This is a genomic window from Marinobacter lipolyticus SM19 (assembly GCF_000397065.2).
Classification (GTDB): Bacteria; Pseudomonadota; Gammaproteobacteria; order Pseudomonadales; family Oleiphilaceae; genus Marinobacter; species Marinobacter lipolyticus.
In genome coordinates this window covers 190,591-246,547 of sequence record NZ_KE007326.1, presented here as the reverse complement: position 1 = coordinate 246,547, position 55,957 = coordinate 190,591, and the positions used below count along the sequence as shown (strand labels likewise).

Here is a 55,957-nt window from a genome sequence, read left to right as displayed (position 1 = left end):
GGTGTCTGTTTGACGCGGGCCAGAACATCAGCGCTGGACCACTTGCCGTCGTGCTGGGCGATCATGAGCAGGTTGGGCAATGAGGTGTCGAGTGCTTCAAACAGCTGATCCGGGTTCTCGAAAATCAGCAGTTCGTGCCCCAATGAGTTGACTTGCAAGGCGTCGGTCAGCTCCTCCCGCTCTCCTTCGGCGGAAGCCAGGAGTGCGATTCTGAACCGTTTTTTACGGGGTGATGATTCCATTCGTCCATCATTCCCTGGGTTGGCGGACATGTTCATTGACTGTCGTTCTCCCCCGCTGATGGTGATGGGACTGGTTGCTCCCGCTCCATACCGTTGTGGTTTTGCGCGAACAGCAAGGCCTGTTCCGCTGGCATCGGCTTTGCGATCAAGTAGCCTTGCCCCATACTGCATTTGATAGCAGTGAGAGCCTGAAGCTGCTTATCCGTTTCAATTCCCTCCGCAATGACCTGCATACCCAGTGATTCAGCCATGGTGACAATGGCCCGGCAAATCGCCGGCTCCGCCAGAGAATCCATGCCCTCTACAGAGACAAAACTTTTGTCGATTTTTAGATAATCCGAGGGGAAATGCTTCAGGTATTTCAGCGAAGAATACCCCGTGCCGAAGTCGTCAATCGAGATCCTCGCGCCGGTTGATCTTATCTGTTCCAGTTCTTCCAGGGCGTTATCATCCTCAGAATAGATATCCACCAGGGTTTCTTCGGTCAATTCTATTTCAAGCAGGTGTGCTGGTATTCCCTCTTCATCCAGAATGGCCTTAAGAGATGCGCCGAAGTTGCCGGACTTGAGTTGGAGCGGGGATACATTGATGGCAATCGGGTAATGAGAGATTCCCTGCGCTTCCCAGGCTTTCAGCAGCTTGCACGCCTGATAAATGACCCATTCACCCAGAGGGATGATCAGCCCGGTTTTTTCCGCAACCGGGATAAATTCGGTCGGTGAAATAAAACGTTTGACGCCCCCTTCATCCTCGAGCCAGCGGAGCAGGGCTTCAAAACCGATAATCTTCTGATCGCAGAGGTTCCATTTGGGCTGCAGGTAGAGCTCGCATTCGTTGTGCTCCAGTGCCCGGCGCAACCCCTTCTCAAGTCTGATACTTTTTTCCAGCTGGGTTTGTAACCTGGCGGTGAAACACTGTAACCGGTTGATCCCGTGGCGCTTGGCTTCGTAGAGCGCAATATCTGCCTTTTGCATCAGCTTGATGGGGGTTTTTCCGTTCTCTGGATACAGGGCGATGCCGATGCTGGCCGATATATTCAGTTCGTGGCCGCGGATCGCGGTTGGTGGGGCAATCGCTTCGAGCAGTTTGTTAGCCACCAGCACAGCGTCTTCATAGGCATGAATTTCGTCGACCAGGATCGTGAATTCATCTCCACCAATTCTGGCGGCGAAATCGGAATTGCGGATGACTTTGCGTATGCGATCTGCAATCAGGGTAAGCAGCAGGTCGCCGGTTGGGTGCCCCAGGGAGTCGTTAATTTCCTTGAAACGGTCAAGATCCAGGAAAAGCACGGCCAGCTTGCCTTTCTTTCGCTCAGCTCGCGCTAATGACGCTTCCAGCATCTCTTCAAACAGCAAGCGGTTGCCAAGTCCGGTCAATGGGTCACGTTTGGCCAGTCGTTCCAGATTGATCTCCGCACGTTTGTGCTCCACCGCATGATGAATGGTGCGCTCAAGCAGCGACGTGGACAGTTCATTTTTGGGAATGAAATCGGCAGCCCCGAGGTTGATCACTTCATCGTCAATTCGGCCTGAATCTGCACCGGTCAGTACGACAACCGGCTGCGGTATGTGTAATAGTGATGCTTCCTTCAGAAAGTCGATGGCCGTGTCGGCACCCAGAAAATAATCCAGCAGGAAAATGTCATGGCTTGCTTCGGTAAGAAACTGCTGTGCTTGCTGAAAGCTTTTTACGTGCGTGAGCTTGAAACGAAATCGCTGAGACGCCTGAAGAAGACTTTCCAGAATGATGAAGTCGGCGTTGTCGTCTTCGATGACGACAACGTTGAACTCATTGTTCGTTGACATCGGGTAACTCCACGATGGAACACCAATAGCTGTTGAAGATTTTTATCTGACCGACCAGTTTTTCAAAATCGACCGGCTTCGATATAAAGGAACTGGCGCCCAGGTCATAGCTTCTGAAAACCTCTTCTTCCCGATTGGAAGTGGTCAGGACGATGATCGGTATATGTTTTAATTCCGGATTGTTTTTGATTTCGATCAAACAATCTCGACCGTCCTTTTTGGGCATGTTCAGATCAAGCAGAATCAGGTCCGGAAAAGGGTGTTCTTCCGCATTATAAGGAGGCACCCGATGCAAATAGTTCAGGAGCTCCTCTCCATTCTCCACAAAATACAGGGGATTAATGGATTTGCTTTCCAGGAAGGCTTCCTGGGTCAGCATGCGATCCAGAGGGTCGTCGTCGGCCATTAAAATCGTGATTGGTCTCATGCGGAAAATGTCCCCCGGTGATTGATGGGCAGATCGATCTGGAACGTTGAACCTTCCCCAATCTTGCTCGTGGCCGTTATCTGGCCACCATGTCGCTCAATGACTTTTTTGCAGATGGCCAGGCCCATACCGGTTCCCTCATACTCATCTCGTCCATGGAGACGTTTGAATACCTCGAAGATCTGGTTGCTGTACTGCGGGTCAAATCCTATGCCGTTATCTGAAACGGTTAACCGATAGGTGTCCTTGGAGATCGGAGCCCCGGTAATTCGGATAACCGGCGGCGTATCAGGTGACCGGTATTTGAGGGCATTACTCATCAGATTCTGAATCACCTGTCTGAGCTGGGATTGATTTCCCTGCACCGAACCCTCGATATCTTTCTCGATGTGGGCACCACACTCTTCAATTCGAAGTTGCAGGTCCCGTTCGGCTTCAGCTGTGAGCTCTGCAAACGAGACATCTTCGTAATCACGGCTCTGTGTCGTAACCCGGCTGTAGGCCAGAAGGCTATTGATCAGGGCTTCCATGCGCTCTGCGGCGTCACGAATGTAATAGACGAATTGCTGCCCTTTTTCGTCGAAGCTTCCGTAGCGTCCCGAGGACAGAAGTTGCGTAAAGGACATAAGTTTTCTCAAGGGCTCCCTGAGATCGTGTGAAGCGATGAAAGCAAACTGCTCGAGGTCTTCGTTTGATCGCTCAAGCGCGAGGGATTTGGCTTTCTCTTTCTCTTCTGCCTTTCGACGGTATGCAATTTCCATTTCAAGTTGTTTCTTTGCTTCCAATAATTCCTTTACATGCTCCTGTAACTCATTTCGAGCTGACCGGAGATTGCTTTCAGACGCTTTGCGCAGGTTGATCTCGGTCTGTAGATCGCTATTGGCTTTCTGAAGTTCCATAGGTCTGGGCAGGGCGAGCGCCTTGGGAATCAGTGGCCAGATCAGTGCCGCGGTCAGGATGGATACAATGGCGGTAACAGCCTTGACTGCACCGGAGAGGTAATAATCGCCATGCCATATGTTCCATACGGACAGAAGGTGAGTGGTGCCACAGGCAAAGATGAACAGGGCAAACAGGACGAACATCCACTGATATTCCAGATCCTTGCGTTTGAGCACCAGTACGTAGAGGGCAACGGGGATTGTGAAATAGGCTACCGCAATGAGGATGTCAGATACAGAATGCAGAAGAACGAGGTCCGGGCGCCACAAGTAGCAGTGACCGTGCCCCATAAAAGTTACGTCAAACCACTCACTCAGACCATTGGCGGGATCAGTCACAGGTGGCTCCTTTTTGTTGTATCCGCTTTTGCAACGCCGCCCAAGTTGAAGCTTGATATACGGCAAGGTGCTTTAAGTTAGATCATACCTCTATAGTCTAGTACTGGTTACCGATTTCATCCTTGCGCCGTGTCAGCGCTTGACGCTGCGCTGTCTTGGTTTGCCAGGTTTTTGCTTTTTCCCGGATCCGGTAGACTTCTTATCGCCGTGTTTGTGCGGCTTGTTTGGTTTCCCCGGGATTTTTCCTATGTGTTTTCGTGGGTTGTTCTGACGGGGCTTGGGTGCTGTTTTTTTTGGTGGTGGTGCTTCCGAGGACGAACCCCGGATCGCATCAAACAGTTCCGCCAGTTCTTTTGGGGTCAGATCCCGCCACTGTCCCACCGCAAGCCCTTTCAGGCTGACGTTCATGATGCGGATACGTTCAAGTTTGGTGACTTCGTAGCCGAAGTGCTCGCACATCCGGCGAATCTGCCGGTTCAACCCCTGAATCAGGGTGATGCGAAAGACAAAGCGGGACTCCTGATTCACCTTGCACTGCCTGGTCACGGTACCGAGTATGGGAACGCCGCCGGCCATGCCCTGGATGAATTCCCTGGTAATTGGTTTGTCGACCGTGACCAGGTATTCCTTTTCGTGATTGTTGCCGGCCCGGAGGATCTTGTTGACCAGATCCCCATTGCTGGTCATGAAGATCAGGCCCTGGGAATCCTTGTCCAGTCGGCCGATAGGAAAGATCCGTTCGCTGTGGCCAACGAACCTCTGGATGTTGTGTTTTTCAGCGCTGTCGGTGGTACTGACGATCCCGACCGGTTTGTTCAGGGCGATAAAAACCAGGTCTTCTTCCGACCGCGGCTGAATGATCTGTCCGTTCACCTTGACCGTATCACCAGGCAATACCTGGTCACCGACAGTTGCTGGTTTGCCATTTATGCGGACATTGCCCTGCTCAATATAACGGTCAGCCTCGCGGCGCGAACACAGGCCACTTTCACTGATGAATTTATTCAGGCGGGTACTGTTGCCGGAGGTCATGGAGGTCCTGTGATGTATGAGCTTGCGTTCAACGTTCAGATATTGCGGAGAATGATAGCAGGGTCTCTGTGCGGCGTCAGTGGAGGGCTGGTCGACCGTTTATGTTATATAAGGTCAAATCTTTTATGTTTGCGAGGTATTTTGCAGTGATGCATGTATTATTATGAACGATAAGTCATTATTCCCTTAGGGTGCCCCACCATTATGCCCGGCAAAGAATGCGTCAACTTGCTCGTCACAACTTCTCAGGGTTTGTTGCCATTTATTGAATCCTTGCCAGATGCCGTCGTTATTGCCAATGCAGACCATAAGATCGTTCTGGTCAACTCCCGTGCTGGCGAGATGTTTGGCTACCCTGTAGATGCTCTGGAAGGGGCTGACCTGAAAATGCTGATCCCGGTGCACCTGCAGGATGGGCACAAAAGGAATGTGAAAGGTTATTTCCGCGGCCCTCATGCCCGCCCAATGGGGGCCGGAGGACGCTTCTCGGGATTGCGCGCCGATGGCACCGAGGTGCCGGTAGATATCATGATCAACTCGATCATGCTGGATGGCGTCCGAGTGGCCATGGCCCTGGTCCGGGACGTTACCTACCAGCGTGAGCTGGAAGATCGGCTAACCCTGGAGTCCCTGACCGACGAAATGACTGGCTTCTATAACAGGAAGCACTTCAAAGCCCAGCTCAGGGCTCAGTTCTCGGCATATACCCGTTCCGGCCTCCCGGCTTCAGTCGTGATGTACGATTTCGACAGGTTCAAAGTCATCAATGATCAGTATGGTCATGCGGCCGGAGATCGGGTGCTGGTTGATGCCGCGAAACTGATTCATGAGGAACTGCGGCCTATGGATGTGGCGTGCCGAGTGGGCGGTGAAGAATTTGCGATCATCCTGCCGAATACAAACCTGCAGGATGCGGTGACATTTGCCGAACGAATTCGCAAACGCATAGAACAAGTGGAGTTCAGGCTCGATGGCATAACCTTCCACTCCACCATAACCGTAGGCGTAGCCTCATTCACACCAGCAGACACCTCCTACGATTCGCTGATGCGGCGGGCCGACAACGCTCTCTATGCTGGCAAAGCCGCTGGACGAAATTGTGTTATCTCGCAGGATTCTTTAACGTAAGGCTCATTTGGATGGCCAGGCGGGACATTAGAGCCATCAAACCTTGAGCTGAGCTATGCTGAAAATTTCCAATTCCGTTGAACTGGCTGACTGGGAAATCGAGATCACACAGATTCGTGCCCAGGGCGCCGGCGGCCAGAATGTAAACAAGGTGGCATCGGCGGTACACCTCCGTTTTGATATCCTCCACTCCACTTTGCCACCGTTCTATAAAGAGCGTCTGATGGCCTTGTCCGATCAGCGTATCAGTAAAGACGGCATTGTGGTGATCAAGGCACAGTCATACCGTACCCTGGAGCTTAACAAAGAAGACGCGCTGGAGCGTCTGAAGGAGCTGATCCAGGAAGCAGTGAAGCAGCAGAAAGCCCGGCGCCCCACGCGGCCCACGAAGTCTTCTCAACGCCGCCGTGTTGACAGTAAAACCCGGAAAGGAAAAACCAAGGCACTCAGGGGTAAAGTCAATCTCTGACGCCTGGTATTCTGACCTGTAAAGGATGCTCTGTTCATGCCCGACCTTCGGCTCGAAGACCTGTCCATTGGCTCTCTGGAGAACGTATCCATAACCGTGCCGGCTGGCGAGATAGTGTGTCTGTCCGGTCGGTCCGGCAGCGGTAAAAGCCGCTTACTGAGAGCGGTGGCGGATCTGGATGCCCATGGCGGTTTCGCCTGGTTGGGTGATACCAGGCAGAGCGCTGTTCCGGGCCACCAATGGCGACACCTCGTGATTATGGTGCCCGCAGAAAGTCAGTGGTGGGCTGAGCGGGTGGGCGACCATTTTCCCGTTGTCGACAGTGTGAACGGACATCATGCTCTAACGGTTGCGGATCTGGGCTTTGATCAAGACGTGATGGGCTGGTCCGTGAGTCGTTTATCGTCCGGCGAGAAGCAGCGTTTGGCGCTGCTGCGGGCAATGGCCATGAACCCGTCAGCATTGCTTCTGGACGAACCAACGGCGAACCTGGATGCTGATTCGGTGGCCTTGACGGAACACTGGTTAAAGCAGGAAATTATGCAGCGCCAGTTACCAGTGCTCTGGGTTGCCCATGACCGGGAGCAGATACGGCGGGTTGCCAGTCGTCACTTCACTATTCGCGGTCATGGGCTGGAGGCCTGTTGATGGGTGTTATTGACCTGGAGTGGTGGAAGCTGGCGCTGGCTGCCGGAATGATCATGCTGTTGGCGGTCTTCACCTTCCTCGGTCGCCTGGGCGTAACCAGAAGCCTGTTGATCGCCAGCCTTCGCACCGGTGTTCAGCTGGCGTTGATTGGTCTGGTGCTGGAAGCTCTGTTTGCGTCTTCCGGTTTGCACTGGATTGCTCTCATGGCTCTGGTGATGTTGCTGGTAGCTGGCAGGGAGGTCATGGCGAGGCAACAGCACCGGCTGACCGGTGGCTGGGCATTTGGTATTGGCACTGGGGCCATGTTCCTGTCCTCCTTTGCAGTGACGATATTGACCCTGACCGTGGTGATCGGGCCGAACCCATGGTACGCCCCCCAATACGCGATTCCGCTTCTGGGAATGATGCTGGGCAACACCATGACCGGTGTTGCCCTGAGTCTGGATCGTTTAACCGAAGCGGTCTGGCGCCAGCGTGCTGTCATTGAGAACCGCCTGATGCTTGGGCAGCCCTGGCAACAGGCGGTGGGGGATATCCGCCGGGATGCCATGCGCAGCGGGATGATGCCCTCGATCAATGCGATGGCGGCGGCCGGCATTGTCAGTCTACCGGGTATGATGACGGGGCAAATCCTGGCCGGGAGCCCACCAGCGGTGGCCGTTAAATACCAGATTCTGGTGATGCTCACTATTACCGTTGGCACCGGATTTGGCACACTGATGGCGGTGGCATGGGGTAGCCGCCGTCTGTTTGATGATCGGGAACGCCTACGCCTCGATCGCCTGTCGGGATAATCTGACGCCGCATTTCGCTTCGGCCTGGCGGGTGTTATAGTATAACAATAATCCGCAGAACATCCGCTACGAGTTGCTCCATGAAGACACCGATTCCCACCAATCTGATCCTCGGCTTTCTTGGGGTGGGTAAGACCACTGCCATACTCGATTTGCTGAAAAACCGGCCGGAAGGGGAAGTCTGGGCCGTTCTGGTTAATGAATTTGGTGAGGTCGGTATTGATGGCGCCTTGCTTGAGACCGAAGGGGCGTTTGTCCGCGAAGTTCCCGGTGGCTGTATGTGCTGTGTGGCCGGATTGCCTATGCAGATTGGTCTCAATCAACTTATCCACAAAGCCAAACCGGACCGCCTGCTGATTGAGCCGACCGGCCTGGGGCATCCGTCACAGATCATCGACACCCTGACCAGCGAACACTATCAGGATGTCCTTGCCCTTGGCCCGGTGATTGGCCTGGTGGACCCTCGCCGCCTGGAGGAGCCCCGGGTGGTTGAGAACGTACAGTTCCGCGATCAGGTGGCGGCAGCCGATATCCTGGTGGCTAACAAGATCGACACTTGTTCACCTGAACAGTTGGCTGCTTTCGATCGTTGGGCAGCGGAGCTTGAACCTTCCAAGCAGGCAATTTGTCACACCAGTTTCGGGCGTCTGGCGCCGGAATGGCTTGACGGCAACACCGACCTGCGGGAAGTGACGGATCCCCGGGCTCACCACCATCACGATCACCAACCAAAACCTGACCCGGCCGTGTCGATTACTGATGAGCCCTGGCAGCGAGTAAGCAATAAGGGGCAGGGCTATTTCAGTGTCGGCTGGCGCATTCATCCGGACCTGATACTGGATGAGAATGGTCTTCTGGCACTGGCCCTGGATGATCGGCTGTCGCGCTGCAAGGCCGTTGTTCACTGCACCAATGGCTGGCGTGCGGTGAATATGGCAGACGGCGCTCTTTCGGTGGTCGAAACCGAGGCCCGGGAGATGTCACGGATCGAAATGATAGCCTCTCAGTCGCTGGATGCGGAAGCGCTTGATCATCAGCTCAGGGCGTTGAGTGCATGACCTGCCCTGTGTGCGAATCTGGAGAACTGCAGTCTTTTCAACGGGTGAAGGACACCGTCTATTCTCGTTGTCCGGTATGCGAAGCAACGGTGATGGATCCTGCTCACTGGCTGACGCCGGAGCAGGAGCGCGAGATCTACGATTTGCACGATAATCATCCGGATGATCCCGGATACCGGCGATTCCTGTCCAAGCTGACGGTGCCATTACTGGAGCGGCTGCCTGAAGGCGCCCACGGACTGGATTTCGGCTGCGGACCGGGGCCGGCGCTGGCACGGATGATGGAAGCCGCAGGCATGAGCGTCAGTCTCTATGATCCGTTCTTTCATCCTGAGCCAACAGCACTGGATCAGTGCTATGACTTTGTCACCTGCACGGAAGTGGTGGAGCATTTGCACCGCCCTCATGAGGTGTTTCTCGAACTGAATCGCCTGCTGAAGCCTGGTGGCTTGCTGGGAGTGATGACCTGTTTTCAGAACGACGACAGCAAATTCGCCAACTGGCACTATCGCCGCGATCCCACCCATGTGGTGTTTTATCGAGAAGCGACCATGGCCTGGTTGGCAGACAGCCTGGAGTGGACCATGGAGGTGCCGGTCAAGGACGTAGTCCTGTTCCGCAAGCCCTGAAGAGTTACTGGTTGACGGGCTTGGGGCAGCGGATCACAGGGCAGCTGTTGTTGTCCGAAGGGGAAGTTTTCTGGGCTTGGTCTGAGGGGGCATCAAAACGTCCCGGCGCCAGTGTTGCGGCGCAAGAGGCAGCCTCCCTGGCCTGGGAAGGGCAATCGGCCCGGTCGAGCGCCTGGGACAGGTTGTACCAGCCGGGGGCGACTTCGGGAAACCGTTCGGTCATCCGTTGGTAATGCTCAACGGCCGTTGTCCAATCGGCTTGCGAGTATGAAATATTACCTTGCCCCATCGGGGCGGCAGGCTGGTCAGGCCATTGTGCCTCTGCTGTTCTGTAGGCCGTCATGGCGGCAAAGGTGCGGCCGGTGGTCTCCAGGTCATTGGCGGCCATCAGGTAATTCAGTGGCTTCGCGGTGGCAGGCAATTGATCCGGCTTCATCACAACCGCGGACCAGCGTTCGGCCCGGCTCCAGGTTTTATTGAAGACGGTCAGGTTTTGCTCATGGCGTTCGCGGGTATCGGTGTGGAGTATGATGTGACGCTCTTCCGGATCGAAGCCGATTACGACGGCAAAATGCCATTGTGGCCACCAGTTGAATCCCAGGTTTTGCATCACCAGAACCGGATTCCCGGCAGCGACCTCCGAGAGCAGGTTTTCCAGCGTTCCATCCAGTTCGTAGACTAACATGCCATGGCTTCTGGCCCCCGCTACCAGTTCGACGCGTAAGCTTCCCTTCGCCCCGGGTAGATAAACCAGCTCTTTCAGTATTTCCGGGTTAGTCTCAACACCGCGGGCATTCAGCATCATCGCGAGGGAGGCGGGGCCACACTGGTATCGCTCCTGCGGGTAAAAGGGAACGGAGCGGAGGAGTGTTCGTTTATGAATAGTCGCAGTGCTGCCGGCGGCTGTTTGTTCTGGCCATTTCGGGCTGCTGGCGCAGCCTGCCAGAAGCATGACCAGCGTCAGGCTGATCAAAAATCCGGACAGGCTGCGGAGGCGGTAAATAATCACTGGATTTCAGCGTACCTGGCAGCGAGCTTTAGCGAATACAGTTAATGAACGAGAACAGGTTGGTCGCACACAGCATGTCGGTGATGATGAACACCAGGAGGAACAGGACGATAATGCCCACAACTCCTTCACCCACCTCGGCTTGCGCCAGTTGTTGCTCGAATTCCGCCAGTTCCGAGGGCGTCAGGTTCTGGATTCGTTCTTCGACAACCTCCTGACTCACTCCCATGTCCGCCAGTTTGTCCTTGACCTCCTGCTGCTCGAGCATGTTCAGGAGAGATTCGCGGTCCAGGTCGACACGCTGTTCGGTCAGCAGCTCCCCGGTACCAATCACGTCGGCTGTCGCAGCGGATGACCAAACCGTTGTCATGGCCATGAGGATGGCCAGAAAGAACGATACATGTCTCAGGTTCTTGCGGATTGTCTGCATCTCTCGCTCCTGTTTTTTCGGTTATGGTCTGCTTTCCACGATAGATCAGTGGGTTGATCTGGATCAACTTAATGCTTTGTCATATGCATTTCATAGTTACAGGCTAGGTATGGTTTTCCAGTATCAAAATGTGGACAGACCGGAAGCTTCCATCAGTCGATAACGCCAGTACTTGAGTGTGGATTCATCGGCCCAGGTTTCGTAGGGAAGGCTCATTACCGTCTCACTATCGGGCCCCTGATGCCAGTGTGCTTCGAAGAAACGGATTGCTTTCTGCACCACAGGTGATGAGGCCCTGGAACGCAGATGAACGCTGGTTTCCAGGTTCAGGTCGTCCAGGTTGCGGCGGGTGAAGTTCGCTGAGCCAAGCAGGACGTCCACGGCATCAGCATCGTTTCGTTTAATAAGCAGTTTGCAATGGCATTGCTCACCGCGGGTATGACACCAGCGCACCGATATGCCCGAGCGGACCAGTTCTGCTGCGACGGGCCGGTTGGGAATGCCATTTTTGGCCAGGCCGAAGGCATCGTTGTTCGCATCCAGCAGGACGCGGACCTGAACGCCACGCTGCCGGGCTTCGATAAGGGCATTAATGATCCTGCGGTGCGACAGGTAGAAAATCGCCATGTCGATTTGATCCCCAGAGACTGATGACTCAATGATATCCAGCGCACTGGATAGAATGGCGGACTCTGTCACTACCTGAAGAGTATCCGCGGATGGAGGGGCAGCGAATCCGCCGCTCCAGTTACGGCTGTCAATCATTCGCTCTACTATCCCGGTTTCGGCTCTGGACAGGGCCAGGACGGCCTTTTCACTTTCCAGAAGGCTGGTAATTGCAGGGCCGGTGAAGCTCAACCCGATGTTGCTGTGCCGGCTGCTACCGTCGTGGGGGTTGGCGGAGGTGACCAGTCCTCGTAAATTGTCGCCCTCATCTACCACAATAAGTTTGCGATGATTAGCTTTAAAGTTAGGCAGGGCAAGATAGCTTCGGATGGTTGCAGGGCCTCCACCGAGAGCGTTGGGAAGCCAGCCTGAAGTCGCCGAGTTACCCATCCACTGGCAGCATACCCGCCACCATGCGGACCAGACAGGGTTGCTGTCCCTCAGTCTGGTCAGGTCCGTTTCCACGACCTGAATGCCTGCTTCGCTCAGTCGTGAGAACCATGGGGAGGGGGTGCCACCATAGAAGGTGTTGATCGGATCGGAGACCACGATGATTTGAATATCGGGTTCGGCCAGCTTTCGCTGAATGAGGGCTTCGGTGAGCTGGTGGGCGAGGGGGCGGTGCGTGACCCCTTCCGGTTTGCTGTCGTTGAAAAGGAACATGTCCACCAGAACGAACCGATTGGCCTGGCCAATCAGGCGAAATACCTCGTCAAAGATCTCATGGTCAAGTCGGGTACTACCGTCCGCGCTGTGAATAGTGGTATCGGTCAGCAGTTTTGCGTCGGCCAGGGGTGCTTCCGATCCGCGGTACCCGACACCTGGAGGCAGAGGTTTGAAGGAGTGGTACAGACCGGTACCGATAATAACCAGCACAAACATCGCGAACAGCAACTTCAATGTCATGAGTAAGCTTCCGGGCTCTTAGAGGCAGTTTGTAGAGACTATACTGCACCAGAGGTCCTTTCGTCTTTGCCGAAGAAGGAGGCGTCCGGATGCATTATGACATTTCCGGCCTGAGTGATATCGGTACGGTTCGGAGCTCCAATCAGGATGTTGTGGCCTGGCAACTGGGCCAGGATGGCCGCCAGGCGTTGTTGCTCGTGGCTGACGGTATGGGTGGGTATCACGGTGGTGATATTGCCAGCCGGCTGGCAATGGAGTCAGTCCTGGAAACCATGGCGCCCAGATTACAGGAGCCGACGTCCAGTTATGGCGGGCTAAGCGATGACGCCATACGCATGATTCTGCAGGACTGTGTGACACTGGCCAACGACAGCATCATTGAAGGTCGGGCCGGAGATGCCAGCCTGGACAAGATGGGAACAACCCTGGTGATGGCGTGGGTGATTGAAGGCCGGGGGCATGTGGCTCATGTGGGAGATTCCCGTTGTTACCTTTTGCAGGGCCGTCGTGTAACGTGCCTGACCCGTGACGATACCGTAGTCCAGGATATGCTGGATGACGGCAGTATCGCGGCCATTGATGTGCCGCATATGCCGTTCCGTAATGTGCTGACCAGGGCGCTTGGAGCGCCTTCGTCGATCCGGGCAAGCTATCAATGTGTCAAAATCGGAGTCGGGGACAGGTTGCTTCTGTGTTCTGACGGCCTGACCAATGCATTACCGGATCAGCTATGGCCCGATATATTGGATAAGTACAAGGACACGCATAGCGTGGCAGAGGCAATGGTTAACGCCAGCCTGGACAACCGCGCCGCCGATAACGTGTCTGTTGTTTTATTGACTCGGAATTAGCCGTCGGTGGCGTCAGCGATTCTGAACCAGCTCCGCAAACCGTTTGAGCAGGCCGGTGGCTTCCGGGGTGTCGGCCACCGATGAGATCAGTGCACTGGCGTCCTGGTTTTCAGTTTCAAGATCTGGTGACTGCACGTCCAGATACGCTTTCATGATTTCCGGCGTGAACTCCGGATGGAACTGGACTCCCCACGCGCAATGTCCAATGCGAAAGGCCTGGTGAGGTTCAAACTCATTTTTTGCCAGCAATACAGCGCTTTCCGGAAGTCGAAGAACGGATTGCCGATGAGTCAGTTGCGCCTGAAATTGTATCGGCATCTGCCCGAGGAGTGGGTCCGTTTTGGCGGAATCGAAAAGCTTCACGCCAAAGGTGCCACTTTCCCGACCCTGTGGGTGATAACCCACGTCACCACCGAACGCATGCGCCAGCAATTGGTGTCCATAACATACCCCTAGCAAGGGGATCTGGAGGTTGACCGCGCTGGCAAGCCAGAGGGCGGTTCGCTCGCTCCAGTCTGCTCCCTCGCTGACCATCGCCGGCGAGCCGGTGACGAGTATGCCGTCCCACTGTTCCGGGTGTCCCGGGGATTCTCCTGCCGCTACGTTGACCACGGATATATCCAGCCCCTCGCCCAGCTCCCGGACAAACCAGTGATCGAAATCACCGAACTTTGCCTTGATTGAGGGATACGTGGAACCGGTTTTCACTATTGCCAACCGGGGAATGCTGGGTGCCTGGCTTTTGGGCATGAATCTGATCCCGCCTTGTTCACGTAAAAGATCGTGATCATATCGCACTCTGTGCGAGTTCCATAAGTGTCTTTGTTCATAGGTAAGGCTTTGTAATGAGTTGTAGTTCTGGTGAGCTGCGCACTTTTATGACAAGCGCTTTTGTGTACATTTGATTGATGAATTTTTGACTCAATGGGTGGCAAGAAATGGGTAAATATTTGACGTCTACTGCTCTTCTGGTGTCGGCCATATTTCTGACAGCTTGCGGCAGTAGTGGCAGTTCTTCTGAAAGCGATCACTCCTCAGCGGTGGCCAACAGCTCTGAAGCGTCCCCGGAGAGTCAGAAGGAGGAGGGGATCGAAGAGGCAATCGTGATCGCCGGATGCGAAGTGGACCAGTATCAGGCGGACATGCTTAGCAAAGTAAATGCTGCACGTGCCGCTGCAAGAAGCTGCGGCGCTGAAGAGTTTGCGGCAGCCGAGCCTTTAACCTACAACTGCCCGATTGAAGCAGCTGCCGCTCATCACAGCAATGACATGGCGTCCAACAACTTTTTTAGCCATCTGGGTTCCGACGGTTTACGGGTAGGGGCGCGGGTGACTGCAACCGGTTACGATTGGTCCGTTGTGGGCGAGAATGTCGCCGCCGGGTATGACGATGTGGATACGGTGGTTCAGGCGTGGCTGGACAGCCCTGGCCATTGCCGAAATATTATGGATCCCCGGTTTACCCAGTTCGCTGTTAAGCGGGTGGATGTCAGCTCCGCCGATTACGATAATTACTGGACCCAGGTTTTTGCCACTGCGAAGTAACATCGTGCCGTAATAAAAAAGCCCTGCAGCTCAATTGAGCTGCAGGGCTTTTTTATGCGGAGTTGAATTACTCGGGCAGTTCTGCGTTGTGGTAAACGTTCTGCACGTCGTCCAGGTCATTGAGCATGTCGAGGAACTTCTCGAACATTGCCACATCATCACCTTCCACCGGGGTGGAGGTCTTGGGCAGGAACTGGATCTCGTCCACTTCAAAATCAATACCCTCGATCGCATCCACCAGAGCCTGCTTTGCTTTGGCGTACTCGGTGTTGGGGGTGAAGATGGTGATTAGGCCGTTTTCATTCTCAATGTCCGTGACATCAACATCCGCTTCCATCAGGGCTTCCAGCACCGCTTCCTCATCGTCGCCTTTAAAAGCGAAGATGGCGCAGTGATCGAACATGTGCGCCACTGCGCCAGGGGTGCCGATTTTGCATTTGGTCTTGGTGAATGCCAGGCGGACATCACCGAACGTCCGATTCGGGTTATCAGTGAGGCAATCGACGATTACCATGCAGTTGCCGGGGCCGTACCCTTCGTATCGGGCCGGTGAATAGTCCTCGCCGGCGCCACCCTTTGCTTTATCGAGGGCTTTGTCGATAACGTGTGACGGCACTTGATCCTTCTTGGCCCGGTCAATCAGTCCGCGCAGGGACAGGTTGCCGTCAGGGTCGGTACCTCCGGACTTGGCGCACATGTAGATCTCGCGCCCGTATTTACTGTACACCTTGGTTTTTGCCGCAGCCGTTTTGGCCATGGAATCTTTACGGTTTTGGTAGGCTCTGCCCATTGCGCTGCCTCTTTATATCGTTCGGAAAGAGCTGGATTTTACTCAACAAGCGGGTCCGGTTACAGGCTTTCTTTCTACTTCTTTGGGCAGCTACTGGCCTGGCACGCTGGTTAGCGTTAGTAAACGGGCAGGGGAGGGAGAGGTGTCGAGGACAGATCAATGGGGACAGCAGCATGGCTGCTGTCCCCCATCTTATACCAGCCGGACTTATGCCTCGGCGGCTTCACTCCGGTTGCAGGTCTGTTGGCCCCGGCTCAGCAACTGCTTCTCAATGGCAGTTGCCAGTTCCGCGCCATCGACGATGTAAGCGGGGTCGTCTGTCATTCCGAGAACTCTTCTGATCCACGGAGTTTCAGTCACATTCACCCGGAACGTCAGCTTGGGGACGAATTGATAAGTGACATCGTCCTTTTTCCAGGTCACGACTGGAGCCCTGTGAAGGTGCCCGGCCGGGTCCCGCTGTTCCTGCTGGCTGTATTCATTCTGCCAGCCAACGTGCAGGTCCGTGACGCCGGTGTTAATTTCCATTGCCCGTTCCTGGGTAAGTCCAATCAGTCGGTTCGTATTGATGCTCATATCAGAGCCTCCTTTTAAGAGAAAAAAACAAAAACAAAACCCTATGGCTGCTTTTTGTTGTCAGGAGCCTTCCTGGCCCCGCTCTATTGTGTGAACAACTGTACACAGGTATTGGAGGAAAAGAATAGTCGAAATAGATGCGGAGGCCTGATTTGACAATGCGGATACTACCTATCGCCTGTTCGGCAGGGCCCTCGAAGCGTTTACCATGCTGTGGCACGATCATGGGGACATCCATTCCCGAACCATGTTGACCCAGAGGCGGCAAACTTTATTGGATGCGATGTAACGCCGGTGAAAACCGATCATGTCAGGAATATGCCTGTCAAAGTCGCCTACCGGGAGATGGTCATCGGCGCCGCCATCCGGAATGCTGACGATTCGGCCAAAGACAGATCCGGCGAGCTCATTGGTGACATAGCTGAATACCCGGCCGGGAGTGGCCGGATATTGCAATGCGCGGAGAGTACAAAAATGATGAGGGGGGATTATTGCGTCAGGTCAATCAACTGATATTTATCAACCCTTCTGCAGTGTGCTGTTGCTCAGGCCAGTTTGGGGACTCGCTTGATGCCTTTGCGAATGCCTTGTTCCAGAGCTGCGCTGACCACCTTACCGGTAAAGGGAACAATGTCCTCGAAGGTGATGGTGTAGTTCACCCGGGTTCCGCCTTCACCTGAATCTTCAAAGCGGATACGCCCCATGTGGTTGCGGATCGGGCTCATGCTGGTGATGGTGTATTCAATCAGGGAGTCCGGTTCGAAGCCGATCACGGTCTCTTCCAGGCTCAGTGGGCCAATGCCGATTTTGCGAACGGAGCCGATGCCATTGGGGTCTGCCTGGTCGCTGTCCTGAATGCGCTTGACTGGTGCACCCAGCATTTTACCGAAACGACCGTGGTCGGCGAACAGTGCAAAAACCCGGTTACGGGGGACGTCGAAGGTTTCATCTATTTCAATGGTATACATGGCCATGGAGTCTCTCTTTCCAGTAATAGTTGCTGTCGGATTACGGCTTCGCCTAATCCGACCTACACTCATTATTTATTCGGCACCGATTCTTCGTAGGTCGGATTAGGCAAAGCCGTAATCCGACAAACTATTGTCAATGGACACTAGCCTATCGCTCCGGAGGCTACAACAAAAGTCGTAGTTGTCAGCAGTCCATATCTTGGCCTGAATCACACGGTGTTTGAGGGGCAGCCTCTAGTGGCGGCTGGTGTGCCGATAGTCCCTCGGAGACTGCCCCATGACTTTCTTGAACAGTCTCGAGAAGTAATAGGAATCGTCATATCCCAGGCGCCGGCTGATATCCGCAAAACTCAGGCTGGTGGTATCCAGCATCTGGCAGGCCCTCTCCACTTTCAGGTGCAGGAAATGCTGGATAGGGGAAGTGCCGGTCTGCTCCCGGTAGCGTGTGGCAAAGTGGGCCGGAGACAGGCCTGCAAGGTCGGCCAGTTGCTCCAGTGATACCCGCTCGTCCAGATGTTCCCTCATATAGTTGTGAATGGTATCCAGTTCTGCTTTACGTTCATGGCTGGTTTCGTCGGCGTTCAAAGGTACGGCGGCCAGTAACTGGCGCAGTCGGTTGGCGGCGTGGATCAGCCCCCGGGTGCGGAACCCCGTCTGCCTTACAGACAGTAAGCCATTGAAGTCCACCAGTAAGCGCGGTTGGCGGCCGAGATGTCTTATCCGGGTGTCGTCAAAACCCATGTAGTGACGGAAATCCTCGGCCAGCGGTCCGGTGTAATGTACCCAGTGAATCGTCCAGGGATTGTCCGGGTCAGCGGTGTACCGGTGGGATGCGCCTGCGGGCAGTAACAGCAGGTCACCGGCTTCCACGGTGTAGGGCTCTCCCTCGACGTTCAGAAAGGCTTTGCCCTCGGTGCAGTAAATCAAAAGATTGTCTTGGTGGTGCTCCCGGTGCATGTGATGCCCCGTCGCCCGCCGGTAGTGGCCAAACGCCAGCGGGTATAGGTCCCGGGTCAGGGGATAGGTAGACAATAGTCGTATGATTGGCGCGGGCACCACATAGCGAATGCTGTCTGCCGGTACCGGCCACTGGGAGGTCTGAGTCATGAGCGTTCCGATTTAATCGTGCGTGATCGAAAGATAATCCATCACGAACGAAATTTAGTCAATCGGTGCGGTCTGAATTCCTGTGCTAGCATCAATTCAAACATGGTCGTCGACCCGAAGGTCGGGCGGCCCCCACGTACAACAACAAGCAGGGAATATATGATGAAGAACGTACCTCTGTATCTCGCCGGTGAATTTGTTCAGAGCCAGGCCAGTGACTGGATCGAAGTCACCGATCCCGCAACCAACGAAGTGATTGCCAAGGCGCCGTGCACCACGGACGCGGAAATGCGAAAGGCCATCGACAGTGCCGGCGAAATGTTCAAGACCTGGAAAGAAGTGCCGGTTTCCGAGCGTGCCCGGGTCATGCTGCGCTACCAGGCGCTGCTGAAAGAGCACCACGACGAGATTGCCGAAATTCTGTCCCAGGAAACCGGTAAGACCTTTGAAGATGCCAAGGGGGATGTCTGGCGTGGTATTGAAGTGGTCGAACACGCAGCCAACGTTGCCTCTCTGATGATGGGCGAAACGGTCGAGAACGTGGCGCGGGAGGTGGATACCCATTCCTGGACCCAACCGCTGGGCGTGTGCGCCGGTATTACCCCGTTCAATTTCCCGGCCATGATCCCACTGTGGATGTTCCCCATGGCCATTGCTTGCGGTAACACCTTCATCCTCAAGCCATCTGAGCAGGATCCGTTGACGCCGATGCGTCTGGCTGAGCTGTTTGAGGAAGCGGGCGCGCCCAAGGGCGTCCTGCAGGTAGTTCACGGTGGTAAGGAACAGGTCGACGTGTTGCTGACCGATCCAGCCATCAGGGCGGTGTCCTTCGTGGGTTCTGTTCCCGTCGGTCGTTACATCTACGAAACCGGTACCCGCAACATGAAGCGTGTACAAAGCTTTGCCGGTGCCAAGAACCATATGGTGATCCTGCCGGATGCCGACAAGCAGCAGGTGATTAATGCTCTGGTAGGCGCCTCAGTTGGCGCGGCGGGTCAGCGTTGCATGGCCATCTCGGTTGCGGTGTTCGTGGGCGAAGCGCAGCAGTGGATTCCGGAATTGAAGGAAGCCATGGCAAAGGTTCGTCCGGGTGCCTGGAACGATTCCGGTGCTAGCTACGGCCCGATCATCAGTGCCAAGGCCAAGGACCGGGTAGAATCCCTGATTGCTACCGGTGAAGCACAAGGCGCCAATCTCCTGCTGGATGGTCGCGGCTGCACGGTGGATGGTCTGCCGGATGGTAACTGGGTGGGCCCGACACTGTTCTCCGGTGTCACTACCGAGATGGATATCTACAACGAGGAAATCTTTGGTCCTGTCCTTTCCTGCATGGAAACGGACAGCCTGGGTGAGGCCATTGAGCTGATCAATAAGAGCCCGTACGGCAACGGTGTTTCCATCTTCACCAATTCCGGTGGCTGTGCCCGTCGCTTCCAGCACGAGATTGACGTGGGTCAGGTGGGTGTGAACATTCCCATTCCGGTGCCTATGCCGTTCTTCTCGTTCACCGGCTGGAAAGGCTCTTTCTACGGTGACCAGCATGCCTACGGCAAGCAGGCGGTGCGTTTCTATACCGAAACCAAGACTGTAACCTCTCGCTGGTTCTCCAAAGAGGCAACAGCGACGTCTGAAGCGAACTTCTCGATCCAGCTGCGTTAACAGCGTTGAGGGTGGGTGTTTGGGCCGGAACCCGTTTCCGGCCCCTTGTTTTTCCCCTGACAACAAGCCTCTCAGACTGGAGCGTAACGATGGACTTTAACCTGACTGAAGACCAGCTGGCGTTTCGTGAGGCGGCCCGGGCGTTTGCGGAGAAATCCATGGCGCCCCACGCTGCCCGGTGGGACGACGAGCATGTCTTTCCGAAAGACGTGCTGAAAGAAGCTGGTGAGATGGGCTTTATGGGCATGTATACCCCGGAAGCCCTTGGTGGGATGGGGCTTTCACGGCTGGACACCTCGGTGATCGTGGAAGAACTGGCCGCGGCCTGCCCATCCACTGCAGCCTTTATCACCATCCACAATATGGCTACCTGGATGGTGGCCAGCTTTGCCTCAGACGACCTTAAGCAGGAAATCGTACCGAAACTCGCCAGTGGCGAGTGGCTGGCTTCCTACTGCCTGACCGAGCCGGGTGCCGGCTCTGATGCGGCCAGTTTGAGGACCAAGGCGGTCCGGGATGGCGACAGCTATGTCATCAATGGCAGCAAGGTGTTTATCTCCGGAGCTGGCAGTACCGATATCCTGGTGTTGATGGCCCGCACCGGTGACCCGGATTCCGGGTCAAAAGGTATATCCCCCTTTGTGACCCCCGCCGATGCCGATGGCATTTCCTACGGCAAGAACGAAGAGAAAATGGGCTGGCACAGTCAGCCGACCCGTATGGTCAGTCTTGAGAACGTTCGCATTCCCGCCAGTAACCGGGTGGGCAATGAAGGTGATGGATTTGCCATTGCGATGAAAGGTCTCGACGGCGGTCGCCTGAACATTGCCACCTGTTCCCTGGGCGGCGCCCAGGCAGCCTTGCTGCGGGCACGCAACTACATGCACGAGCGCGAGCAGTTCGGCAAACCCCTGGCGGCTTTCCAGGCGTTGCAATTCAAGCTGGCTGATATGGCCACCAGTCTGGTGGCGGCACGACAGATGGTACGTCTGGGCGCTTTTAAGCTGGATAGTGGTGATCCCGAAGCCACACTGCACTGTGCCATGGCCAAGCGGTTCGCCACCGACGCCTGCTTTGACGTGGTGAACGATGCCCTGCAACTGCACGGTGGCTACGGCTACATCCGTGAATATCCGCTGGAACGTTACCTGCGGGACCTGCGTGTGCACCAGATTCTGGAGGGCACTAACGAGATCATGCGCCTGATTGTCGCCCGTCGCCTGCTCGACGACGGTGTGGCGGAAGCTATTCAATAAAAACCGCAAGAACAATGGGAGAAACAACATGAGCGATCTGATTCAGCTCGAAAAACGCGGACACATTGCGGTACTGACCATCAACAATCCGCCGGCGAATACCTGGACCGGGGGGTCCCTGGCTTCGTTGACGGCAACGATCCGTGAACTGAACGAAGACCGTGACATTTTTGCCCTGGTGGTGACCGGCCAGGGGGAGAAATTCTTCTCCGCCGGTGCCGACCTGAAGTCCTTCGCGGACGGTGACATAGCCCGTGCCAACCAGATGGCGCAGGCATTCGGCGAGGCCTTTGCCGCATTATCCGGATTCCGCGGCGTATCCATTGCCGCGGTAAATGGTTATGCCATGGGCGGCGGCCTTGAATGCGCCATGGCTTGTGACATTCGCATTGCCGAAGAGCATGCCCAGATGGCGCTGCCGGAAGCCGGCGTTGGCCTGTTGCCCTGCGCCGGTGGTACCCAGAACCTGCCCTGGTTGGTGGGTGAAGGCTGGGCCAAGCGGATGATTCTGTGTGGCGAGCGGGTCAAGGCTGACAAGGCTCTTCAGATCGGACTGGTGGAAGAGGTGGTTCCCACTGGCCAGGCTCTTGATAAAGCCCTGGAGTTGGCGGAAATGGCCTGCAAACAGAGCCCGTCGTCCACCGCCCGCTGTAAGACGCTGGTAATGAGCGCCCGTGATGGCCGCAGCCATGACGATGGCTGGCGCATGGAACGGGAACTGTTCATCGAGCTGTTCTCCACCGAGGACCAGAAAGAAGGCGTGAACGCTTTTCTGGACAAGCGCAAACCGGAATGGAAGAACCGTTGATATGACTGGTCAACCGATGGTTTTCGAAGAGTGGCACACGGCCGACGGCAGTCACATTGCCGTGGCCCGGCTGAACATGCCGAAGGCGCTCAATTCCCTCTCGCTGGAAATGATCCGGCTGCTGACGCCGCAGCTCAAGCGTTGGGCGGAAGACAGCAGCATTTGTGCGGTCTGGCTGGAAGCCGAGGGCGACAGGGCATTCTGCGCTGGTGGAGACATCGTGGCTCTTTACCGGAGCATGACCGAACCCAGGGGTGCCGGTGTAGGAGCGAATGAGGGCGCCACGTTCTTCGAGGAAGAATATGAACTGGACTACCTCATCCACACCTTCCCCAAGCCTGTTGTGTGCTGGGGCCATGGCATCGTCATGGGTGGTGGTATGGGCATTATGGCGGGTGCGTCCCATCGGGTGGTCACCGAGGGCTCCAAGCTGGCCATGCCCGAGAGCAGCATCGGTCTGTACCCTGACGTAGCTGCCGGTTGGTTTCTCAACCGTACACCGGGCCGTACCGGGCTGTTCCTGGGACTGACCGGTGCCCGAATGAACGGCGCGGATGCACTGTTTGTAGGGCTGGCGGACCGTTTTATTCGGCACGATCTCAAGTCCGGGGTGGTGGATGCTCTGAAACAGCGAAACTGGCAGGACCAGGACAGTCACGCAGTGGTCAGCAGTGTGTTGAGGCCGTTCGAACAGCAAAGTGCCGATGCACAACCGGAATCGCCAGTACGCGACCATTTCGATGAGATCAACCGGGTGACCGACGCCGATACTCTGGAAGAGGTCATCGCTCAGTTGAGCGAACTGGCCGGTGGCGACGGCTGGCTCGCCAAGGCAGCAAAACCACTGGCGACCGCTTCGCCTACTTCTCTGGCTCTGTGTTGGCGACACCTGAATAACGTTCGTCACGACAGCCTGAAAGAAGTGCTGGACAAGGAACTGACGCTCTCCCGCAATTGCCTGACAAAAGGGGAGTTTGCCGAAGGTATCCGCGCACTGTTGATCGACAAGGATCAACAACCCCGCTGGCGTTATGCTTCGCTGACGGAAATGGACAGCGCCTGGATTGACGACTTTTTCACCCGATAGTGGTTGTCGGATTACGCTTCGCTAATCCGACAATGAGCTGACGCTGGGCTTCAGGTCCGCCGGCACAGGCGGACCTTACCAATCGAATACAACAATAAGGGGAAGAGATATGGCAACGATTACTTTCATTGGCCTCGGCAACATGGGTGGCCCCATGGCGAGCAACCTGGTCAGGGCCGGACACGACGTCACCGTATTTGATCTTTCAAAGGACGCCGTCGCGGCATTGGTTTCCGAAGGCGCAAAAACGGCCGACACCGCCCACGAAGCGGCCAGGGGCGCCGAATGCGTGATTACCATGCTACCTGCCGGCCAACATGTGGAAGCAGTGTACCTGGGTGACGATGGCCTGCTGGCCAACCTGCCGGCGGGCACCCTGGTGATTGATTCATCCACCATTGCGCCGGAAACCGCTCGCGGTGTGGCCGAAGAAGCCAAAGCCCGCGACATTCCGTTCCTTGATGCTCCGGTGTCCGGCGGCGTTGGCGGCGCCAAAGCCGGCACCCTGACGTTCATCTGTGGTGGTGCGGAAGAGACCTTCAGCAAGGCCAAACCGATTCTTGAGAGTATGGGCAAGAACATCTTCCACGCCGGTGATCATGGCTCCGGCCAGGTGGCCAAGATCTGCAACAACATGATGCTGGCGATTCTGATGGCTGGCACCAGTGAGGCCCTGGCGCTGGGTGTGAAAAATGGCCTGGATCCGGCTGTGCTCTCTGAAATTATGAAGCAGAGCTCCGGTGGCAACTGGGCGCTGAACGTCTACAACCCCTGGCCGGGGGTGATGGAGGGCGTTCCTGCCTCCCGTGGCTACGAGGGTGGCTTCCTGGTGAACCTGATGAACAAGGACCTGGGGCTGGCTTTTGACAACGCCGTGAAAAATCACGCTGCCATTCCCATGGGGTCCCTGGCTCGTAATCTGTTCGAGTTGCATGCAGGGCAGGGTAATGGAGCACTGGATTTCTCCAGCATCCAGCGGTTGTATCGCCCGGAAGACAAGTGATTGGTAGCCGCCTCCGAACTCTGTGAACCGGGGGCGGTTACCGTTCAGAAAGATCCCCTGACACGCCCGGGAATCTCACCTATCCTGACTGAATACCAGACATTAAGCAGCCAGGGAGGATTGTCTGCCCATGATCCCGAACACCATGAAAGCCATGGTTCTTACCGGTCACGGTGATATCGACAAACTCGAATATCAGGACGTCACCACCCCGAAGCCCGGCACGGGAGAGGTGCTGGTTCAGGTTACTGCAACCGCCAAGAACAACACCGATCGTAAGGCCCGTGAAGGGCTTTATCCCACCAGGAAGGGTGAGATGAAGTCTTTCCAGATGGGCGGTAAGCCCACGCTGGTTTTTCCCAGAATTCAGGGAGCGGATATTGCTGGCCGAATTGTCGCTGTGGGCGAAGGTGTTGACGAGGAAAGAATCGGTGAGCGGGGGCTGCTGGATTTCAACATCTACGCCAATGATCGCCGCGACATCAACCTGACGCCAGACTATTACGGGCACGGCGCTGATGGGGGCTACGCCGAATACGTGGCCCTGCCCTCTGACCAGTTTTACTCTATCCCCAATCCGGGGCTGGCGGATGCTGAAGTGGCGTCCATGGGTATGTGTTCCTACCAGACCGCCATGCACATGCTAACCGCCGCACATATCAGGGCAGGGGAGCGGGTGCTGGTCACCGGCGCCAGCGGCGGTGTGGGCACCGCGCTGATTCAGTTGTGCCGCATTATGGGGGCGATTCCCTATGCGCTGAGCAAGCAGGACAAGGCTGATTCGCTGCTCGCCCTTGGAGCGGAAGCGGTGCTGGACCGTTCCGATATGGACAGCTTTGTAGAGAGAGTGAAGGCGGAAACCGGAGGTAAGCCCTTCGACGCGGTGATGGATCTGGTCGGCGGTGAGATGACCGACCTTTTTATAGACACCATGATCTTCGACATGAATGCCCGCGATACCTACCCGCGTCTCAGCATCGCCGGTGCCAGTGGCGGCAATATCAGCGAGATCCTGTGGACCCGTATCTACCTGTACCAGGTACAGATATTCGGCGTTTCCCACGGAACCCGGGAGGAAGCGGAGCAACTCGTGGCATGGATTCGAAACGGACAGCTCAGACCTGTCCTGCATGGGGCTTTCAGGCTATCGCAACTCCATCAGGCCGAGCGCTATTTTGTAAACCGGGGTAGTAATTATCTCGGTAAAATCGTCATTGTTCCTGATTCTCAGTGGGAGGAACACGGCAAACACTGGTCCCTGGAGAACGACTGATGAAGTCTGAGCTGACGATTCAACTGATGGATACTCATGCTGGCGGCGATGTCAGCCGCATTGTGACCGGCGGCATTGATGCGTTACCAGGTGACACGGTCCGGGCCCAGATGGAATACCTGCGGGACGATGCCGACGGGCTGCGGAAACTGTTGCTGGAAGAGCCCTATGGTATTCCGGAGATGTCGGTGGATTTGCTGGTCCCGGCAACGGACCCGGAAGCTGTTGCCGGGTACATCATCATGGAAGTCATGGGCTACCCGATCTATTCCGGGTCCAACACCATTTGCACCGCCACGGCGGTTCTGGAAAGTGGCATAGTTGCCAAGAAAGAAGGCCGTCAGAGCTTTGTGCTGGAATCGCCGGCCGGGCTGGTCCGTATCGACGCCACTGTGGAAAACGGAGTGGTGGAAACCATCACCTGCGAGGGTCTTCCCAGTTACATTGATACCTACCAGGCCACCATAGATGTACCCGCAGTTGGCCGGGTGACCTACAGCGTGGCCTACAGCGGGGGCTTCTATGCGCTGGTCGATGCCACCGATTTAGGGTTTGATCTGACCCTGGATGAAGAGCGCAAACTTGCCGAGACGGCCTACGCCATCGTAGAGGCGATTCAGGCAGAGCGGGGCTTCTCTCACTATGCCCTCGGTGATGTTGGTCCGTTGCCGTTTCTGCACTTTATGGGGCCGGTGGAGCATGTGGCGGATGGGTATTACCGTTCGCGCTCGGCCACTTATGTACATCCGGGGGTGATTTGTCGCAGCACCACCGGTACTGGCACGTCTGCCCGCCTGGCGCTGATGAATCTCCAGGGCCGTATCAAACCGGGGGATCGGCTGGAAACAGTATCACTGCGGGAGACTGGCTTTATTGGGGAATTCACCGCCGTCAGGCAGGAAGGCGATCACCAGGTGGTGGAGAATAGCATCACCGGCAAGGGTTATGTGATTGCCCGCTCCGACATTGTGGTGAACTGTGAGGACCCCATGGTGGAGTGCGACGGGCTGCGCCACATACTGACCAGCAGCCACCCTTCCTGACGGCTTCTAAGCAGTCTTTTTCACATGCAATATTCGCCTAAAGTTTACCTTTACGTAAACAAGACCCTGTGATAAACCTAGAACTCAGCATTCAACGATAAAAACAACAGGAGTTGAGAATGAGCCTCCCGGAATACGCAACGGTTTATAACAATTTTGATGCCGCCGCTCTGGAAGCGGAGATCCTGGATGGACGCCTGGATTCCGGGCTGAATGTATGCCACGAAATCTGCGACAAATGGGCAACGGACCCACAGAGGGTGGCGCTTTACTATGAGAAAGAGGGTGGTGGCGATGGCACCCTGACCTTTGCGGAGCTGAAAGAGAAATCCGCTCGCTTTGCGAATTACCTGAAATCCCGTGGTATCGGTAAGGGCGACCGGGTAGCAGGTCTGCTGCCGCGCAGCCCCGAGCTGCTGGTGGTGATTGCCGGTGCCCTGCGCGCAGGCGCAGTATACCAGCCTCTGTTTACCGCCTTTGGCTCCGGGGCTATTGAGTATCGTCTGGAGCGTGCGGACACCAAGCTGGTGGTGACCGATCCAGTGAACTATCCGAAACTGAACGATGTGAAAAACTGCCCGCCGGTGTTGTGCCTGGCGGCTCAGCAGGCAGGTTCGGATATTCCCGATTTCGAGCAGACTCTGGCGGAGCAGTCCGCCGAGTTTGAGCCTGTGATGGTTAAGGGCACGGACCCGTTCCTGCAGATGTTTACCTCCGGTACCGTCGGCAAGGCCAAGGGTGTAGCTGTTCCTGCCCGGGCGCTGATGGCTTTCTACGTTTACATGAAATACGCCATTGACCTGCGTGACGACGACACATACTGGAACGTGGCTGATCCGGGGTGGGCCTATGGCCTGTATTACGCGGTGGTCGGGCCACTGCTGATGGGCCACGCGACCCATTTCAATCCGGGGGCTTTCACCCCGGAATCCACCTACGACATGATTCGCAAATACAAGATCACCAACCTGGCGGCTGCGCCCACGGCGTATCGCTTGCTCAAGGCCAATGATCATGTGTTGCCGGAAGGCGAGAATCTCGGCCTGCGGGTTGCCAGCAGCGCTGGCGAGCCACTGAATCCGGAAGTGGTTAACTGGATCAGGAACCGTCACTACTGTCCGGTCAAGGATCATTATGGCCAGACCGAAACCGGTATGACCTGCTGCAACTTCCATGGCCTTGAGCATCCGGTACGCCAGGGATCCATGGGGTATTCGTCCCCTGGTCATAAAGTGGTGGCCCTGAACGAGAAGAACGAAGAAGTCGGTGAAGGCGAGATCGGTCAACTGGCGGTGGATGTAAAAGCGTCGCCACTGTTCCATTTCGACGGCTATACCTGGGGTGAGAAAGACCCGTTTGTGAACGGTTACTACCTGACTGGCGATATGGTGATCTGCCATGGCGACGGCGGTTTCTCATTCAGTGGTCGCGATGACGATATCATTACCACGGCCGGTTATCGGGTCGGCCCGGCAGACGTTGAAAGCACCCTTCTGGAGCATGCAGCGGTTGCCGAATCCGGTGTCGTTGGCAAGCCTGATGAGAAGCGTGGATCCATCATCAAGGCCTATGTGGTGATCAAGAGCGGCCAGGAGCCGAGCGAGGATCAGGCGTTGAAGGACGAGCTTCAGGAACTGGTTCGCCGCCGGCTCTCCACCCATGCCTATCCCCGTGAAATAGAGTTTGTGGACGAGCTGCCAAAGACGCCCAGCGGCAAGATTCAGCGGTTTGTGCTGCGTAATCGTGCGAAGGATGAAGCTGGCGCATGATCATCACGTTTGAGGAACTACAGGACTTCCTGGATGAACAGTTTCCGCAGGGGGCCGCTTATGGCTCGCTGCAGAAACTTGGCGACGGCTGGGCCGAGATGAAGCTGGAGGTGGATGAGGAGCATCTGCGCCCCGGTGGAACCGTGGCTGGCCCTGCCATGATGGGGTTGGCAGACGTCACACTGTATGCCGCGTTGCTCAGCAAGATTGGCCTGGTACCGCTGGCGGTGACGACGAATCTCAATATCAACTTCCTGCGCAAACCGGTCGCCCATGCCCCGATATGGGCCAGGGCAACCATGTTGAAGGTGGGGCGCACAATGGGCGTTGGCGAGGTCTTCGTCTACTCTGAGGGTGTCGAGGAGCCGGTGGCTCATTCCACCATGACCTACTCCATTCCACCCAATCGGTAACGCCATGCAGATTCGTGATATGTCGGTGCCGTTGGGTGAAGGCGTGGCACTTCAAGTCCGGCGAATCCGCCATCAAGTGAGTGCTGGCCCAACCCTGGTTTTTCTGCACGAATCCCTGGGCAATATTGCTCTGTGGCGAAAATTCCCAGAGAAACTGGCCAGGGCATCAGGGCTGGATGCACTTATCTACGAACGCCGGGGTTACGGTCTGTCCACGGATGAAGTGCTTCCCCGGCCATACGCCTATCAGGAGGAGGAAGGTTCTGTCTGGCTGCCGCGTTTGCTGGACGAACTTGAGCTGCAGGAAGTCATTCTGATTGGCCACAGTGACGGCGGCTCCATCGCTCTGATAGCGGCCGGAGCACTCGGTGACCGGGTGAAGGGGATGATCACAATGGCCGCTCATACCTGGGCGGATCATTTGACCGTCTCCGGAATCCAGGAGATGCAGATCCGCTATCGGGAAGAGGGGTTGCGTGAGAAGTTGCTGCGCCACCATGGCGAACGCACCGATGACATCTTCAATGCCTGGCATACCATCTGGCTGGACAAGGGGTTCCAGGAATACATGGATTTCAGCCGTTGGCTGGACGCCATCCAGTGCCCGTCTATGATCATTCAGGGTGAGGATGACGAGTACGGCGTGCCAGAGCAGGTGACAGCGATTGTCGAGGGCATCGGCGAGTCGGCCACACCGGTTTTTCTGCCGGAAACCGGGCACTCTCCGCACCTTGAACATCCTGAGGAGATGGTGCATCTGGTGTGCGAATTTCTGGGCGGTCTGAGCGCTAAAAAATCTACAGATTAATATTGACGTTTACGTATACGTTAACCTAATCTGTGACTATCGTTTTCATGTACAACAATAACAAAAGGTGGGATGTCACCATGAGTGACCAGTTCGTACTTGAGACCCGCGGCCTTGTAAAAGAGTTTAAAGGCTTTGTCGCAGTAGACGACGTGAACCTCAAGGTTCAGCGTGGTCATATCCATGCCCTGATAGGGCCCAACGGTGCGGGTAAGACGACCGTCTTCAACCTGTTAACCAAGTTTCTCCCTCCCACTCGTGGCACGATCCTTTTCAATGGCAAAGACATCACGTCGCTGAAATCCGCAGCTATTGCTCGCAGGGGTGTGGTCCGTTCCTTCCAGATTTCGGCGGTTTTTCCCCACATGACCGCACTCGAGAACATCCGGGTGGCGCTTCAAAGCTTTGAGGGGAACAGCTTTCAGTTCTGGAAATCCGGCCACAGTCTGAACAAGCTGAACGAGCGCTGCATGGAGCTGCTGGATTCTGTCGGACTCACCGAATTTGCCAATACCACCACCGTTGAGCTCGCCTATGGTCGCAAACGTGCCCTTGAACTGGCCACCACGCTCGCGATGGAGCCCGAATTGTTGCTGCTCGACGAGCCGACCCAGGGTATGGGGGGCGAAGACGTGGAGCGTGTGGTGGAGCTGGTACGCAAGGCCGCCGAAGGACGGACCGTGCTGATGGTTGAACATAACCTCGGGGTGGTCAGTAAATTGTGCGACCGAATTACCGTACTGGCACAGGGTTCAGTGCTGACAGAGGGTGAGTATAAGGAAGTCTCCGAAGATCCCCGGGTGCGGGAAGTCTACATGGGCAGTGCCAACACCACTCAGGAGGCCGTCGAATGAGTCAGGGGTCGGATAAGGAATACGAACAGCTGAGAGTTTCCGGGCTTCATGCCTTCTATGGCGAATCCCACATCCTTCACGGTATCGACATGGTGGTGCACCGTGGTGAGCTGGTGACTTTGCTGGGGCGCAACGGGGCAGGGCGGAGCACGACGTTGAAGGCCATCATGAACATGGTCGGGCGTCGCACCGGCTCAATCATGATCAATGGCAATGAAACCATGACCTGCCAGCCTCACCACATTGCCAGATTGGGAGTCGGGTATTGCCCCGAACACCGGGGCATTTTTTCCGCACTCAACGTCCAGGAAAACCTGACTCTGCCCCCTGTGGTACGCAGTGGTGGCATGAGCCTGGAAGAAATCTACAGCATGTTCCCGAATCTATACGAGCGACGCTTCAGCCAGGGCACAAAGCTGTCCGGCGGTGAGCAACAGATGCTGGCCATGGCGCGTATTCTCAGAACCGGTGCGAATATGTTGCTGCTGGATGAGATCACCGAGGGCCTGGCTCCGGTGATTGTCGAGAAACTGGGGGAGGTGCTGGTCAAGCTCAAGAACAAGGGCCTGACCATCGTCCTGGTTGAACAGAATTTTCATTTCGCCGCACCACTGGCGGACCGTCATTACGTGATGGAACACGGCCAGATTGTGGAGGAAATCAGTGCAGACGAGCTTGAGGCCAAGCAGTCGGTACTGGATAGCTATCTGGGCGTTTAAGGCCCGGAGAACAAGAGAGCAAATCAACAACCAAAACCCGATACAACCAACGCAATGACAACAACAGTAGCGGAGATACAACAATGACAATTATGAAAAAGCTCCTCACAACAGCGATTGCTTCAGCCATGATGGTCGGGAGCGCCCAGGCTGACATTTCTGATGACACTGTAAAAATCGGTTACCTGGCGGACATGTCGGGCACCTACCGTGATCTGGCCGGTCCCAATGGTCTTAAAGCCCTTGAGATGGCCATCGCTGATTTCGGCGGTAAAGTAAACGGTGCGAAGATCGAGGTGGTCAGCGCTGACGACCGGAACAATCCGGATTCTTCTTCCAGCACGGTACGCCGCTGGCTGGAGAATGAGAATGTGGACCTGGTCGCCGGCATGGTTGCTTCCTCCGTCACCATTGCAGTGACAAAACTGCTGGAAGAGAATGACGGCCTGGGTATTGTCTCCGGTTCCGCTGCTTCCAGCATCACCAATGAGCATTGCACCCCGAACCATATCCACTATGTCTACGACACCTATCCGTTGGCTAACGGCACTGCGAAAGCTGTTGTCCAGGAGGGGGGCAAGGAGTGGTTCATCCTGACGGCGGATTATGCCTTTGGTCACGCCCTGGAGGGGGACGTCACCCGGGTTGTTGAAGAGAACGGTGGTAAGGTGATCAAAACCGCCCGTCATCCGTTCCCGACATCGGACTTCTCCTCCTATATCCTGCAGGCACAGTCATCCGGTGCGGATGTGGTCGCCCTGGCGAATGCCGGCTCTGATACCACCAACGCCATTACCACCGCCGGTGAATTTGGCCTGACGCAGTCCGGTCAGACATTGGCGGCGTTGCTGCTCTTCCTCACCGATGTACACGCACTGGGTGTGAATTCTGCCCAGGGAATCCAGTTGACCACCGGCTGGTACTGGAACATGAATGAAGAAGCCCGCAAGTGGGCCGACCGTTTCATGGACGAGACCGGTGTGCGTCCGACCATGGTGCACGCGGGTATCTACTCCAGCACCATGCAATACTTGAATGCCGTGAAGGCAACCGGCTCGGACGATACCCAGACCGTACGCAAACAAATGATGGATACGCCCATCAACGATATGTTCGCCACCAATGGCCGGATTCGTGAAGACGGCCGCATGGTTCATGACATGTACCTGGCGGAAGTGAAAACTCCGGAAGAGTCCGAGAACGAGTGGGATCTTTACAAGATTGTCCGCACTATCCCGGGAGACGAGGCCTACCGTCCGCTTTCCGAGAGCAAGTGTTCACTCGTTTCCAAGAACTGAGGTATTGACCAACGGTTCGCCCCGCAACCCCGGCGGGGCGAACTCTGGAACCTGCAGATTCGCAGACCGTTCCTGAGGTTTGCACTGCTTTTGGAGTTTGCAACATGTCCATGATTCTGGGAGTTCCCGTTGCTGTGCTGTTCGGTCAGCTTTTGCTCGGGATAATCAACGGTGCCTTCTATGCCCTGTTGAGCCTTGGGCTGGCGGTGATCTTCGGCCTGCTCAAAATAATCAACTTTGCCCATGGCGCCATGTATATGCTGGGCGCCATGGTCACCGTCATTATGTTTGATGCCATGGGTATCAACTATTGGGTGGCACTGGTCCTGGCCCCTCTGGTGGTTGGCTGCTTCGGTGTGCTGCTCGAGTATTTCCTGTTGCGCCGTATCGCCGGCCAGGATCATATCTACAGCCTGTTGTTGACCTTCGGTGTGGCCCTGATGATTCAGGGTATTCTGACCAATATTTTCGGGGTTTCCGGCTTGCGTTACTCAATGCCGGAAATCTTCCAGGGTGGGTTCAAGCTGGATTTCATGTTCCTGCCGTATTATCGGGCCTGGGTTATCTTCATGGCGCTACTGGTGTGCTTCGGCACCTGGTTCATGATTGAAAAAACCAAACTGGGTTCCTACCTGAGGGCTGGCACCGAAGACGCCCAGCTGATGCAGGGTTTTGGTATCAACGTGCCATTGCTGATCAGCCTGACCTATGGTTTCGGGGTCATGATTGCAGCGTTTGCCGGTGTTCTGGCTGCACCGATCTATTCCGTCACCCCGGTCATGGGATCCAACCTGCTGATCGTGGTGTTTGCCGTCGTCGTTATCGGCGGTATGGGTTCCATAGCCGGCGCGATTATTACCGGTTTGCTGATGGGCGTTATTGAAGGTTTTACCAAGGTGTTCTACCCCGAGTTCTCCTCCGCCGTTATCTTTCTGGTGATGGTGGTTGTGTTGTTGATTCGCCCGTCGGGCCTGTTTGGGAAGGAGGCGTAATCATGGACCACCCCGTAAACCAAACGGATATCCAGCAGGCCATGCTGGATCAGCAAAAGTCGGATCAACGCCGGAAACACATACTGAACCTGGTGTTGCTGGCGCTGTTGCTGATTGCGCCGGCGGTGATCTATCCGGTCTTCCTTATGAAGATTCTGTGTTTTGCCCTGTTTGCCGTCGCATTCAACCTGCTGCTGGGCTTCACCGGTTTGCTGTCCTTCGGACACGCTGCGTTTCTGGCGACCGGGAGTTATACCACCGGGTACCTGTTGTCCAATTATTCCGGCCTGACCACGGAAATGGGCATCATTGTGGGCACTGCCGCTGCCACGGTACTGGGTGTGCTTTTTGCGCTGGTGGCCATCAGGCGCCAGGGTATTTACTTTGCAATGATTACCCTGGCACTGGCGCAGTTGGTGTACTTCATGTTTGTGCAGGCGCCATTCACCGGCGGTGAAGATGGTATGCACGGTGTGCCACGTGGGCATCTCTTCGGATTCATTGATCTGGAGAACAATCTGGCGATGTATTACTTCGTGCTGGCCGTGTTTCTGGGAGGCTATCTACTGGTTCAGCGAGTGGTGGGGTCGCCCTTTGGTCAGGTCCTGAAAGCCATCAAGCAGAACGAGCCGCGGGCGGTCTCCCTGGGTTATAACGTAAACCAGTACAAGGTGCTGGCTTTCGTGATGTCTGCCGGGCTGGCCGGACTGGCAGGGTCGGTAAAAACCGTGGTGTTCCAGCTGGCGTCACTGAACGATGCCCATTGGCACATGTCCGGTGAGGTGATTCTGATGACACTGCTGGGGGGGACAGGCACGCTTCTGGGGCCAGTGGTTGGTGCCACCTTTGTTGTGAATTTAGAGTATCAGCTGTCCCAGGGGCCCTTGGGTGATTGGGTCGACCCGATTCTTGGAGCGATCTTCGTGCTCACAGTGATCGCTTTCCGTTCCGGCATTGTTGGCGAGATACAGAAATTTGTACGGAAGAACATGGGATAGAGAAGGTAATAAGTGATCGGCAGAACGCAGAAGGGCCGCTATTGAGAGCGGCCCTTCTGCGTTCAAATTTCAAACATTGTTAAATGTTGTGTCTATGTTCTTGACATGACTGGGTGTGTTACCTATCTATGTGAGGTGCGTCACAAGAAATATTAACAAACGTACATGTTGTTCCTCCCAAGATCCGAATGAACTGGTGATTCAACAGGGAAGGCAACCCAATACAAGCAGGATGAAGGGGTTGTAGGATGGAAAAATCTACCGTTGTGCTGGTAGATGCCACGCAGTATGGGGCAGATCCAGCGGTTGTCAGGGTTATTGAGCGGCGTTTCCCGCTTGTGGTTGTGACAAAACAGGACGATCTTGGTGCGGTGTACGAGGCTCAGGAGCCCGGAAATCGCGTGATTACCTGTTTCGAGTTTGATTTTCCGGATATTGGCAGCCTTTCTATGCTTAGTGAGGCCAAGCGGGAGTTCACTTCGGTACCGATGCTGATGTTTACTGAGCAGCATTCCGAAGCGTTGGCTGTCTGGGCTTTGCGCACCCGGGTTTGGGACTATTTTGTGAAACCGGTCATTGAGGAGACGGTCGTTGAGTCTCTCAATCGATTGAACCGGCTGCTGACGGAGTCTTCAAATCGCGATCGCCGTACAACCATTCACCAGAAACAACCCCTCCCTGACGATGCCAGATTTCAAAAACACCGGGGTGAGGACAGGGTTGTCGAGACTGCTGCGTCCTATATTGATCACCACCTTGCTGACAAACTGATGCAGGCAGACATTGCCGATCTTTGTGGAACGAACAGTTACCAGTTGAGCCGTGCCTTCAAACGGGTGTATGGCATTACCTTCCAGGAGTACATTGTCCGGCGTCGTATCGAAAAAGCGATCGCGCTGCTACATAACAACAGCGCGTCTGTCATCGATGTGTGCTGGGCGGTCGGTTTCCACGACGCCTCTCACTTCACCAAGATGTTCCAGCGCCATACCGGCATGACACCTTCCCAGTACCGCAGTAAATGGCTAACCGCCCGCAGCGAAGTCACCATTCCATTTCAGCTTTCTGCCAGCGGCCCGGTCAGAATCTGACGTCTGACCGCCGCTTGCAAAATCCTCCTAGTTTTTCGCAAGAATTCTCCTAACGGTTAATTTCCCCTCCTCCTATCCTCGTTAATACAGCGCACGGAACTGTCGCTGTAAAACCATGGAAGCTCGTCTAACGACTGCAGGAGTGACGAAATGAAAAACTTCAAGGAAAAAGTAGTTCAGTTTATTCGTGATGAGGAAGGTCTGGAGCTGTCTGAATATGCGGTGGCCGGGTCTTTGATTGTTCTGGGCACGGTCGCGGCATTTCAAGCGCTGGGCGGTGATATTACAACTGCCATTGACAGTATCTCCGCTGCTGTTCGAGGTGAGGTGGCAGCATAGCCTCCTCTGAGGGGGGGCACTGCCCCCCCTGATCGCATCACCGGAATGCAATGGAGTTTTTATGGATTTGAACGGATGGGCATTAACAACTCTGGTTGCGGGTTTGGTGATCGCAGTTTTAAGTGATCTCGCCGTGCGCCGGATACCCAATGCAGTCACTTTTACTATGGTGATCACCGCTCTTTTCCTTCACACCTGGTTCGGGCAGTGGGAGGGGCTGCTGTTTTCGCTGGCTGGACTGCTGATCGGATTGATCTGTTTCCTGCCGCTTTATGTTTTCGCTGCTTTGGGCGCAGGAGATGTGAAACTGCTGTCAGCCGTTGGTGCCATTGTGGGGGCTAAGGTGGTTTTCATAGCTGCGCTCATGACTGTCATGGTCGGAGGTGTCATTGCCCTCGCGTACATCACTGTCAGAGGAGGCCTGCCAGCCATGTTAAAGCGTTATGTCTCCATGTTCTGGCTGCTGCTGGCGCGACAGCCGGAATACATCCCTCCGGCACCCGATGAAGCTGCTGGCCTGCGTTTTCCTTATGCCTTGGCAATCGCTTGCGGAACCTTGTTAGCGATTATCTAGAAACCGAACTCCCAGAATTCAAGGAGTACGCAATGGAAGCCGAACTCTTAATTACAGAAAACAGGGAGGCCTCTCCCGCTGCAGCTGAGGTGATTTCCAGACCGCACACTCTGGAGGACACTGGCCTCGATCATTTTTTTGTAGCGGATTTGCTACTCAAGCATCTTAACCTGGTCAGTAATCAGACATTGCAGCAGCTATCCCGTCATTTGCAGTTACCGGGAGCCGTATTAGAGCCACTCATAAACCTGTTGAGGCAGGAGGCCAAGGTGGAGAGTCGCGGGGCGGACCTGTCAGGCAGCGGTCTTCGCTATGCACTGACGGACCGTGGTCGTGCCTCTGCATTAGATGCATTGTCCCGGGATGGCTACTGCGGTCCCGCTCCGGTTCCTCTTGTGGACTACGAAGCACTGGTCCGGCGCCAGTCGGTGTCAAAGTGTGTGGTTACTGAAGAGGATATTCACCGGTTGTTCCGTCATACCGTGGTAGAGGAAAGCCTGTTGGCGCAACTGGGTCCAGCAGTCCATTCCGGTAGAGCTATGTTTATTTACGGTCCGGCAGGTAGTGGCAAAAGCTACATATCCCGTCAATTGGTCAGGTTACTTGCGGGGCCAGTGTACATTCCCTATTCGATTCTGGTTGGTGATACGGTCATCAGCCTGTTTGATCCAGAATTCCACCATCCAGTTCATGGTGAGGAACAAGATCCAGTGCACCTTACCAACGGGCACGACCCCCGATACGTTTTATGTCACCGCCCTGAGGTAATGACAGGCGGTGAACTGACTCTGGATATGCTGGACCTCAAGTTCGATGAGCTGCGCAAACAATACCAGGCTCCCATTCAGCTCAAGGCCAGCAATGGCATGTTACTGATTGATGATCTGGGCAGACAGCGGGTATCTCATGTGGATTTGTTGAACCGCTGGATCGTCCCCATGGAAGAGAAGCGTGATTTTCTGAACCTGAGAGCGGGGCAGCACTTTGCTGTTCCGTTCGACATGCTACTGATCTTTTCCACCAACCTGAATCCCCTTGATCTGGCAGACGAAGCCTTCCTGCGCCGGATCGGGCACAAGATCGGTTTTAAGACTCTCGAGCCAGAGCCGTACCTGCGGCTCTGGCAACAGACCTGCCAGGAAATGGAGATTGAGGACAATCCCGAGGTCACCCGATTCATGATGGCCGAGCTCTACCCGAGCCAGGACAACAATCTGTTGCCCTGTCATCCCCGTGACCTGCTCGGACTGGTCAGAGATTACTGCAGGTATCGTGGGGTACCACCCAGACTCAGCGAGGAATCCATCCGCTGGGCCTGGAAAAACTACTTCGTACACATGGATAACGTGGGGTGACCGCTATGTTCAAGTCAAGAACAGTTCTCATGCTTACTTTTGCGCTGCTGATGGGGCTTGGCGCTGCTTACCTGGCACGAGGCTGGGCGGTGGACCGCTTTGCCTCACCGACGACAGATAATGGTGTCCCCGTGGTGGTGGCGTCAGTGCAGATTCCCTTCGGGAAAAAGGTGGAAATCAGCGATCTGAAGGTGGCCACCATGCCTAAATCCATGGTGCCTTCCGGAGCCTATGAAGAGGTAGGTGAGATCGAAGAATTCGTTGCGATGACGACAATATACCCAGGCGAAGTCATTCTTCGGGATAAGGTGGCTGCGTTTAGCGGTGGTAGTGCTCTGTCTGCCGTCATTTCCTCCAATAAACGGGCTGTCACCGTTCGCGTAAACGATGTTATTGGCGTGGCGGGTTTCCTGATGCCAGGTAACCGCGTGGACGTTGTTTCCGCAATCCCCATGGGCAATCGCCGTTATGAATCCCGAACCCTGCTGGAAAACGTCAAGGTTCTGGCCGTGGATCAAACAGCCTCCCCGGAAAAAGACAAGCCGGTCATAGTCCGTGCGGTCACATTGGAGCTGACCTCGGATGAAGCGGAAGAGCTGATAAAAGCGACCCAGGAAGGTGTAGTCCAGCTGGCGTTGCGGAATCCGCTGGATGACAGCATGCGTCCGGAACCGGTCAAGGAAGAAGTGGCTGCAGCTCAGCCGGCGCCCAAGCCCAAACCGCGCGGGGTGGTCGCCACTTCATCCAGGGTCACTGTTATTCGTGGCACGGAAGTCAGTACCTCGAAGGTATCCATGTAAGTAAAGCAAGGGAGAGTGACCATGATCATGAAGATACGGAATCTATCACTTGGGGGCTGTTTGGTTGGCCTGGCAATGATGTGTGTGCTGATATTCCCGGGCGGTACACAGGCGCAAATCATGCTCGCGGATGGAATGGACAAGCAGGTTGTAGAAGTGGCACTCAACCAGTCCCAGACGCTCTATCTGGAACAGCCTGTCGCGAAAATTTCCGTCGGTAATCCGGATATTGCCGATATCCTGATCCTTCGTTCGCGGCAACTCTATGTGGTTGGCAAGCAACTGGGGACGACCAACGTCACCTTGTGGGACAACGACAATCAGGTAGTCAGTGCGGTTGGTATCGAGGTCACTCATGATCTGGAAAGCCTTAAATCCAAGCTTCATCAGGTGTTGCCAAAAGAGGAAATTGAGGTCCGTTCCTCGCAGGATGCCATTATCCTGAGTGGCGAGGTGAGCAGTACCGCGCGCATGATGTCGGCCCTGGATCTGGCGCGCAGTTATCAGGGCGGTGAGGACGGCAAGGTTCTCAACATGATGCAGGTCGGGGGGGCTCAGCAGGTCATGCTGGAGGTTCAGGTGGCCGAAGTCTCCAGGGATTTCCTCAAGCGCATTGGTGCCAAATTCGAGGCGGTTAATGCGAATTCACTCCTGACCATTGGTGCCGGTAATAACGGGACGGCATTGGCACCCTCTGGTGCGTTTGTCCCGGGAGGCGGATTCGACACCATAACGGGCGGTTTACCTGCTACCCAGATCTTGCGGGCACCCATGACGTTCGAGACAACCGGCCTTTTTGCCAGCTTCCTGGACGGTGACACTCTGTTTGATCTGGTGATCGATGCCGCCCAGGAAAACAACCTCGCCAAAGTCCTGGCGGAACCCACACTGACAACCCTCACAGGGCAGGAAGCGACATTCCATGCGGGTGGAGAGTTTCCGATACCTGTTGGCAGCGGTCAGGATAACGGCATCAAAATCGAGTTCAAGGAATTTGGGGTCAGTCTCGGGTTCCTGCCCACGGTACTGGACTCCAACATGATCAGCCTCAAGCTCAACATCAAGGTGAGTGAGCTGAGCAACCAGAACTCCATTGCCCTGGAAGTGCCCGATACGACCGCCACTTTCTTCATTAACGCCCTGACCAGCCGCAGTGCCTCATCCACCGTGGAGCTGGCCAACGGTCAGACCATCGGGGTGGCCGGGTTGATTAACGAAACCTTGAGGGAGCGGGTGGACAAGTTCCCGGGGCTTGGTGACCTGCCAATACTGGGCAATCTGTTCCGCAGCCAGGAATTCATCAAGGGTAAAACCGAACTGGTGATTCTGGTAACGCCACACTTTGCCCGGCCAGTAGACCGGAATCAATTTACCTTACCGACGGATTACTTTGTGGAGCCGTCTGATCTTGAGTTTTACCTGCTGGGATACACGGAAGGCAGGCGTGAGCCTGGTACCGGTACCAAATCGGTTCAGCAGGGCAGTGTAAAGGGACAATTCGGACATGAACTCTAAGGTGAACGACATGGACGCATACAAACACAGTTTCAAGACAGTGGTGGTCGGATTGGCCGTTGGCTTTCTGGTCGCCGGATGCGCGTCACCCAGTTCCGAGGATCAGTTCGGTAACTCGGTGCGCCAGATGATAGCTGCTCAGAAGTATGTCTCTCCGGATCAGGAGGCGCGCGAGCTTCCGGTACTCGACGGTCGCAAAGCGGAAGCCGGATACAACAGCTATCGCAAGGATACTGGCAATCCCGCGCGAATGACTCCGGACATGAGTGGCAATGCCGGACTTGGGCTTTCGCGCTAACAAGGAGAGTTTGTCATGAATTCAGTCAACGGGGCACAGGATTTTCAGCGGGGCGCCATTCTGCCAATGGTCGCTATTTCCCTGATAGCCATTCTGGGTATGGCAGCCCTTGCGCTGGATATGAGCAACGCACATCTGGAGAAAACCCGGCTTCAGAACGCCCTGGATGCTGCCGCGCTCAGTGCCGCCAAGGTGCTCGACCAGACTGGTAACACCGCTCTGGCCGACAGCGCCGGCCATACGACCTTTGCGGCTAACCTGGCAGCACCGGGTAACGCCGGTCTCGGAGCGGCTGCCAGCGACGGTAGTCTGACTCTTGGCATCGAATACTCAGCCACGCTCAATCCTTTTGTAGCAGGTACCACGCCTGCTCAATATGTGAGGGCGAGCGTAGCCAGTTACGACGTTGCTGAATGGTTTACTCCGGTGCTCGGATTCGATGATCTCACCGTAGCGGGCACAGCGGTCGCGGGTCCAAGCACGACGATTAAGAAAGCCTGTGACATTGTTCCGATGATGGCTTGCGGAATCCCGCAGGAAGAAAGTCCTCCTGGCACGACTTACGGTTATTCAAGAGGAGAGGTGGAGCAACTGAAAATCGGCTCGGGCACCAGTTCCGAGGTGGGTAACGGTAACTTCTATCTGATCCGGCTCGATGACAGTCAGGGTGGCGCTGATATACGGGAAGCGGCGGCCGGAAAGTTTGATGCATGCCTGACCACTGGTGGTGACGGTGATATCGAGACTGAGCCCGGTAATACCGTTGGTCCATTCGCCCAGGGGATCAATACCCGACTGGGAATCTACCACGGACCAGTCAACTCAACCAATTATCCCCCGGACTGGTTCACCAACCATGAAACCTATACAGAAGAAGATTACCTCAATCAGGAGATGCCAGCCTACGATCTGGACTGGTACGAGTCGCAATACCAGACCGTCAGCCCTGACCAACCACCGGCCGGAGCACCCGGTCGACGTATCCTGACCATGCCTGTTGGCAACTGTGATGGACTGGCTAGTGGTCAGGATAGCGTAGAGCTGCTTGGATTTGCCTGCTTCTACATGGTGGATGAGATGAAACAGGCAGGGCAAGCCGTTTTCTATGGTCAATTCAAGGAAGATTGTGGCGGCAGCGGAACCCCTGGGCCGAATCCTGGCGTCGGACCAGGCCCCCACATTATCCAGCTATACAAGGATCCGGATAGCTTTGATAGCTGAGTGGTATTGGCGAAACATGGAGAGAAGTCATGAATGCATACCCCAGGACGAGGAGAAAGCAGCAGGGCATTGCCGTACTGGAGTTCATGCTGACAGCACCGTTGCTGGTGTTGGTAGTGTTTGCGGTCAGCGAACTGGGCTGGGCATTTCATCAATATCACACTATGACTCGGGCAACCCAGGATGGGGCAAGACACGTAGCCTCCCGTGCAACGAATGGTGCGGGTCTTGTTGTTCTGGACAGCGCCTTAGTACAGGAAGTCAGCAATCTGGTGGTGTACGGCAACACCGTTGGTACAGGTGAGCCCCTTCTGCCTGGCTGGTCTGCCGGTGATGTCAGTGTATCCAGTCCGGACGCCAGTCACGTTGAGGTCAGAGCCATATACAACTATGTGCCAATTGTGGGCCGCATCCCTGCATTTTACGGCGGGGATCCCATCGATATGGCCTTTGAAATGAACGGCACTGTGCAGATGAGGGCGCTATGAACATCAGATCCCAGTCCGGTTTGCATACGGTGGAATTCGCCCTGGTCGGGGCGATGTTTTTCATCCTGTTGTTTGCGGCCATTGAGTTTGGTCGCCTGTTGTTTGTCTGGAACACGTTGGATGAAACCAGTCGGCGAGCTGCCCGGGTCGCCGTAGTTTGTCCCGTTGAGCACAGCGCCATTCGACGGGTGGCCATGTTTGACGAACCGACATCCTCGGGGAACAGCCCAATATTGAGAGATTTGCACGAAGGTCTGATTGATCTCGACTATCTGAACGAGACTGGTGGTGAGGTGGCTGATCCGGCCACAAACTACCTGGATATTGCCTTTGTGCGGAGTGAAGTCAGCGGTTTTCGGCACCAGTTGATCATTCCCTTCTTTTTTCAGGAATTTGAGTTGCCGCCATTTATTACCGTACTGCCCCGGGAGAGCCTGGGTGTGTCGCCGGAAGGCACCGGCTGTTTCGGAACAGTGAGTTGAGCGAGCAGGGAAGGAAAAGCCATGAAAGCAAAGATGACGGTTTTGATTGCAGGGCGTAACGCCCAGGAACTGGATGAGCTTGTACAGATGCTTGCCAACGAATCAGGTCTATCTGTCACTAAGCGTCTGATCACGAACGGACATTCTGATCCGCTTCACAATATAACGGATCTGCCCGACGCGCTGGTGTTCTGCACCACTGTTGCCTGGGAAGATGAGCTGAAATCGCTTGATGAACGTCCTGCTTCCGGCCGTGTACCGACCCTGGTAACAGGCCCGGAAAATACCACAGTCATGCGTACCGCCATGCAGGTGGGAGCCAGGGATTACTTCATTTTCCCGGTTCAAAAACAGGAACTGCTGGAAGCCCTTTGGCGCATTGAGCGGGAACTTCAGCCATCCGGTAAGCAGGAAGGTGACCTGTTTGCGGTGATCAACGCCAAGGGTGGGTCCGGCGCCAGCACCATCGCGGGCGTATTGGCGCACAGTCTGGTTGAACGAATTGAGGATCGGGTAGCCCTGCTGGACATGGATCTGCAGTTTGGTCACCTGGCGTCGACTTTCGATCTGAAAGAGAGCGGGGGCCTGATCGATGCCATTCTGCGTGCCGACAACATGGACCTGTTAGCGCTCGAGGGGCACATGGTAAAGCACAAAAGCGGGTTGCACCTGCTGGGTAACGGCACCGATCAGTTGGTAGTGCCGGGTGATATCGATGAGAGTCAGCTGCAAAAGCTACTGTTACTCCTGCGTTCCGGTTATGACCATACCGTGGTCGACCTGCCGCGGCAGATTGATGGTGTGACAGGCGGAGTATTGGAATCCGCTGACAGGGTGCTGGTGGTGATGCAGCAGACCATAGCCCACATTCAGGATGCCCGCCGACTGCTCCACTACCTCACCCGCTATATGGGAATACCCACGGATCGAATCGGGGTGGTTGTTAACCGTTGGAACAAGCGCCTTACCCTGACCACCGCAGATATTGAAAAGGCGTTGGGAATCGGAAACCTCACCTGTATCCCCAATGACTACGCCAAGGTCGCAGAAAGCGCGAATCTGGGGGTGCCATTACTGGAAGCCGCGCCAACCTCAATGGTGAGCCGCAGTGTGGTGCAGATGGCGGAATCCCTGAGTGGCAAGAAAGTGGTACCACAGTCCGGTCTTGGTCGGGTCTGGCGGAAACTGGCAGGCGCCTGAGGAGGGTGTTATGGAACTCAGCAAACTGAATAACGTAGGAAAAAGTGAACTCGAGCCGCCTCTGGTGACTTCAGCGAACGGAGTGGATTCGGCCCGCCGATCCGAAGAAGAACAGGAACGGGTCTGGAAACAGAAGATCCACCAGAAATTAATGAAGGTGCTGGATTTGTCCCTGTTGGGAACCTTGGGGCGTGAAGAAGCCGAGCGCCAGCTTCAGGACATCGGCCAAAGGTTGATGTCGGAGGAATCGATACCGCTATCGCTGACAGCTCGTCAACGTATTCTCCGACAGATTCAGGACGACATTCTGGGCTTTGGTCCTCTCGAACCGCTGCTGGCAGACAAGTCCATCTCGGACATCCTGGTTAACGGATATAACTGCATCTATGTGGAGCGCAACGGCAAACTGGAGAGGGAGAATGTCACCTTCCTCAGTGACACGCATTTGTTGAATACCATTGATCGCATTGTATCCAGTGTGGGACGTCGGATTGACGAGTCTTCACCGATGGTGGACGCCCGACTCAAGGATGGTTCACGGGTGAACGCGATTATCCCGCCGTTAGCTGTCGATGGCCCCTTGTTGTCTATTCGTCGCTTCTCAATCGGCCGGCTATCGATGGAATCCCTGATAGAGAGGGGAACTCTGACATCGCCGATCGCCAACCTGTTGGAAGGCATCGTCCGTGGCCGACTTAACGTCCTGATCTCTGGAGGCACCGGTTCCGGTAAGACCACGTTACTGAACGTATTGTCCGGTTTTGTACCCCACAACGAGCGGATTGTCACCATTGAAGACTCTGCGGAACTGCAGCTTCAGCAGCCCCACGTGGCGCGATTGGAAACCCGCCCACCGAACATTGAGAACAAAGGCGAAGTCACCCAGAGGGACCTGGTGCGCAACAGCCTGCGGATGCGCCCCGATCGCATTATTGTCGGTGAGGTGCGGGGCACGGAGGCACTGGATATGTTGCAGGCGATGAATACCGGCCACGACGGCTCGATGACAACCTTACACGCCAACGCTCCACGGGATGCTCTGACCCGGATCGAGAACATGGTATCGATGACGGGAACCACCATGCCTACCAAGGCCGTTCGTTCCCAGATCGCCTCCGCCATTGAGGTTGTGCTGCAGGTCGAGCGTCAGGAGGATGGAACCCGACGGCTTGTTAGCGTGCAGGAAATCAACGGCATGGAAGGCGATGTGATCACCATGTCCGAGATCTTTACTTTCCGCCGTCTTGGGCGGGATGAGCAAGGTCGGGTAATGGGTAGTTATCGGGCAACCGGCATTGTTCCCCGGTTCCAGGAACACCTTCAGCAGCGGGGCATTGCGTTACCGCTGTCACTCTATGATCCGGACTTCGAGGGCTGAGCCATGGACGTATTAGGCGATAAACTGTGGATTTTTCTCGCACTTGTCTTTGTGGCGGTGTTCCTGTTGTCCCAGGGGATGGTTATTCCGGTATTTGGCGAGAGTCGCGGTGCACGAAAACGGATGAGCCAGCGGATGAAAAACCTGACTATGAAGGATGGCTCGGAGGAGCGGCTTTCCCTCATGCGGGAGCAATACCTGAAGGACTTGTCGCCCCTTGAGAAACAACTGGAAACCCTTTCCCTGTTGCAGCCCCTGGTAGCGCTGGTTGCCCAGAGTGGATATAGAACCAGAGCCTACCGGGTCCTGCTATTGGCAATGTTGTTGGCGGTGGTGTGTGGGTATGCAGGCTACTCCGTAAGCGGTGCATGGTGGGCGCCCTTGGTCGTTGCGCCCCTTGGTGCGCTTATTCCGTTCATGTACCTGCGCAAAAAACGAAGTGAACGAATTGCGAAGATTGAAGAGCAACTTCCGGATGTTGTTGATGTGATCATCCGGGCTTTGCGGGCAGGCCACCCGTTTATTGAAGCCATTCGTCTGGTATCTACGGAAATGCCGAGCCCGGTAAAGGAAGAGTTTCAGACGACTTTTAACGAAATTAACTATGGTGGAGACGTCCGTTCTGCATTGTTCGGATTGCTGCAGCGAGTACCCAGTGTCCTGATCATGGCATTGATCACCGCGGTGCTGGTCCAACGGGAGTCCGGCGGTAACCTTGCGGAGGTCCTGGAGAAAATTGCTTCCGTCATCCGTGGTCGTTTCCGCTTCCAGAGGCGTGTCCGGACCCTGTCAGCCGAGGGTCGGATTTCTGCCTGGGTTCTCACGATGACCCCGTTTGTCCTGTTTGTTCTGATATCTCTGGTGAACCCGGATTACATGCCAATGCTGACGGAAAGCACCCGAGGAGGGGACATTATTCTTATTGCTTTGGTGCTGATTGTCATCGGGGTTTTCTGGATCAAGAAAATTCTTAACCTCAAGGTATAGGGAGAAGAGCCATGGACTATCTGATCGGAATGCTCGATAGCATCCTTAAAGATCGGCAGTTGGCGCAAATGGTTTTTGTGGCGCTGATGGCAGTCGCTGTTTTTTGCCTCGCTCTGGCGGGGATGTTCCTGATGTCCACCCTGTTTCATCCGGTGCGTAGCCGCCTGCATAATGTGGTGGCTCCGGAGGTTGGTGAAGCGCCCAGGTATAGTCCGTTGGCACCATTGCTCAAGTCTATTGCTCCCTATGTGTTGCCCAAGAAAGAAAAGGAGCGTAATCGAACCGGTCAGAGACTGATCCATGCCGGTTTCCGCAACGACAATGCTCTGTCCAATTTCTACGCCATAAAAACCCTGTTGATCGTTGGCCTGCCGTTGGCGGTGTTTTTTGGCCTCAGATGGCTGCCTGGCCTGACCAACGTTGAGGTCGTGCAAGCGGTAGCTGTCGCTATACTTTTAGGAGCACTGGGTCCCAACTATGTGCTGAATAAATTGATTGAACGGCGCAAACGCAAACTGTACAACGGCTTCCCGGATGCCCTCGACCTTTTGGTTGTATGTACTGAAGCGGGATATGGCCTGAAACCCGCGATACAGCGAGTGTCCGATGAAATAGGGGTTGGTCACCCGGAATTGGCCGAAGAGCTCGCTCTGGTAAATAGCGAGATGCGGGCTGGTGTGGATCGGGTCGATGCCCTTAAAAATCTCGCCGACCGTACTGGCCTTGAAGAAATTGGTGGCCTGGTGGCTTTGCTCAGCCAGAGTCTGAGGTTTGGCACCAGTACTGCCGAATCACTGCGCATATATTCCGAGGAGTTTCGCGACAAGCGCATGCAACGGGCGGAAGAAGCAGCCGCTACTATCTCCACGAAGATGGTGTTCCCGTTGGTGATGTGTATGTTTCCCGCTTTCTTTGTTGTGGCCATAGGCCCGGCCATTGTCGGGCTTTTGGACCATTTCAAAGGGTAGTCACATCCACAACAATAACCGAGGATTTACCATGACGGCATATCAGCATACAAAGGAAGAGTATCGGAGTAGTCGAGTTGCCGGCTGGCATTGCTTGAAAAAACAGGCGGGAGTGGGGGTCATTCTCACGGCACTATTCCTAGCCGGTTGCGCCGGTAACCCGGCCATTAAATCCGGCAGTAGCTACACGGAACTCTACGAGGGCGCATCAGAGCTGACCTTTTCCACTCTGATGCCCGTAGAGTCGGCAGAGGAAGCGATCGCAAGGGGCGATGCGGCATACCGGCGCGGCAAGGTGGACGAAGCCGTGTTCGAGTACATCCGCTCTCTGGAACTGGACCCTGATAATGCTGATACCTTCTACAAAATCGGCGCTATCAATCTCCACAAGGAAGCGAATAACAAGGCTGCCACTGCCTTTCGTCTGGCACTTGAACAGGACGCCACGCACCCCGGTGCCCTTGAAGGCCTGGGGCTGATGATGATGAAGCAGCGGGAATACGATCAGGCCCGGAGTATGCTGGAACAGGCGGTCGAAGCTGATAGTAACCGCTGGCAGGCATTGAATGCCCTGGGCATCATGGCGGACTTGCGTGGCGACTTCACCGAAGCCCGGAGCTATTACGACAGGGCGCTCCTACTGGCTCCCCGCAACGTCAAGCTCCATAACAACCTTGGATATTCCTATTATCTTATTGGTCACTGGGATCGGGCAGAAGGGCAGTACCAGACCGCACTTGGCCTTGCCCCCGGACACGAGCGTACCTGGCGAAATCTTGGCCAGTTATATACCCGGCTGGAGCGCTATGACGAAGCGTTGGATGCGTTCGCGAAGGTAATGAGCGAAGCTGACGCGTTGAATACCATGGGCTACATCCGTATGGCTGAAGAGGATTATCGACAGGCTGAGGCATTCTTCCAGAAAGCCGCCAAGGCGTCTCCCAGCTACCACGTGACATCCAACGAGAATCTCGAGCAGGTACGACGGTTGATTGCACGTGAGTAATCAGTTTGGCGTGCAATTTCGCTGTTTAATTTTGTAATGCGGCGGCGGGGGGATTCGTTCTCTCCGTCCTGTCCCTCTCCGGAACCTCTCTCCTAAATGTCTTGATTACCTTTTTAAAACAAAGTCTTGGCGGCGACCCTGCCATCTGTCATATGGTTACAGTCGATGTCATTGTGTTTGTGAGTGTAAGCGCCAACTTCTTGACGAAATGGCCGTGAAAAATAGGGAACCAGAGCGCAAATAACCGAAAAATCCCACGATATGATTTGCCCAGATTGTCAATAAATTGGTGCAAAATATGTCATATCGCGGCAAAAAAATATCGAGGCAAGGGCTGCTATTGGTTCCTGCGGTGGTTCTGCTAGCGGGTTGCGGTTCAGGTGGCTCCGGTAGTGATAGTGAAGCAGCCGCACAGTCGCAGGCAAACGGCAATACCGGTGAACCCGTGGTGAAAGTTGCGGGTGCGGCTGTCAAAGGTATCATTCAACAGGGAATGGTCACGGCCAATCGTTTGATTGCAGACAAAGACGGGACTTATTCACTGGATCGGTTGGCCGCCAAAACTGTCAGAACTGCTGAAGACGGCAGTTACGAGCTGCAGCTGCGGGGCAAGGCCGACGGCTGGGCACTGGTTGAGCTCAGAACTGACCAGCAAACCCGCATGGTCTGCGACGTCCTTCCCGGCTGTGATCAGGCAGGCGGAGGCACGATTGTCTTTGGGCAGACCCTGAGCCTGGACAGTGAGTTCAGTCTGCGTGGTGCTGGCGATCTGATTTCCGAAACAGTGTATCTGACACCACTGACCCATCTTGCGGTGGCGGTCGCGGAGAGAAACCTGCAGGGGTTGTCTCCTGACGCACTGGCCGGCGCTTACACGACCGTTGAAAACTGGTTTGGGCTGTCAGCCGGTGCTCTCCATTTGTCACCGCCTGACCTGACACAACTGGATCAATTGAACGATGTCTCCGCCGATGCCCTGCAGGTGGCGATTGCCAATGCAGCCTTTCTGGCACTGGTAAACGACAATCCCCAGTGGAGCACCATCTCCCACGTTCTGAGTGATATGACGACCCAGATTGCTGACACCGGCCAGATTCAGATCACCGGTGATGGTGAAAGCCTGGCCCTTTCAGATCTGGTAGCCGCTTCGGCATTGCAGGCATCAGAGCTTCAGTTGGTGGTGGACTCCAGCATCATCAGCCAGAAACTTGCAGTGGTGGAGAATCGTAATGTGCAGCGATTCAAGACTATTGCTGGTGTTTACGACGAGTCCGATACCAGTCTCGCTGACTCGGGAGAAACAACGTCTGGATCTGATGGCGCCATTGACGGTGGCGATGGCTCTGGTACAGACACCTCAGGTGACACGACAGATTCCGGTAGCACTGGCACCGCCATCCCCGCAGATGCTGCCCTGTTAAGCTGGACTGCGCCGCTGACCCGGGAAAACGGTGACAGCCTCAGCATGGGGGAAATCGCCGGTTATGAAGTGGTCTATGGCACCTCTGCTGACGCGATGGACCAGTCTCTGGCTATTGGTGACGCCTCGGTTGACGAACTGTTGGTTGATCAGCTGAGTGAAGGTACCTGGTATTTTGCCATGCGCACCCTCGATACCGATGGCAATCGAAGTCAGCTGTCTGAGGTCGTTTACAAGCAGATCTGATAGCGGTATCGGGCGTCCAGGGAGGGCCGCCCGATGTTGGTGTGCTGGATTACAAAGCCCGGGCAGGGCTTCCAATGTAAAGATAAACCGACCTGCGCCAGCGATCCTCGACATGGTGGACGGAAACCACCGGCATCCCGGCGTCCTGGGACCTGAGGCGGGTTACCACCCCGGCAGCCTCGCCATCTCTCTCCCGTGCTCCTTCCTCCAATACCCATTCTGGTCCCAGGCAACTTGATACCTGTTCCACCGCCTGATCGTAGCGCGTGACTGCAACCTCCGGGTCTGGTGCGCCAACGGTGCATACGTAGGCTGAGTCTGCGTTGCCCCAGGCCCAGATTTCACAATGCCCTTTAATGAGTTCTTCTTTCGCGCGGTAAATGGTCACCGTGCTGAAGTCTGTGCCGCCTTTTCGATAGGCACTGAATTCCGCCGGGTAATCCGCCAGGATATTTTTCAGGGTGGCACACGGATTTTCGGTGCCGCTCTTCAGAGTTTCCTGAAAGGCGCAGCCGGTTAGTGAGAATGCCATGAAAGCTAATGGAACGGTCAATCGAGTTTTCATCGTTTTGCCCATCAAACGTGGATGATCGGAAGTCGGCTTCCTGTCATGTAGCGTAATTACCATAGGGATGTAAAGGTTAAACCGGTGGATTAACCAAGAAATGGCCAGGCGTCGGTAGGTTGACTACTCTTAAACTCAATCCTGAGCATGCATCCTCGGCCTGACAAACCAATCAAGGAAGACTATTGATGTTTCGATTCTGTCCCTTTTATCCGCTCTATGGGAAATCACCTGTCCACATACTGGTTGGCGTTCTCTTCCTTGCCCAGATTGTTGGGTGCTCCGAGCCGACCGAAGCTCCCCAGGCGGCGCCGGTTTCTGTGTCGGTAGTTGTGCTGGAAAAAGCGGAAGTGCGGCCATCCCGGGAGTTTGTTGCCAGAACAGCCGCTTCGGCCAAGGCAGATATCTCTGCGCGAATTGAGGCAGAAATCAGGGAAATCCAGTTTAAAGAGGGTTCCAGAGTCGAGCAGGGACAACTGTTGATCCGTCTGGAAGATACCAATGTCGGGGCCGACCTTAGCCAGGCACAGGCTGAACTGGCTGCTGCCCGGGCTGAGCTACAATCGGCGGATAAAAATCTCAAACGTGGTGAAGAGGTTGCGGGCAAAGGCCACCTCTCTGCGGCTGATCTCGACAAGCTGAAAGACCGTCTCAGCGCTGCCGAAGGGCGTTTCAAGGCGGCGGAAGCCGCCGTGCAGAAAGCGTCGAACAACCTTGGCTACACAGAAATAAGAGCCCCCATTGATGGCTGGATAGGAAAACTGAACTTCGATGTCGGCACAGTTGTCAGCCCAGCCAGCGGCGCCATCACAGAAATCCTGGTGACCGATCCTATATACGTGGAGTTCCAGCTGAATGAAGCGGATTACGTGAGTTATCGGCGAGCAGGAAGGGACGCTGCCGAAACCATGGTCAGTAATCTGTCTCTGTATCTGACGTTACCTGATGGAGAAAGATTCTCCGAGAGAGGTGTGCTGGATTTTGCTGATGTCAGTACGGACGCCAGCACGGGGACCGTTGCCATGAGGGCGGTCTTCCCTAACCCAGGTGCCGTTCTGTTGCCGGGATTGTATGTGACCCTGAATGTGGAAGGGCAGGCCGGCGAGGCGAAGATACTGGCACCTCAGGTCGCCATACAGGAGACGATAGAAGGCCAGTTTGTGCTGTTAGTTGATGACCAGCAGCAAGTGATCCAGCGCTTTATCAAAACCGGGCCGCGCCGGGGCGCGATGGTAGTGGCAGAATCGGGGCTGAAAGCTGGCGAGAGGGTCATTGTTGAAGGACTGCAGAAAGTCCGTACCGGAATTAACGTTAACCCGGTACCCAAACAGATTGATCCGGATACCGGTGCGCTCGTTGACGCTGGTGAGGCCGACCAATGATCAGCGGCGTCTTTATCCAGCGGCCAAAATTTGCATTCGTCATTTCCATTCTGATCACCCTGGCGGGACTTCTTGCGCTTCGGGGGTTACCGGTCAATATGTATCCGGATATGGCGCCACCCCAGATCCAGGTATCAGCGTCACTCCCCGGTGCCAGCTCCCAGGTGGTTGAGGAGGCGGTTGTTCGCCCGATTGAGCAGCAGCTCAATGGTGTTGAGGGCATGATCTATATTGAATCGACTGCGTCCAGCGACGGTACGGCGAAAATTACCCTGACGTTCGAAAGTGGCATTGATACTGATATCGCCCAGGTCAATGTGCAGAATCGGGTTGCGCTGGCCGAGCCATTTTTACCAGATGAAGTCAGAAGGCAGGGCGTGATCGTCAGTAAGCAGTCGGGCAACATGCTGATGGGTATCAACCTGACGTCCGACCGTCCGGATCTGGACGGCGTCTTTCTAAGCAACTATGCCTCGAATAATCTGGTTGAGGCCCTGGGGCGCGTTCCAGGTGTTGGCTCCGCAGAGGTGATGGGAGCAAAAGATTACAGCATGCGAGTCTGGCTGGATCCTCAGCGCATGTCATCTCTCGACATCACCGTTGCGGAAGTAGCCGCAGCACTGCGGGAGCAGAACCAGATTGTCGCCGCCGGCAAACTGGGGCAGCCACCGGTGCCAACCGGACAACAGTTTGTATACAGCATACAGAGCAGTGAACGGCTGTCGGATCCTGACGAATTTGCCCAGACCATTCTTCGTGCGAAGCCTGACGGTGGGTTTGTACGTCTTCGTGACGTTGGACTGATCGAGTTGGGAGCCCGCTCCTATGCCTCCACCGCCAAACTCAACAATCAGGATACGGCGTTCCTGGTTATCTATCAGTTACCAGATGCCAATGCGCTTGAGGTTGCGGATAGGGTGAAACAGGTCGTTGCAGATGCCGAACCGGGGTTTCCGGACGGTGTCGGTTACAGCGTGCTCTACGACACCACGGAGTTTATCAGCCGCTCGATCGACGAGGTGATCGTCACCTTGTTCCAGGCTATCGGATTAGTCATCCTGGTGGTCTTCCTGTTCCTGCAAAACTGGCGAGCGACCCTCATTCCCAGTATTGCTATTCCTGTCTCACTGATTGGCACATTTGCGGTCATGGCGGTGCTGGGTTACTCCATCAATACCATCACCCTGTTTGGTCTGGTGCTTGCTATAGGCATCGTGGTTGACGATGCCATTGTGGTGATCGAAAACGTTGAACGTATCCTGCAGGAAGAAAAACTGCCCATCCGCCAGGCGGTAACCAAAGCCATGGCGGAGGTTACAGGCCCCGTGATCGCCACCACCCTGGTGCTGCTGGCGGTGTTTGTTCCGGTGGGCTTTATGCCGGGCATTACCGGTGAGCTGTACAAGCAGTTTTCTGTCACTATTTCGGTGGCGGTTGTCATTTCGTCGATTAATGCCTTGACCCTGAGCCCGGCACTGTGTGTCTCTCTGCTGGGTCGAGGGGGGGATCAGTCCATTCGCTGGTTGCGCCCATTTGAACAGTTGATTGTCAGTGGAACGAAGGGCTACAAAAGCCTGGTGACGCGCCTGCTCCGCAAGGGTGCGTTGGTGGGTGTCGGAGTGGTTGCCATCCTCATCGCTGGCGCCGGCCTGTTCAAGGCGGTGCCGACGGCGTTTGTGCCACCGGAGGATCAGGGATTCCTGTTTGTGGATGTGCAGTTGCCTGATGCTGCGTCGCTTGAACGAACCGATGCCGTGCTGGAAAAAGTGACTGACATGGTGCTGGAAGATCCAGCCGTGACCGATTTTATTACGGTATCCGGGTTCTCCCTCTTAGGTGGGGCCAACTCCAATAACGGCCTGGGGATCGTCATGTTGAAAGACTGGGAGAATCGGGAGAGCGATGATTTAGGGCTGCAGCAGGTCATTCCGCGGCTGTTTTCTCGCCTATGGACGGTTCCCGAGGCTCAGGTGATGGTGTTCAACCCACCGCCCATTCCGGGACTGGGCACCTCGGCAGGGTTCGACTTCCGTCTCCAGGACAACCTTGGGCGAGATGTGTCCGAGCTTTCCCAGGTCATGAACGGCCTGATTTTTGAGGCTAACCAGCAGGAATCGCTGTCCCGGGTTTACAGCACCTACCGCGCCAATATTCCTCAGTATTTGCTACAGGTGGATCGTAATAAGGCCAAGGCGTTGGGCATACAGCTCTCCGACATATTCTCCACTCTACAAACCCAACTTGGTTCGCTTTACGTCAATGACTTCACCCGCTTCGGCAAAAACTACCGGGTGTTGTTGCAGGCTGAGGGAAGTTTTCGGCAAACCCCGGAGGATCTTTCCTTTTACTATGTGCGCAATCAGCAAGGCGACATGGTGCCCCTGACAACTCTGGCTTCATTGGAACCGGTTCTGGGACCTTCAAGTATTCAACATTTCAATCTCAAGCGTTCCGTAACTCTGTCCGGTGAGGCCGCCTCTGGGTTTGCCAGTGGCGATGCGCTCAAGACCATGGCAAAACTGTCTGAGAAACTGCCCCAGGGCTATACGTTCAGCTGGGCGGGTCAGAGCCTGCAGGAAATACAGGCGGGTAGCCTGGCCACAGTGATTTTCCTGCTGGCTATCGTGTTTGTTTACCTGTTCCTCGTCGCCCAGTATGAGAGCTGGAGTCTTCCTGTGGCGGTCATTGGCGCGGTTCCCCTCGCCATGTTCGGTGCCATGGGCGGGCTGTGGCTGCTGGGCCTGGCCAACAACGTATACGCCCAGGTGGGCCTGGTGTTGTTGATCGGACTTTCTACCAAAACCGCTATTCTCATTGTTGAATTTGCAATGCAGCTTCGGCAATCGGGCCTCTCAACCGAGGAGGCCGCAAGAAAGGCGGCCGTTCTGCGTTTTCGTGCGGTCTTGATGACAGCGCTTTCCTTTGTACTTGGCGTTTTGCCACTTGTGTTCGCTAGCGGTGCCGGCGCAGCCAGCCGCATCAGCCTGGGTATTACTGTGCTGAGCGGCATGGTTGCAGCGACCATTATGGGGACGTTGCTGGTGCCGGTCTTCTACCAATGGATCCAGAAAGTCCGGGACAGGGTCCGCGATTCTAGTGGATCAGAGTCGCGCCAGGATTCGATTGTTCCATAGAAAACAGGCTTCAGGCTTTGCAGGTCAATACGCAAGCTCAAGTTTCGGAGCCGTTTGGAACATGCCTTGTAACCGCGCCACCAGCGCATCCACCCGTCGTTCCGCTTCAGCAACGGAAGTCGCCAACGCGTCGCCGCCTTCCTCCTGATTCTCGATGGCAATACAGTGCACATCGGTGATGCCGATAAACTCAAGCACCGTGGTCAAGCTGGGCTCAAGGTGATTCATATGTGCCAGTTCGGCGCCCGGTTCAAATCCCGCGCCACCGCGAGACGAGAGAATAACCGCGTGGCGGGGGCGGTCTGCGAGCAGCGGTGTGAATGGGTCTTCGGGAGTTGACGGGTCATAGTCCACGGTCCGGCCCATGCGAACCACCTGGTCGACCCAGGCCTTGAGGGCAGCCGGCATGCCGAAGTTATACAACGGTGCGCCAATCACCAGTATGTCCGCTGTGACCAGTTCATCGATCAGTCGGTCACTTTCTGCCCTGCGAGCCTTCGAGGCTGCGGCTCGCCACGAGAGTGCCAAGCAGGCCGCCCGGGAACTGTCGGTGACCGCAACGGCCATCAGCCATCAGGTGCGCGGGCTTGAAGAAGCGTTAGGCGTTGCCCTGTTCGTTCGCAAACCCCGACAGCTGGTGCTGACGCCTCAGGGGAGGGAGTTGCAGGAGGTGTTGGGTTTAGCCTTCGACAACATCAGCAACACTGTTGAACGGTTAAAAGCAGTGCCAACGCGCCAGGCAATCACCCTCTCTACGACGCCGGCCGTAGCTGTGCGCTGGCTGTTGTCCTGGGTATGCATGTTGCGGGATACCCATCCGGACATTGACCTGCGTATTCATGCCTCACACGAAGCGGTGACGTTAGACGGAGTAACGGCGGATCTGGCGATCCGCTACGGAGATGGTCATTGGCCGGGCCTGGTCGCTGAAAAGCTGTTTGATAACACCTTCATACCGGCCTGCAGCCCTCTTTTGGGGCTTACCAGGGTGGAGGATCTGCCGAGCCATCCACTGATTCACTTTCGTCCCCAGCAGGTAGCTGTGACGCCAGTGGATTGGGAAGGCTGGCAGAAGCGGGCGGGAATACCGGAGTTGGATGTCAGTGCCGGACTGGTGTTTTCAGACGAGACCCACGCCATCTCCGCTGCGGTGGGTGGACAGG

The 55,957-nt window shown here is 55.5% G+C and carries 56 protein-coding genes and 2 pseudogenes (1 of these 58 cut by a window edge); 42 read left to right on the top strand and 16 right to left on the bottom strand.

What is annotated here, in order from left to right:
- The 5 genes from MARLIPOL_RS13185 to rluF form a co-directional block, all read right to left on the bottom strand.
- Nucleotides 1-242, bottom strand: partial view of a response regulator gene (locus MARLIPOL_RS13185; protein ID WP_055688137.1) — the 5' portion only. Its footprint begins 184 nt before the window's first position; 242 of the gene's 426 nt are visible here — the first part of the coding sequence; its start codon is at nucleotides 240-242; its stop codon lies beyond the left edge, outside the window.
- Between the two features lie 32 nt (nucleotides 243-274).
- Nucleotides 275-2,050: an EAL domain-containing response regulator gene (locus MARLIPOL_RS13180; RefSeq protein ID WP_012138681.1), complete on the bottom strand. Its 1,776-nt coding sequence runs from the start codon at nucleotides 2,048-2,050 to the stop codon at nucleotides 275-277.
- The gene (locus MARLIPOL_RS13175; protein WP_082446185.1) at nucleotides 2,034-2,477 is read right to left on the bottom strand and encodes a response regulator; all 444 of its coding nucleotides are present in this window, start codon (nucleotides 2,475-2,477) and stop codon (nucleotides 2,034-2,036) included. Before MARLIPOL_RS13175 ends, MARLIPOL_RS13180 begins: the two co-directional genes overlap by 17 nt.
- On the bottom strand, nucleotides 2,474-3,757 hold the full coding sequence (locus MARLIPOL_RS13170; RefSeq protein WP_012138678.1) for a sensor histidine kinase: 1,284 nt from the start codon (nucleotides 3,755-3,757) through the stop codon (nucleotides 2,474-2,476). The genes MARLIPOL_RS13175 and MARLIPOL_RS13170 overlap by 4 nt, the downstream gene beginning before the upstream one ends.
- 132 nt (nucleotides 3,758-3,889) lie before the next feature.
- The gene (gene rluF / locus MARLIPOL_RS13165) at nucleotides 3,890-4,789 is read right to left on the bottom strand and encodes a 23S rRNA pseudouridine(2604) synthase RluF (protein WP_012138677.1); all 900 of its coding nucleotides are present in this window, start codon (nucleotides 4,787-4,789) and stop codon (nucleotides 3,890-3,892) included.
- A gap of 228 nt (nucleotides 4,790-5,017) precedes the next feature.
- Here rluF and MARLIPOL_RS13160 point away from each other — a divergent pair, with 228 nt between their 5' ends.
- The 6 genes from MARLIPOL_RS13160 to MARLIPOL_RS13135 all read left to right on the top strand — a co-directional run bounded on the left by MARLIPOL_RS13160 (nucleotide 5,018) and on the right by MARLIPOL_RS13135 (nucleotide 9,515).
- The gene (locus MARLIPOL_RS13160; protein ID WP_186008491.1) at nucleotides 5,018-5,917 is read left to right on the top strand and encodes a sensor domain-containing diguanylate cyclase; all 900 of its coding nucleotides are present in this window, start codon (nucleotides 5,018-5,020) and stop codon (nucleotides 5,915-5,917) included.
- A gap of 55 nt (nucleotides 5,918-5,972) precedes the next feature.
- Complete coding sequence (gene arfB, locus MARLIPOL_RS13155) at nucleotides 5,973-6,386, top strand: alternative ribosome rescue aminoacyl-tRNA hydrolase ArfB (protein ID WP_012138674.1); 414 nt, start codon at nucleotides 5,973-5,975, stop codon at nucleotides 6,384-6,386.
- Nucleotides 6,387-6,422: 36 nt separating this feature from the next.
- Nucleotides 6,423-7,034 carry an ABC transporter ATP-binding protein gene (locus MARLIPOL_RS13150; protein WP_012138672.1) on the top strand — a complete coding sequence of 204 codons (612 nt, stop codon included), beginning with the start codon at nucleotides 6,423-6,425 and terminating at the stop codon, nucleotides 7,032-7,034.
- Complete coding sequence (locus MARLIPOL_RS13145) at nucleotides 7,034-7,828, top strand: ABC transporter permease (RefSeq protein ID WP_012138671.1); 795 nt, start codon at nucleotides 7,034-7,036, stop codon at nucleotides 7,826-7,828. The genes MARLIPOL_RS13150 and MARLIPOL_RS13145 overlap by 1 nt, the downstream gene beginning before the upstream one ends.
- An 80-nt stretch (nucleotides 7,829-7,908) precedes the next feature.
- On the top strand, nucleotides 7,909-8,886 hold the full coding sequence (locus MARLIPOL_RS13140) for a CobW family GTP-binding protein (RefSeq protein ID WP_012138669.1): 978 nt from the start codon (nucleotides 7,909-7,911) through the stop codon (nucleotides 8,884-8,886).
- Nucleotides 8,883-9,515, top strand: coding sequence for a class I SAM-dependent methyltransferase (locus MARLIPOL_RS13135; RefSeq protein ID WP_012138668.1), 633 nt, complete (start codon nucleotides 8,883-8,885; stop codon nucleotides 9,513-9,515). Before MARLIPOL_RS13140 ends, MARLIPOL_RS13135 begins: the two co-directional genes overlap by 4 nt.
- Before the next feature lie 4 nt (nucleotides 9,516-9,519).
- Here MARLIPOL_RS13135 and MARLIPOL_RS13130 read toward each other — a convergent pair whose 3' ends face one another.
- The 3 genes from MARLIPOL_RS13130 to MARLIPOL_RS13120 form a co-directional block, all read right to left on the bottom strand.
- The gene (locus MARLIPOL_RS13130; RefSeq protein ID WP_012138667.1) at nucleotides 9,520-10,524 is read right to left on the bottom strand and encodes a PA2778 family cysteine peptidase; all 1,005 of its coding nucleotides are present in this window, start codon (nucleotides 10,522-10,524) and stop codon (nucleotides 9,520-9,522) included.
- A 28-nt stretch (nucleotides 10,525-10,552) separates the two neighbouring features.
- Nucleotides 10,553-10,954: a PA2779 family protein gene (locus tag MARLIPOL_RS13125; protein ID WP_012138666.1), complete on the bottom strand. Its 402-nt coding sequence runs from the start codon at nucleotides 10,952-10,954 to the stop codon at nucleotides 10,553-10,555.
- Nucleotides 10,955-11,077: 123 nt separating this feature from the next.
- Entirely contained in the window at nucleotides 11,078-12,526 is a 1,449-nt protein-coding gene (locus MARLIPOL_RS13120) for a phospholipase D-like domain-containing protein (RefSeq protein WP_012138665.1), read from the bottom strand.
- A gap of 89 nt (nucleotides 12,527-12,615) precedes the next feature.
- Here MARLIPOL_RS13120 and MARLIPOL_RS13115 point away from each other — a divergent pair, with 89 nt between their 5' ends.
- Nucleotides 12,616-13,377 carry a PP2C family protein-serine/threonine phosphatase gene (locus MARLIPOL_RS13115; protein ID WP_012138664.1) on the top strand — a complete coding sequence of 254 codons (762 nt, stop codon included), beginning with the start codon at nucleotides 12,616-12,618 and terminating at the stop codon, nucleotides 13,375-13,377.
- 12 nt (nucleotides 13,378-13,389) lie between these two features.
- On the opposite strand, the gene MARLIPOL_RS13110 is transcribed toward MARLIPOL_RS13115, so the two are convergent.
- A complete protein-coding gene (locus tag MARLIPOL_RS13110) occupies nucleotides 13,390-14,127 on the bottom strand; it encodes a glutamine amidotransferase (RefSeq protein ID WP_012138663.1) in 738 nt (245 codons plus the stop codon).
- Nucleotides 14,128-14,315: 188 nt separating this feature from the next.
- Between MARLIPOL_RS13110 and MARLIPOL_RS13105 the strand changes: the two genes are divergently transcribed.
- Nucleotides 14,316-14,921, top strand: coding sequence for a CAP domain-containing protein (locus MARLIPOL_RS13105; protein ID WP_012138661.1), 606 nt, complete (start codon nucleotides 14,316-14,318; stop codon nucleotides 14,919-14,921).
- Between the two features lie 67 nt (nucleotides 14,922-14,988).
- Here MARLIPOL_RS13105 and MARLIPOL_RS13100 read toward each other — a convergent pair whose 3' ends face one another.
- The 5 genes and pseudogenes from MARLIPOL_RS13100 to MARLIPOL_RS13080 form a co-directional block, all read right to left on the bottom strand.
- Nucleotides 14,989-15,711 (bottom strand): YebC/PmpR family DNA-binding transcriptional regulator, encoded by a 723-nt coding sequence (locus tag MARLIPOL_RS13100; protein WP_012138660.1) that lies wholly within the window; start codon nucleotides 15,709-15,711, stop codon nucleotides 14,989-14,991.
- 207 nt (nucleotides 15,712-15,918) lie between these two features.
- Nucleotides 15,919-16,287 carry a hypothetical protein gene (locus tag MARLIPOL_RS13095; protein ID WP_012138659.1) on the bottom strand — a complete coding sequence of 123 codons (369 nt, stop codon included), beginning with the start codon at nucleotides 16,285-16,287 and terminating at the stop codon, nucleotides 15,919-15,921.
- A gap of 190 nt (nucleotides 16,288-16,477) precedes the next feature.
- Nucleotides 16,478-16,653 (bottom strand): annotated as a pseudogene (locus MARLIPOL_RS18825) (oxygen-binding di-iron domain-containing protein); the annotation flags it as partial.
- A 179-nt stretch (nucleotides 16,654-16,832) separates the two neighbouring features.
- Nucleotides 16,833-17,261, bottom strand: a complete 429-nt coding sequence (locus MARLIPOL_RS13085) for an SRPBCC family protein (RefSeq protein WP_012138657.1) — start codon at nucleotides 17,259-17,261, stop codon at nucleotides 16,833-16,835.
- A 231-nt stretch (nucleotides 17,262-17,492) separates the two neighbouring features.
- On the bottom strand, nucleotides 17,493-18,365 hold the full coding sequence (locus MARLIPOL_RS13080; protein ID WP_012138655.1) for an AraC family transcriptional regulator: 873 nt from the start codon (nucleotides 18,363-18,365) through the stop codon (nucleotides 17,493-17,495).
- Nucleotides 18,366-18,524: 159 nt separating this feature from the next.
- Between MARLIPOL_RS13080 and MARLIPOL_RS13075 the strand changes: the two genes are divergently transcribed.
- From MARLIPOL_RS13075 to MARLIPOL_RS12925, 31 genes are all read left to right on the top strand, one after another.
- Entirely contained in the window at nucleotides 18,525-20,024 is a 1,500-nt protein-coding gene (locus tag MARLIPOL_RS13075) for a CoA-acylating methylmalonate-semialdehyde dehydrogenase (protein ID WP_228677620.1), read from the top strand.
- Between the two features lie 89 nt (nucleotides 20,025-20,113).
- A complete protein-coding gene (locus tag MARLIPOL_RS13070) occupies nucleotides 20,114-21,280 on the top strand; it encodes an acyl-CoA dehydrogenase family protein (protein ID WP_012138653.1) in 1,167 nt (388 codons plus the stop codon).
- Nucleotides 21,281-21,308: 28 nt separating this feature from the next.
- Nucleotides 21,309-22,088, top strand: coding sequence for an enoyl-CoA hydratase (locus tag MARLIPOL_RS13065; RefSeq protein WP_012138652.1), 780 nt, complete (start codon nucleotides 21,309-21,311; stop codon nucleotides 22,086-22,088).
- Nucleotide 22,089: 1 nt separating this feature from the next.
- A complete protein-coding gene (locus MARLIPOL_RS13060) occupies nucleotides 22,090-23,175 on the top strand; it encodes an enoyl-CoA hydratase/isomerase family protein (protein ID WP_012138651.1) in 1,086 nt (361 codons plus the stop codon).
- Between the two features lie 109 nt (nucleotides 23,176-23,284).
- Nucleotides 23,285-24,178: a 3-hydroxyisobutyrate dehydrogenase gene (mmsB, locus tag MARLIPOL_RS13055; protein ID WP_012138650.1), complete on the top strand. Its 894-nt coding sequence runs from the start codon at nucleotides 23,285-23,287 to the stop codon at nucleotides 24,176-24,178.
- A gap of 130 nt (nucleotides 24,179-24,308) precedes the next feature.
- Nucleotides 24,309-25,451, top strand: coding sequence for a zinc-binding dehydrogenase (locus tag MARLIPOL_RS13050; RefSeq protein ID WP_012138649.1), 1,143 nt, complete (start codon nucleotides 24,309-24,311; stop codon nucleotides 25,449-25,451).
- Complete coding sequence (locus MARLIPOL_RS13045; RefSeq protein WP_012138648.1) at nucleotides 25,451-26,494, top strand: proline racemase family protein; 1,044 nt, start codon at nucleotides 25,451-25,453, stop codon at nucleotides 26,492-26,494. The genes MARLIPOL_RS13050 and MARLIPOL_RS13045 overlap by 1 nt, the downstream gene beginning before the upstream one ends.
- A gap of 119 nt (nucleotides 26,495-26,613) precedes the next feature.
- Entirely contained in the window at nucleotides 26,614-28,263 is a 1,650-nt protein-coding gene (locus tag MARLIPOL_RS13040; protein ID WP_012138647.1) for an AMP-binding protein, read from the top strand.
- Entirely contained in the window at nucleotides 28,260-28,676 is a 417-nt protein-coding gene (locus MARLIPOL_RS13035) for a PaaI family thioesterase (RefSeq protein WP_012138646.1), read from the top strand. Before MARLIPOL_RS13040 ends, MARLIPOL_RS13035 begins: the two co-directional genes overlap by 4 nt.
- A gap of 4 nt (nucleotides 28,677-28,680) precedes the next feature.
- Complete coding sequence (locus tag MARLIPOL_RS13030; RefSeq protein WP_012138645.1) at nucleotides 28,681-29,484, top strand: alpha/beta fold hydrolase; 804 nt, start codon at nucleotides 28,681-28,683, stop codon at nucleotides 29,482-29,484.
- Nucleotides 29,485-29,564: 80 nt separating this feature from the next.
- Complete coding sequence (locus MARLIPOL_RS13025; protein WP_012138644.1) at nucleotides 29,565-30,338, top strand: ABC transporter ATP-binding protein; 774 nt, start codon at nucleotides 29,565-29,567, stop codon at nucleotides 30,336-30,338.
- Nucleotides 30,335-31,057: an ABC transporter ATP-binding protein gene (locus MARLIPOL_RS13020; RefSeq protein WP_012138643.1), complete on the top strand. Its 723-nt coding sequence runs from the start codon at nucleotides 30,335-30,337 to the stop codon at nucleotides 31,055-31,057. Before MARLIPOL_RS13025 ends, MARLIPOL_RS13020 begins: the two co-directional genes overlap by 4 nt.
- 83 nt (nucleotides 31,058-31,140) lie before the next feature.
- Nucleotides 31,141-32,355 (top strand): ABC transporter substrate-binding protein, encoded by a 1,215-nt coding sequence (locus MARLIPOL_RS13015; RefSeq protein WP_012138642.1) that lies wholly within the window; start codon nucleotides 31,141-31,143, stop codon nucleotides 32,353-32,355.
- 104 nt (nucleotides 32,356-32,459) lie between these two features.
- Nucleotides 32,460-33,347 carry a branched-chain amino acid ABC transporter permease gene (locus MARLIPOL_RS13010; protein ID WP_012138641.1) on the top strand — a complete coding sequence of 296 codons (888 nt, stop codon included), beginning with the start codon at nucleotides 32,460-32,462 and terminating at the stop codon, nucleotides 33,345-33,347.
- 2 nt (nucleotides 33,348-33,349) lie between these two features.
- Nucleotides 33,350-34,345 (top strand): branched-chain amino acid ABC transporter permease, encoded by a 996-nt coding sequence (locus MARLIPOL_RS13005; protein WP_012138640.1) that lies wholly within the window; start codon nucleotides 33,350-33,352, stop codon nucleotides 34,343-34,345.
- A 248-nt stretch (nucleotides 34,346-34,593) separates the two neighbouring features.
- Entirely contained in the window at nucleotides 34,594-35,436 is an 843-nt protein-coding gene (locus tag MARLIPOL_RS13000; RefSeq protein WP_012138639.1) for a response regulator transcription factor, read from the top strand.
- A 150-nt stretch (nucleotides 35,437-35,586) separates the two neighbouring features.
- A complete protein-coding gene (locus MARLIPOL_RS12995; RefSeq protein ID WP_012138638.1) occupies nucleotides 35,587-35,775 on the top strand; it encodes a Flp family type IVb pilin in 189 nt (62 codons plus the stop codon).
- A 61-nt stretch (nucleotides 35,776-35,836) separates the two neighbouring features.
- On the top strand, nucleotides 35,837-36,349 hold the full coding sequence (locus MARLIPOL_RS12990) for an A24 family peptidase (RefSeq protein WP_012138636.1): 513 nt from the start codon (nucleotides 35,837-35,839) through the stop codon (nucleotides 36,347-36,349).
- 32 nt (nucleotides 36,350-36,381) lie between these two features.
- Entirely contained in the window at nucleotides 36,382-37,704 is a 1,323-nt protein-coding gene (locus MARLIPOL_RS12985; protein WP_012138635.1) for a P-loop NTPase family protein, read from the top strand.
- A 29-nt stretch (nucleotides 37,705-37,733) separates the two neighbouring features.
- Entirely contained in the window at nucleotides 37,734-38,504 is a 771-nt protein-coding gene (gene cpaB / locus MARLIPOL_RS12980) for a Flp pilus assembly protein CpaB (protein ID WP_012138634.1), read from the top strand.
- A 21-nt stretch (nucleotides 38,505-38,525) separates the two neighbouring features.
- Nucleotides 38,526-40,019 carry a type II and III secretion system protein family protein gene (locus MARLIPOL_RS12975; protein WP_012138633.1) on the top strand — a complete coding sequence of 498 codons (1,494 nt, stop codon included), beginning with the start codon at nucleotides 38,526-38,528 and terminating at the stop codon, nucleotides 40,017-40,019.
- A gap of 10 nt (nucleotides 40,020-40,029) precedes the next feature.
- Entirely contained in the window at nucleotides 40,030-40,317 is a 288-nt protein-coding gene (locus tag MARLIPOL_RS12970) for a hypothetical protein (protein WP_012138632.1), read from the top strand.
- Between the two features lie 15 nt (nucleotides 40,318-40,332).
- Complete coding sequence (locus tag MARLIPOL_RS12965; protein ID WP_012138631.1) at nucleotides 40,333-41,538, top strand: Tad domain-containing protein; 1,206 nt, start codon at nucleotides 40,333-40,335, stop codon at nucleotides 41,536-41,538.
- A 29-nt stretch (nucleotides 41,539-41,567) separates the two neighbouring features.
- On the top strand, nucleotides 41,568-42,026 hold the full coding sequence (locus MARLIPOL_RS12960; RefSeq protein WP_012138630.1) for a TadE/TadG family type IV pilus assembly protein: 459 nt from the start codon (nucleotides 41,568-41,570) through the stop codon (nucleotides 42,024-42,026).
- Nucleotides 42,023-42,508, top strand: coding sequence for a TadE/TadG family type IV pilus assembly protein (locus MARLIPOL_RS12955; protein WP_012138629.1), 486 nt, complete (start codon nucleotides 42,023-42,025; stop codon nucleotides 42,506-42,508). Before MARLIPOL_RS12960 ends, MARLIPOL_RS12955 begins: the two co-directional genes overlap by 4 nt.
- Before the next feature lie 21 nt (nucleotides 42,509-42,529).
- Nucleotides 42,530-43,708, top strand: a complete 1,179-nt coding sequence (locus MARLIPOL_RS12950; RefSeq protein ID WP_012138628.1) for an AAA family ATPase — start codon at nucleotides 42,530-42,532, stop codon at nucleotides 43,706-43,708.
- A gap of 10 nt (nucleotides 43,709-43,718) precedes the next feature.
- Nucleotides 43,719-45,086, top strand: a complete 1,368-nt coding sequence (locus tag MARLIPOL_RS12945; RefSeq protein WP_012138627.1) for a CpaF family protein — start codon at nucleotides 43,719-43,721, stop codon at nucleotides 45,084-45,086.
- Nucleotides 45,087-45,089: 3 nt separating this feature from the next.
- Nucleotides 45,090-46,073: a type II secretion system F family protein gene (locus tag MARLIPOL_RS12940; protein ID WP_012138626.1), complete on the top strand. Its 984-nt coding sequence runs from the start codon at nucleotides 45,090-45,092 to the stop codon at nucleotides 46,071-46,073.
- Nucleotides 46,074-46,084: 11 nt separating this feature from the next.
- The gene (locus MARLIPOL_RS12935; protein WP_012138625.1) at nucleotides 46,085-47,041 is read left to right on the top strand and encodes a type II secretion system F family protein; all 957 of its coding nucleotides are present in this window, start codon (nucleotides 46,085-46,087) and stop codon (nucleotides 47,039-47,041) included.
- Between the two features lie 31 nt (nucleotides 47,042-47,072).
- Nucleotides 47,073-48,047, top strand: a complete 975-nt coding sequence (locus MARLIPOL_RS12930; protein ID WP_012138624.1) for a tetratricopeptide repeat protein — start codon at nucleotides 47,073-47,075, stop codon at nucleotides 48,045-48,047.
- Between the two features lie 298 nt (nucleotides 48,048-48,345).
- The gene (locus MARLIPOL_RS12925; RefSeq protein WP_036191652.1) at nucleotides 48,346-49,713 is read left to right on the top strand and encodes a fibronectin type III domain-containing protein; all 1,368 of its coding nucleotides are present in this window, start codon (nucleotides 48,346-48,348) and stop codon (nucleotides 49,711-49,713) included.
- A gap of 49 nt (nucleotides 49,714-49,762) precedes the next feature.
- Here MARLIPOL_RS12925 and MARLIPOL_RS12920 read toward each other — a convergent pair whose 3' ends face one another.
- Nucleotides 49,763-50,266, bottom strand: a complete 504-nt coding sequence (locus MARLIPOL_RS12920; protein ID WP_012138622.1) for a hypothetical protein — start codon at nucleotides 50,264-50,266, stop codon at nucleotides 49,763-49,765.
- Between the two features lie 200 nt (nucleotides 50,267-50,466).
- On the opposite strand from MARLIPOL_RS12920, the gene MARLIPOL_RS12915 reads away from it, so the two are divergent.
- Complete coding sequence (locus MARLIPOL_RS12915; protein ID WP_012138621.1) at nucleotides 50,467-51,660, top strand: efflux RND transporter periplasmic adaptor subunit; 1,194 nt, start codon at nucleotides 50,467-50,469, stop codon at nucleotides 51,658-51,660.
- Complete coding sequence (locus MARLIPOL_RS12910; protein WP_012138620.1) at nucleotides 51,657-54,794, top strand: efflux RND transporter permease subunit; 3,138 nt, start codon at nucleotides 51,657-51,659, stop codon at nucleotides 54,792-54,794. Before MARLIPOL_RS12915 ends, MARLIPOL_RS12910 begins: the two co-directional genes overlap by 4 nt.
- Before the next feature lie 24 nt (nucleotides 54,795-54,818).
- Here MARLIPOL_RS12910 and MARLIPOL_RS12905 read toward each other — a convergent pair.
- Nucleotides 54,819-55,280: pseudogene (locus MARLIPOL_RS12905) on the bottom strand (FMN-dependent NADH-azoreductase); the annotation flags it as partial.
- Between MARLIPOL_RS12905 and MARLIPOL_RS12900 the strand changes: the two are divergent.
- Nucleotides 55,237-55,957, top strand: a 721-nt coding sequence (locus MARLIPOL_RS12900; RefSeq protein WP_051123149.1) for a LysR family transcriptional regulator, incomplete at its 3' end; no start/stop codon positions are given. The pseudogene MARLIPOL_RS12905 and the gene MARLIPOL_RS12900 overlap by 44 nt on opposite strands.

What these genes read in the sequence shown, in the direction of transcription:
- MARLIPOL_RS13085 (WP_012138657.1), bottom strand. Translation starts at nt 17,261, where the DNA reads ATGGCCATGTATACCATTGAAATAGATGAAACCTTCGACGTCCCCCGT.
- MARLIPOL_RS12965 (WP_012138631.1), top strand. Translation starts at nt 40,333, where the DNA reads ATGAATTCAGTCAACGGGGCACAGGATTTTCAGCGGGGCGCCATTCTG.
- MARLIPOL_RS13125 (WP_012138666.1), bottom strand. Translation starts at nt 10,954, where the DNA reads ATGCAGACAATCCGCAAGAACCTGAGACATGTATCGTTCTTTCTGGCC.
- MARLIPOL_RS12930 (WP_012138624.1), top strand. Translation starts at nt 47,073, where the DNA reads ATGACGGCATATCAGCATACAAAGGAAGAGTATCGGAGTAGTCGAGTT.
- MARLIPOL_RS13050 (WP_012138649.1), top strand. Translation starts at nt 24,309, where the DNA reads ATGATCCCGAACACCATGAAAGCCATGGTTCTTACCGGTCACGGTGAT.
- MARLIPOL_RS13105 (WP_012138661.1), top strand. Translation starts at nt 14,316, where the DNA reads ATGGGTAAATATTTGACGTCTACTGCTCTTCTGGTGTCGGCCATATTT.
- MARLIPOL_RS12960 (WP_012138630.1), top strand. Translation starts at nt 41,568, where the DNA reads ATGAATGCATACCCCAGGACGAGGAGAAAGCAGCAGGGCATTGCCGTA.
- MARLIPOL_RS13180 (WP_012138681.1), bottom strand. Translation starts at nt 2,050, where the DNA reads ATGTCAACGAACAATGAGTTCAACGTTGTCGTCATCGAAGACGACAAC.
- MARLIPOL_RS13120 (WP_012138665.1), bottom strand. Translation starts at nt 12,526, where the DNA reads ATGACATTGAAGTTGCTGTTCGCGATGTTTGTGCTGGTTATTATCGGT.
- MARLIPOL_RS12940 (WP_012138626.1), top strand. Translation starts at nt 45,090, where the DNA reads ATGGACGTATTAGGCGATAAACTGTGGATTTTTCTCGCACTTGTCTTT.
- MARLIPOL_RS13145 (WP_012138671.1), top strand. Translation starts at nt 7,034, where the DNA reads ATGGGTGTTATTGACCTGGAGTGGTGGAAGCTGGCGCTGGCTGCCGGA.
- MARLIPOL_RS13150 (WP_012138672.1), top strand. Translation starts at nt 6,423, where the DNA reads ATGCCCGACCTTCGGCTCGAAGACCTGTCCATTGGCTCTCTGGAGAAC.
- MARLIPOL_RS13140 (WP_012138669.1), top strand. Translation starts at nt 7,909, where the DNA reads ATGAAGACACCGATTCCCACCAATCTGATCCTCGGCTTTCTTGGGGTG.
- MARLIPOL_RS12995 (WP_012138638.1), top strand. Translation starts at nt 35,587, where the DNA reads ATGAAAAACTTCAAGGAAAAAGTAGTTCAGTTTATTCGTGATGAGGAA.
- MARLIPOL_RS12935 (WP_012138625.1), top strand. Translation starts at nt 46,085, where the DNA reads ATGGACTATCTGATCGGAATGCTCGATAGCATCCTTAAAGATCGGCAG.
- mmsB (WP_012138650.1), top strand. Translation starts at nt 23,285, where the DNA reads ATGGCAACGATTACTTTCATTGGCCTCGGCAACATGGGTGGCCCCATG.
- cpaB (WP_012138634.1), top strand. Translation starts at nt 37,734, where the DNA reads ATGCTTACTTTTGCGCTGCTGATGGGGCTTGGCGCTGCTTACCTGGCA.
- MARLIPOL_RS13005 (WP_012138640.1), top strand. Translation starts at nt 33,350, where the DNA reads ATGGACCACCCCGTAAACCAAACGGATATCCAGCAGGCCATGCTGGAT.
- MARLIPOL_RS12990 (WP_012138636.1), top strand. Translation starts at nt 35,837, where the DNA reads ATGGATTTGAACGGATGGGCATTAACAACTCTGGTTGCGGGTTTGGTG.
- MARLIPOL_RS13040 (WP_012138647.1), top strand. Translation starts at nt 26,614, where the DNA reads ATGAGCCTCCCGGAATACGCAACGGTTTATAACAATTTTGATGCCGCC.
- arfB (WP_012138674.1), top strand. Translation starts at nt 5,973, where the DNA reads ATGCTGAAAATTTCCAATTCCGTTGAACTGGCTGACTGGGAAATCGAG.
- MARLIPOL_RS13110 (WP_012138663.1), bottom strand. Translation starts at nt 14,127, where the DNA reads ATGCCCAAAAGCCAGGCACCCAGCATTCCCCGGTTGGCAATAGTGAAA.
- MARLIPOL_RS12925 (WP_036191652.1), top strand. Translation starts at nt 48,346, where the DNA reads ATGTCATATCGCGGCAAAAAAATATCGAGGCAAGGGCTGCTATTGGTT.
- MARLIPOL_RS13135 (WP_012138668.1), top strand. Translation starts at nt 8,883, where the DNA reads ATGACCTGCCCTGTGTGCGAATCTGGAGAACTGCAGTCTTTTCAACGG.
- MARLIPOL_RS12955 (WP_012138629.1), top strand. Translation starts at nt 42,023, where the DNA reads ATGAACATCAGATCCCAGTCCGGTTTGCATACGGTGGAATTCGCCCTG.
- MARLIPOL_RS13070 (WP_012138653.1), top strand. Translation starts at nt 20,114, where the DNA reads ATGGACTTTAACCTGACTGAAGACCAGCTGGCGTTTCGTGAGGCGGCC.
- MARLIPOL_RS13060 (WP_012138651.1), top strand. Translation starts at nt 22,090, where the DNA reads ATGACTGGTCAACCGATGGTTTTCGAAGAGTGGCACACGGCCGACGGC.
- MARLIPOL_RS13100 (WP_012138660.1), bottom strand. Translation starts at nt 15,711, where the DNA reads ATGGGCAGAGCCTACCAAAACCGTAAAGATTCCATGGCCAAAACGGCT.
- MARLIPOL_RS13115 (WP_012138664.1), top strand. Translation starts at nt 12,616, where the DNA reads ATGCATTATGACATTTCCGGCCTGAGTGATATCGGTACGGTTCGGAGC.
- MARLIPOL_RS13175 (WP_082446185.1), bottom strand. Translation starts at nt 2,477, where the DNA reads ATGAGACCAATCACGATTTTAATGGCCGACGACGACCCTCTGGATCGC.
- MARLIPOL_RS13095 (WP_012138659.1), bottom strand. Translation starts at nt 16,287, where the DNA reads ATGAGCATCAATACGAACCGACTGATTGGACTTACCCAGGAACGGGCA.
- MARLIPOL_RS12910 (WP_012138620.1), top strand. Translation starts at nt 51,657, where the DNA reads ATGATCAGCGGCGTCTTTATCCAGCGGCCAAAATTTGCATTCGTCATT.
- MARLIPOL_RS12975 (WP_012138633.1), top strand. Translation starts at nt 38,526, where the DNA reads ATGATCATGAAGATACGGAATCTATCACTTGGGGGCTGTTTGGTTGGC.
- MARLIPOL_RS13080 (WP_012138655.1), bottom strand. Translation starts at nt 18,365, where the DNA reads ATGACTCAGACCTCCCAGTGGCCGGTACCGGCAGACAGCATTCGCTAT.
- MARLIPOL_RS13035 (WP_012138646.1), top strand. Translation starts at nt 28,260, where the DNA reads ATGATCATCACGTTTGAGGAACTACAGGACTTCCTGGATGAACAGTTT.
- MARLIPOL_RS13020 (WP_012138643.1), top strand. Translation starts at nt 30,335, where the DNA reads ATGAGTCAGGGGTCGGATAAGGAATACGAACAGCTGAGAGTTTCCGGG.
- MARLIPOL_RS13025 (WP_012138644.1), top strand. Translation starts at nt 29,565, where the DNA reads ATGAGTGACCAGTTCGTACTTGAGACCCGCGGCCTTGTAAAAGAGTTT.
- MARLIPOL_RS13000 (WP_012138639.1), top strand. Translation starts at nt 34,594, where the DNA reads ATGGAAAAATCTACCGTTGTGCTGGTAGATGCCACGCAGTATGGGGCA.
- MARLIPOL_RS12970 (WP_012138632.1), top strand. Translation starts at nt 40,030, where the DNA reads ATGGACGCATACAAACACAGTTTCAAGACAGTGGTGGTCGGATTGGCC.
- MARLIPOL_RS13030 (WP_012138645.1), top strand. Translation starts at nt 28,681, where the DNA reads ATGCAGATTCGTGATATGTCGGTGCCGTTGGGTGAAGGCGTGGCACTT.
- MARLIPOL_RS12985 (WP_012138635.1), top strand. Translation starts at nt 36,382, where the DNA reads ATGGAAGCCGAACTCTTAATTACAGAAAACAGGGAGGCCTCTCCCGCT.
- MARLIPOL_RS12950 (WP_012138628.1), top strand. Translation starts at nt 42,530, where the DNA reads ATGAAAGCAAAGATGACGGTTTTGATTGCAGGGCGTAACGCCCAGGAA.
- MARLIPOL_RS12915 (WP_012138621.1), top strand. Translation starts at nt 50,467, where the DNA reads ATGTTTCGATTCTGTCCCTTTTATCCGCTCTATGGGAAATCACCTGTC.
- rluF (WP_012138677.1), bottom strand. Translation starts at nt 4,789, where the DNA reads ATGACCTCCGGCAACAGTACCCGCCTGAATAAATTCATCAGTGAAAGT.
- MARLIPOL_RS13075 (WP_228677620.1), top strand. Translation starts at nt 18,525, where the DNA reads ATGATGAAGAACGTACCTCTGTATCTCGCCGGTGAATTTGTTCAGAGC.
- MARLIPOL_RS12945 (WP_012138627.1), top strand. Translation starts at nt 43,719, where the DNA reads ATGGAACTCAGCAAACTGAATAACGTAGGAAAAAGTGAACTCGAGCCG.
- MARLIPOL_RS13045 (WP_012138648.1), top strand. Translation starts at nt 25,451, where the DNA reads ATGAAGTCTGAGCTGACGATTCAACTGATGGATACTCATGCTGGCGGC.
- MARLIPOL_RS13065 (WP_012138652.1), top strand. Translation starts at nt 21,309, where the DNA reads ATGAGCGATCTGATTCAGCTCGAAAAACGCGGACACATTGCGGTACTG.
- MARLIPOL_RS13010 (WP_012138641.1), top strand. Translation starts at nt 32,460, where the DNA reads ATGTCCATGATTCTGGGAGTTCCCGTTGCTGTGCTGTTCGGTCAGCTT.
- MARLIPOL_RS13015 (WP_012138642.1), top strand. Translation starts at nt 31,141, where the DNA reads ATGACAATTATGAAAAAGCTCCTCACAACAGCGATTGCTTCAGCCATG.